The organism is Amycolatopsis sp. NPDC102389, from assembly GCF_044765885.1.
Taxonomy (GTDB): Bacteria; Actinomycetota; Actinomycetes; order Mycobacteriales; family Pseudonocardiaceae; genus Amycolatopsis.
Genome location: NZ_JBIWKX010000036.1, coordinates 53,647 through 95,853, shown reverse-complemented (window position 1 = coordinate 95,853; position 42,207 = coordinate 53,647). Strand labels below are relative to the sequence as shown.

At 68.9% G+C, this 42,207-nt stretch carries 40 protein-coding genes; 26 read left to right on the top strand and 14 right to left on the bottom strand.

Features of this window, described 5'->3' with window-relative positions; all coding sequences use genetic code 11:
- Positions 1-113 precede the first annotated feature (113 nt).
- Positions 114-653, bottom strand: a complete 540-nt coding sequence (locus tag ACIRGA_RS27220; RefSeq protein ID WP_400945831.1) for a YbhB/YbcL family Raf kinase inhibitor-like protein — start codon at positions 651-653, stop codon at positions 114-116.
- A gap of 160 nt (positions 654-813) precedes the next feature.
- Between ACIRGA_RS27220 and ACIRGA_RS27215 the strand changes: the two genes are divergently transcribed.
- From ACIRGA_RS27215 to ACIRGA_RS27185, 7 genes are all read left to right on the top strand, one after another.
- The gene (locus ACIRGA_RS27215; protein ID WP_400945829.1) at positions 814-1,581 is read left to right on the top strand and encodes a DUF4097 family beta strand repeat-containing protein; all 768 of its coding nucleotides are present in this window, start codon (positions 814-816) and stop codon (positions 1,579-1,581) included.
- 28 nt (positions 1,582-1,609) lie between these two features.
- Positions 1,610-2,281, top strand: coding sequence for a DUF4097 family beta strand repeat-containing protein (locus tag ACIRGA_RS27210; protein WP_400945827.1), 672 nt, complete (start codon positions 1,610-1,612; stop codon positions 2,279-2,281).
- A complete protein-coding gene (locus ACIRGA_RS27205; RefSeq protein WP_400945824.1) occupies positions 2,278-3,684 on the top strand; it encodes an alpha/beta hydrolase in 1,407 nt (468 codons plus the stop codon). Before ACIRGA_RS27210 ends, ACIRGA_RS27205 begins: the two co-directional genes overlap by 4 nt.
- A 166-nt stretch (positions 3,685-3,850) precedes the next feature.
- Positions 3,851-5,728, top strand: coding sequence for a molecular chaperone DnaK (gene dnaK / locus ACIRGA_RS27200; RefSeq protein WP_400945822.1), 1,878 nt, complete (start codon positions 3,851-3,853; stop codon positions 5,726-5,728).
- The gene (grpE, locus tag ACIRGA_RS27195) at positions 5,725-6,498 is read left to right on the top strand and encodes a nucleotide exchange factor GrpE (protein WP_400945820.1); all 774 of its coding nucleotides are present in this window, start codon (positions 5,725-5,727) and stop codon (positions 6,496-6,498) included. Before dnaK ends, grpE begins: the two co-directional genes overlap by 4 nt.
- A gap of 33 nt (positions 6,499-6,531) precedes the next feature.
- Positions 6,532-7,707 carry a molecular chaperone DnaJ gene (gene dnaJ, locus ACIRGA_RS27190; protein ID WP_400945818.1) on the top strand — a complete coding sequence of 392 codons (1,176 nt, stop codon included), beginning with the start codon at positions 6,532-6,534 and terminating at the stop codon, positions 7,705-7,707.
- Between the two features lie 5 nt (positions 7,708-7,712).
- Positions 7,713-8,141, top strand: a complete 429-nt coding sequence (locus tag ACIRGA_RS27185) for a heat shock protein transcriptional repressor HspR (protein ID WP_400945846.1) — start codon at positions 7,713-7,715, stop codon at positions 8,139-8,141.
- Positions 8,142-8,339: 198 nt separating this feature from the next.
- Here ACIRGA_RS27185 and ACIRGA_RS27180 read toward each other — a convergent pair whose 3' ends face one another.
- The 4 genes from ACIRGA_RS27180 to ACIRGA_RS27165 all read right to left on the bottom strand — a co-directional run bounded on the left by ACIRGA_RS27180 (position 8,340) and on the right by ACIRGA_RS27165 (position 12,535).
- Complete coding sequence (locus tag ACIRGA_RS27180; protein WP_400945815.1) at positions 8,340-8,936, bottom strand: DUF305 domain-containing protein; 597 nt, start codon at positions 8,934-8,936, stop codon at positions 8,340-8,342.
- Complete coding sequence (locus ACIRGA_RS27175; RefSeq protein ID WP_400945813.1) at positions 8,933-9,688, bottom strand: lytic polysaccharide monooxygenase; 756 nt, start codon at positions 9,686-9,688, stop codon at positions 8,933-8,935. Before ACIRGA_RS27175 ends, ACIRGA_RS27180 begins: the two co-directional genes overlap by 4 nt.
- A 159-nt stretch (positions 9,689-9,847) precedes the next feature.
- Complete coding sequence (locus tag ACIRGA_RS27170) at positions 9,848-11,056, bottom strand: globin domain-containing protein (RefSeq protein WP_400945810.1); 1,209 nt, start codon at positions 11,054-11,056, stop codon at positions 9,848-9,850.
- A gap of 273 nt (positions 11,057-11,329) precedes the next feature.
- On the bottom strand, positions 11,330-12,535 hold the full coding sequence (locus ACIRGA_RS27165) for a globin domain-containing protein (RefSeq protein ID WP_400945808.1): 1,206 nt from the start codon (positions 12,533-12,535) through the stop codon (positions 11,330-11,332).
- A gap of 270 nt (positions 12,536-12,805) precedes the next feature.
- Here ACIRGA_RS27165 and ACIRGA_RS27160 point away from each other — a divergent pair, with 270 nt between their 5' ends.
- The 4 genes from ACIRGA_RS27160 (at position 12,806) to ACIRGA_RS27145 (ending at position 18,301) form a co-directional block, all read left to right on the top strand.
- A complete protein-coding gene (locus ACIRGA_RS27160; RefSeq protein WP_400945806.1) occupies positions 12,806-13,270 on the top strand; it encodes a MarR family winged helix-turn-helix transcriptional regulator in 465 nt (154 codons plus the stop codon).
- 75 nt (positions 13,271-13,345) lie between these two features.
- Positions 13,346-14,530: an MFS transporter gene (locus ACIRGA_RS27155; RefSeq protein ID WP_400945804.1), complete on the top strand. Its 1,185-nt coding sequence runs from the start codon at positions 13,346-13,348 to the stop codon at positions 14,528-14,530.
- Between the two features lie 87 nt (positions 14,531-14,617).
- Complete coding sequence (gene clpB / locus ACIRGA_RS27150; protein ID WP_400945801.1) at positions 14,618-17,215, top strand: ATP-dependent chaperone ClpB; 2,598 nt, start codon at positions 14,618-14,620, stop codon at positions 17,213-17,215.
- 375 nt (positions 17,216-17,590) lie between these two features.
- Positions 17,591-18,301, top strand: coding sequence for a hypothetical protein (locus tag ACIRGA_RS27145; RefSeq protein ID WP_400945798.1), 711 nt, complete (start codon positions 17,591-17,593; stop codon positions 18,299-18,301).
- Here the strand turns inward: ACIRGA_RS27145 and ACIRGA_RS27140 are convergent, their stop codons facing one another.
- Positions 18,302-19,435, bottom strand: coding sequence for a hypothetical protein (locus ACIRGA_RS27140; protein WP_400945796.1), 1,134 nt, complete (start codon positions 19,433-19,435; stop codon positions 18,302-18,304).
- A 121-nt stretch (positions 19,436-19,556) separates the two neighbouring features.
- Between ACIRGA_RS27140 and ACIRGA_RS27135 the strand changes: the two genes are divergently transcribed.
- Positions 19,557-20,324 carry an SDR family NAD(P)-dependent oxidoreductase gene (locus ACIRGA_RS27135; protein WP_400945793.1) on the top strand — a complete coding sequence of 256 codons (768 nt, stop codon included), beginning with the start codon at positions 19,557-19,559 and terminating at the stop codon, positions 20,322-20,324.
- Here ACIRGA_RS27135 and ACIRGA_RS27130 read toward each other — a convergent pair.
- Positions 20,321-21,001 (bottom strand): MgtC/SapB family protein, encoded by a 681-nt coding sequence (locus ACIRGA_RS27130; RefSeq protein WP_400945792.1) that lies wholly within the window; start codon positions 20,999-21,001, stop codon positions 20,321-20,323. The genes ACIRGA_RS27135 and ACIRGA_RS27130 overlap by 4 nt on opposite strands.
- A gap of 60 nt (positions 21,002-21,061) precedes the next feature.
- Between ACIRGA_RS27130 and ACIRGA_RS27125 the strand changes: the two genes are divergently transcribed.
- The 6 genes from ACIRGA_RS27125 to ACIRGA_RS27100 all read left to right on the top strand — a co-directional run bounded on the left by ACIRGA_RS27125 (position 21,062) and on the right by ACIRGA_RS27100 (position 26,694).
- The gene (locus tag ACIRGA_RS27125; protein ID WP_400945791.1) at positions 21,062-21,541 is read left to right on the top strand and encodes a PepSY domain-containing protein; all 480 of its coding nucleotides are present in this window, start codon (positions 21,062-21,064) and stop codon (positions 21,539-21,541) included.
- Positions 21,542-21,612: 71 nt separating this feature from the next.
- Positions 21,613-22,371 (top strand): ABC transporter ATP-binding protein, encoded by a 759-nt coding sequence (locus ACIRGA_RS27120; RefSeq protein ID WP_400945790.1) that lies wholly within the window; start codon positions 21,613-21,615, stop codon positions 22,369-22,371.
- Positions 22,371-24,905, top strand: coding sequence for an FtsX-like permease family protein (locus ACIRGA_RS27115; protein ID WP_400945788.1), 2,535 nt, complete (start codon positions 22,371-22,373; stop codon positions 24,903-24,905). Before ACIRGA_RS27120 ends, ACIRGA_RS27115 begins: the two co-directional genes overlap by 1 nt.
- A gap of 46 nt (positions 24,906-24,951) precedes the next feature.
- Positions 24,952-25,515, top strand: a complete 564-nt coding sequence (gene pyrE, locus ACIRGA_RS27110) for an orotate phosphoribosyltransferase (protein ID WP_016338130.1) — start codon at positions 24,952-24,954, stop codon at positions 25,513-25,515.
- A 118-nt stretch (positions 25,516-25,633) separates the two neighbouring features.
- Positions 25,634-26,026 carry a DUF2784 domain-containing protein gene (locus ACIRGA_RS27105; protein ID WP_400945787.1) on the top strand — a complete coding sequence of 131 codons (393 nt, stop codon included), beginning with the start codon at positions 25,634-25,636 and terminating at the stop codon, positions 26,024-26,026.
- Between the two features lie 14 nt (positions 26,027-26,040).
- Positions 26,041-26,694 carry a TrmH family RNA methyltransferase gene (locus tag ACIRGA_RS27100; RefSeq protein WP_400945786.1) on the top strand — a complete coding sequence of 218 codons (654 nt, stop codon included), beginning with the start codon at positions 26,041-26,043 and terminating at the stop codon, positions 26,692-26,694.
- Positions 26,695-26,722: 28 nt separating this feature from the next.
- Here the strand turns inward: ACIRGA_RS27100 and ACIRGA_RS27095 are convergent, their stop codons facing one another.
- Positions 26,723-28,858, bottom strand: coding sequence for a molybdopterin oxidoreductase family protein (locus ACIRGA_RS27095; protein ID WP_400945783.1), 2,136 nt, complete (start codon positions 28,856-28,858; stop codon positions 26,723-26,725).
- A gap of 73 nt (positions 28,859-28,931) precedes the next feature.
- On the opposite strand from ACIRGA_RS27095, the gene ACIRGA_RS27090 reads away from it, so the two are divergent.
- Positions 28,932-29,936, top strand: coding sequence for a glycoside hydrolase family 76 protein (locus ACIRGA_RS27090; protein ID WP_400945780.1), 1,005 nt, complete (start codon positions 28,932-28,934; stop codon positions 29,934-29,936).
- Between the two features lie 212 nt (positions 29,937-30,148).
- Here the strand turns inward: ACIRGA_RS27090 and ACIRGA_RS27085 are convergent, their stop codons facing one another.
- From ACIRGA_RS27085 to ACIRGA_RS27065, 5 genes are all read right to left on the bottom strand, one after another.
- The gene (locus ACIRGA_RS27085; RefSeq protein ID WP_400945777.1) at positions 30,149-31,261 is read right to left on the bottom strand and encodes a hypothetical protein; all 1,113 of its coding nucleotides are present in this window, start codon (positions 31,259-31,261) and stop codon (positions 30,149-30,151) included.
- Positions 31,261-31,515, bottom strand: a complete 255-nt coding sequence (locus tag ACIRGA_RS27080) for a hypothetical protein (protein ID WP_400945774.1) — start codon at positions 31,513-31,515, stop codon at positions 31,261-31,263. The genes ACIRGA_RS27085 and ACIRGA_RS27080 overlap by 1 nt, the downstream gene beginning before the upstream one ends.
- 1,343 nt (positions 31,516-32,858) lie before the next feature.
- A complete protein-coding gene (locus tag ACIRGA_RS27075; protein ID WP_400945771.1) occupies positions 32,859-33,392 on the bottom strand; it encodes a GNAT family N-acetyltransferase in 534 nt (177 codons plus the stop codon).
- An 86-nt stretch (positions 33,393-33,478) separates the two neighbouring features.
- Positions 33,479-34,348: a LacI family DNA-binding transcriptional regulator gene (locus tag ACIRGA_RS27070; RefSeq protein ID WP_034312391.1), complete on the bottom strand. Its 870-nt coding sequence runs from the start codon at positions 34,346-34,348 to the stop codon at positions 33,479-33,481.
- 88 nt (positions 34,349-34,436) lie between these two features.
- A complete protein-coding gene (locus ACIRGA_RS27065) occupies positions 34,437-35,471 on the bottom strand; it encodes a LacI family DNA-binding transcriptional regulator (RefSeq protein ID WP_400945767.1) in 1,035 nt (344 codons plus the stop codon).
- A 128-nt stretch (positions 35,472-35,599) separates the two neighbouring features.
- Here ACIRGA_RS27065 and ACIRGA_RS27060 point away from each other — a divergent pair, with 128 nt between their 5' ends.
- From ACIRGA_RS27060 to ACIRGA_RS27030, 7 genes are all read left to right on the top strand, one after another.
- On the top strand, positions 35,600-36,616 hold the full coding sequence (locus ACIRGA_RS27060; RefSeq protein WP_400945764.1) for a substrate-binding domain-containing protein: 1,017 nt from the start codon (positions 35,600-35,602) through the stop codon (positions 36,614-36,616).
- Positions 36,613-37,602 (top strand): ABC transporter permease, encoded by a 990-nt coding sequence (locus ACIRGA_RS27055; protein ID WP_400945761.1) that lies wholly within the window; start codon positions 36,613-36,615, stop codon positions 37,600-37,602. The genes ACIRGA_RS27060 and ACIRGA_RS27055 overlap by 4 nt, the downstream gene beginning before the upstream one ends.
- Complete coding sequence (locus tag ACIRGA_RS27050) at positions 37,599-38,405, top strand: ATP-binding cassette domain-containing protein (RefSeq protein ID WP_400945759.1); 807 nt, start codon at positions 37,599-37,601, stop codon at positions 38,403-38,405. The genes ACIRGA_RS27055 and ACIRGA_RS27050 overlap by 4 nt, the downstream gene beginning before the upstream one ends.
- An 8-nt stretch (positions 38,406-38,413) precedes the next feature.
- On the top strand, positions 38,414-39,283 hold the full coding sequence (locus ACIRGA_RS27045; RefSeq protein ID WP_400945844.1) for a PfkB family carbohydrate kinase: 870 nt from the start codon (positions 38,414-38,416) through the stop codon (positions 39,281-39,283).
- Complete coding sequence (locus tag ACIRGA_RS27040; RefSeq protein WP_038521576.1) at positions 39,280-39,927, top strand: nucleoside/nucleotide kinase family protein; 648 nt, start codon at positions 39,280-39,282, stop codon at positions 39,925-39,927. Before ACIRGA_RS27045 ends, ACIRGA_RS27040 begins: the two co-directional genes overlap by 4 nt.
- Entirely contained in the window at positions 39,924-40,670 is a 747-nt protein-coding gene (locus ACIRGA_RS27035; protein ID WP_400945756.1) for an SDR family oxidoreductase, read from the top strand. The genes ACIRGA_RS27040 and ACIRGA_RS27035 overlap by 4 nt, the downstream gene beginning before the upstream one ends.
- A 186-nt stretch (positions 40,671-40,856) precedes the next feature.
- Entirely contained in the window at positions 40,857-41,270 is a 414-nt protein-coding gene (locus ACIRGA_RS27030; protein WP_005160702.1) for a VOC family protein, read from the top strand.
- On the opposite strand, the gene ACIRGA_RS27025 is transcribed toward ACIRGA_RS27030, so the two are convergent.
- Positions 41,267-41,935, bottom strand: a complete 669-nt coding sequence (locus ACIRGA_RS27025) for a DedA family protein (protein ID WP_400945753.1) — start codon at positions 41,933-41,935, stop codon at positions 41,267-41,269. The two genes, ACIRGA_RS27030 and ACIRGA_RS27025, sit on opposite strands and share 4 nt — an antisense overlap.
- Positions 41,936-42,207 lie beyond the last annotated feature (272 nt).

Sequence of the window (42,207 nt, the reverse complement as noted above, 5' to 3'; positions counted from 1 at the left end):
TTGGTAATTCCTGGGGGGGGGGCGGGCCGACCTGCTTAGTTTTGTTTCTCGGGGTTGTGTTGGTGTTGTTATTTAAAAAAAACCCCCCCCCCCCCCCCCACCACCTAAGCCGGTCAGCCCTTGTTCTCGTGCAGGGCCGTGAGCGACGCCCGGGCGATGGCGTGGCTGAAGAGGTTGAAGCCGAGAAAGGCGGGCGTGGCGTCTTCGCCGACGTCCAGCTTCTCGACGTCGACGGCGTGCACCGTGAAGATGTACCGGTGCGGCCCGTGTCCGGGCGGCGGGGCCGCGCCGAGGAACTGCTTCACGCCGCCGTCCCCCTTCAGGGTGACAGCGCCCTTCGGTAGGCCGGAGCCCGCTTCGTCGCCCGCGTTCGCGGCCAGCGCCGTCACCGACGCCGGAATGTTGAACACCGCCCAGTGCCAGAATCCGCTCGCAGTCGGGGCGTCGGGGTCGTAACAGGTCACGGCGAAGCTCTTGGTCTCCGCGGGGAACCCCTCCCACGACAGCTGCGGGGAACGGTCCTCGCCGCCCGCGCCGAAGATCCCGGAAAGCTGGGGCGTCGGCAGGAAGCCGCCTTCCTCGATGTCGGTGCTGCTCAAGGTGAAGGCAGGCAGATCGGGCAGGAATTCGTACGGATCGGGTGCCTGCGGCATGCGTCCTCCTGGTCGTCGAACAGATGACGAAGCCAGGTTATGACCCCGAGGACCCCGGCGCGGGTTCAGGGACGAATCCGGGGGTTACCCCTATGTCCAACCCGTCGCGCTGCCCTTAGCGTCGAGCTACACGAAAACTGCTCTGGAGGGACTCAACACCATGGCGCGCCCACTCCTCGCAATCGGAGGCATCGCCTTGATCGGCGTCGGTGTCCTCACCGGCCTCGGCTGGTGGTGGCCGTCCGACGCGGAGGCCACCGCGGAGGTGGCCCAGCCGATCCGCAGTGTGCGCATCGAGAACGACGAGGGCCGCGTCAAGGTGCACGCCGGTGACGGGCAGGTCCGGGTCCACCAGCAGTTCGAGTACCGCGGGAGCAAGCCGGGCGACGCTTTCCGCGTGGACGGCGACACCCTGGTCCTCGGCGACTGCGGCTCGTCCTGCGAGGTCGCCTACGACGTGGTGGTCCCGGCGGGCATCCCGGTCTCGGGCACCTTGGACTCGGGGGCGCTCGACATCGCCGGAGTGTCCACTGTGGACGTCACGGTCGACTCCGGCCGGGTCGAGGTGCGCGACGTGCCGGGCACCGTGAAGGTGAAGTCCGACTCCGGTCGCGTCGAACTGGCGAACATCGGGCAGGCGGTCACCGTCCAGGCGTCTTCCGGTTCCATCAAGGGGGAACGGCTCGGCGGCAATGTCGAAGCCCGCGCGGACAGCGGCCGTATCGAGCTCGAACTGGTCAAGGGAGCCGACGTCACGGCGCGGACCGACAGCGGTTCCGTCGAGGTCACCGTCCCGCCGGGCGACTACAACGTCACCGGCGACACCGGCAGCGGCCACCGCGACATCGACGTGAACCAGTCCGGTTCGGCCCAGCACAAGCTCGATCTCAACACCGACAGCGGCAGCGTCAAGGTCAAAGCGGCCTGACGGAATTCATCGGGGGAAACACTTTCTCATGGGAAACAAGGAGAAGCGCGTTCTCGGCGCGCTCGCTCTCGGCGCGCTGACCGCCTTCGGGATCGTCGGCTGCACAGGCGAAAGCCAAGAGAAGCTGAGCGACGGAGCGCCGATCACCGAGCAGATCACCGCGATCCGGGTGGACGTCCCGGTCGGCGGGGTCGCGCTCCGGGTCGAGGACGGCGCGCCCGTCTCACTGCGCCGCGAAGTGACGTACACCGGCAAGAACCCCGGCAAGACGTACAGCGTCGAGAACGGCACGCTGGTCCTCGGCGGCTGCCAGCAGTGCGGCGTGGACTACGACGTCGTGGTGCCGCGCGAACTGGCGATCTCCGGGACCATCGGCACCGGCAAGATCACCCTCGCCCGCGCCGCTTCCGTCGATCTGAAGGGCGACGTCGGCGACTTCAAGGTGATGGGCACGTCCGGTCCGGTCAATCTGCGCACCGGCACCGGTGACATCGAGGTCGGGCTCGCGAAGCCCGGCGCTGTCACCGCGAACGCCGAAGTCGGCAAGGTCGTCGTCACCGTTCCCGACGGTGCGTACCAGGTCCGCGCGAAGGCGGAGGTCGGCACGGTCGAGACCGGCGGCGTGCGGCAGGACCAGGCTTCGGCGAACGTCCTGGACCTCAAGTCCGGCACCGGCTCGATCACGGTGAAGCCCGCATGAAGGCTCTCGCCGCCGTCACCGCGCTGACCCTGCTGCCGCTCACCGCGCTGCCGGCGTCCGCCGCGTCCGGGATCGACTGGAAGCCGTGCGCGACCGAGTACGCGCCGACACTGGAATGCGCGAACCTCCGGGTGAGCGGCGGTTTTTCGATCGCGCTGGCGAAACTGCCCGCGACCGATCCCGCGCGCCGCGTCGGTTCGCTGCTGACGAATCCGGGCGGTCCCGGCGGTGCCGGGGTCACCGTGCTCAAGTACGGCGGCCGCGGTTTCGCGCTGGACAAGCCGGAAATGGCCGAAGTGCGGCAGCGGTTCGACGTCATCGGGTTCGATCCGCGCGGTGTCGGCGAGAGCACGCCCGCGATCACCTGCGGGCCGGATCTGCACGATCCGTCGATCAGCCGTTTTCCGCGGAGCCGCGCCGATTACGACAAGCTCCTCGCGCACAACCGCGCCTCGGGTGAGGAATGCCTGAAGAGGACCGGGCGCGCACTGTCCTCTATGGACACTTGGCACGCCGCGGACGACATCGAAGCGATCCGGGGCGCTCTTGGTGAGCCGAAGATGAACTGGCTCGGCGTCTCCTACGGTTCCGAACTCGGCGCCGCGTACGCGGAGAAGTACCCGAATCGCATCCGGACGATGGTGCTCGACGGCGCCGTCGACCACTCCCGGACGACAAGGCAGGCGGTCCTCGAAGAGGCCGTCGCGACCGAAGGCGCGCTCAAGGACTTCGCGAAGTGGTGCACGACGTCCGCCGACTGCGCGCTTCGCGGCAAGGACGTTCTCGCCACCTATGACGCCTTGATGCGGACGCCCGGTGGTGTGCCGTCGAAACAGCTCGGCCGGAACGTGACCGCCGAGGAGATGGCGGCCGGAATCTACGGCTGGCTGATCATCCCGGCGTTCTGGCCGGACGTGGCGAAGGGGATCGAGGCCGCGACGGCGGGCAACGCGGACGGGCTGCTGCCGTACTCCCAGCTGGATCCGTCCTATGGCGCGTACCGCTCGATCGGCTGTCACGACTTCGGCTCGCCCTTCACCTCCCACGCCGACATGAGGGCGATGCAGGGGCTGGTGAAGACGCTCTCGCCGCATGGCTGGCGGTACTCGGAGTTCTGGGACATGGCCAGCGGGTGCGCGGGCTGGCCGGTGCCGTCGGCGTACCTGCCGCGGCCGCAGAAGGTGACCGGTGCCGCGCCGATCCTGGTGGTCGGCGGTGAACACGATCCGGCGACGCCGCTCGTATGGGCGAAAGGTCTCGCGCGGAACATCGAGAACTCGACGTTGCTCGTCGACGCCGGCTACGGGCACACGGGGCTGCTGAACTCGGCCTGCGTGCGCACCGAAGAGGTGAAGTACCTGGTGAGCGGTGTCACACCCGCTCCGGGCACGGTCTGCCGGTAGCCCGGGAACAAGACGACCATGCCGCACGTTGAGCCGGGTACAAGGTTGAGTGAGGGTGACTCAAGTCCGGCTTGACGGCAGCCCCACCATCCCGATACAACTTGCGTTGAGCCCACTCAAGGTGGGCGAGAACGTGCAGGTCACGAACTAGCAGGAGGATCACACCATGGCGCGAGCGGTCGGCATCGACCTCGGCACGACCAACTCGGTCGTCGCTGTCCTTGAGGGCGGCGAGCCGACGGTCATCGCCAACTCGGAAGGTTCACGCACCACCCCGTCCATCGTCGCCTTCGCCAAGAACGGCGAAGTGCTGACCGGTCAGCCGGCGAAGAACCAGGCCGTGACGAACGTCGACCGGACCATCCGGTCGGTCAAGCGGCACATCGGTACCGACTGGAAGACCGAGATCGACGGCAAGGCCTACACCTCGCAGGAGATCAGCGCCCGCGTGCTGATGAAGCTCAAGCGCGACGCCGAGGCGTACCTGGGCGAGACCATCACCGACGCGGTCATCACCGTCCCCGCCTACTTCGAGGACGCGCAGCGGCAGGCCACGAAGGAGGCCGGGCAGATCGCCGGCCTGAACGTGCTCCGCATCGTCAACGAGCCCACCGCGGCGGCGCTGGCGTACGGCCTGGACAAGGGCGAGAAGGAACAGACCATCCTGGTCTTCGACCTCGGTGGCGGTACGTTCGACGTCTCGCTGCTGGAGATCGGCGAGGGTGTCGTCGAGGTCCGCGCGACCTCCGGTGACAACCACCTCGGCGGTGACGACTGGGACGAGCGGATCGTCACCTGGCTGGTCGACAAGTTCAAGTCGTCCAACGGCATCGACCTCACCAAGGACAAGATGGCGCTCCAGCGCATCCGTGAGGCCGCCGAGAAGGCGAAGATCGAGCTCTCCAGCTCGAACTCGGCCAGCATCAACCTGCCGTACATCACCGTGGACGCGGACAAGAACCCGCTGTTCCTCGACGAGCAGCTCTCCCGCGCCGAGTTCCAGAAGATCACCTCGGACCTGCTCGAGCGCACCCGCAAGCCGTTCAACAACGTCATCCGTGACGCGGGTGTCGCGGTCGGCGACATCGACCACGTCGTGCTCGTGGGTGGTTCCACCCGTATGCCCGCCGTGTCCGAGCTGGTCAAGGAGCTGACCGGCGGCCGCGAGCCGAACAAGGGTGTCAACCCGGACGAGGTCGTCGCCGTCGGCGCGGCGCTGCAGGCCGGTGTGCTCAAGGGCGAGGTCAAGGACGTCCTGCTGCTCGACGTGACCCCGCTTTCGCTGGGCATCGAGACCAAGGGCGGCGTGTTCACCAAGCTCATCGAGCGCAACACCACGATCCCGACCAAGCGTTCGGAGATCTTCTCCACCGCGGACGACAACCAGCCGTCGGTGCAGATCCAGGTGTTCCAGGGTGAGCGCGAGATCGCGGCGCACAACAAGAAGCTCGGCATGTTCGAGCTGACCGGTCTCCCGCCCGCCCCGCGTGGCGTGCCGCAGATCGAGGTCACCTTCGACATCGACGCCAACGGCATCGTGCACGTCCTCGCGAAGGACCTCGGCACGAACAAGGAGCAGTCGATGACGATCACCGGTGGCTCCGCGCTGCCGAAGGACGACATCGAGCGCATGGTCAAGGACGCCGAGGCGCACGCCGAGGAGGACAAGCAGCGCCGCGAGGAGGCGGAGACCCGCAACCAGGCGGAGACGCTGGTCTACCAGACCGAGAAGTTCGTCAAGGACAACGAGGACAAGCTGCCCGACGAGCTCAAGGGCAAGGTGAAGTCCGCGATCGACGAGGCCAACGAGGCGCTCAAGGGCACCGACTCGGCGAAGATCCGCGAGTCCATCGAGAAGCTGAACACCGCTTCGCAGGAGCTGGGCACCGCGCTCTACGCCAACGCGGCCGGTAACGCGGCCGACGGTGCGGCCGCCGGTGAAGGCGCCGCCGGTGCGGCGGGCGCGGGCACCGGTTCGCAGGCCAAGGCGGACGACGTCGTCGACGCCGAGATCGTCGAAGAGGACGAGAAGGACAAGAAGTGACGGGACGCTACGACGAAACCGAGGGCCGGGGCCCGGAGGAACCGGTGGTCGTGCGGGACCGCAGGCGGATCGACCCGCAGACCGGTGAGATCCGTCCGGCCGCCCCGGCCGCCGAACCCCAGGACGGGCCGAAGCACGCCGCTCCGACCGAGGACACAGTGGAGCCGGTGCCGCCCGCCGCACAGACCGAGCCGGAGCCCGCGACCCACGCGGGCCCCGGCCTCGGGGAGTCCATTGTGGACGAGTCGGTGTCGGTGGCATCGGGGCTGGAGAAGGAGCTGGCGGAACGCACCGCCGATCTCCAGCGCCTCCAGGCGGAGTACGCGAACTACCGCAAGCGGGTGGATCGCGACCGCGAGCAGGTCGTGGCCGGCGCGAAGGCGTCGGTCGTCGGCGACCTGCTCCCGCTGCTCGACGACCTCGAGCGCGCGGAGCAGCACGGCGATCTGACCGGTGCCTTCAAGGCGGTCGGCGAGAAGCTCGTCGGGAGCCTGCAGCGGTCGGGCCTCGAGCCGTTCGGCACCGAGGGCGAGCCCTTCGACCCGAGCGTGCACGAGGCCGTCCAGCACAGCACGTCGCCGGACGTCACCGGGCCGACGGTCACCATGGTCATGCGCCGCGGTTACCGCTTCGGTGATCGCGTGCTGCGTGCGGCGCTGGTCGGGGTCACCGACCACGAGCCGGGCGGCGCCACGACGGAACCGATTGACCAGCCTGTCGGCGGCGAGTTGCCGCTCGAGGGCGAACTTTTCGATGAGAACAACCGCTGATCGGCGATACGGCGTGAAAGGAGGAGACGTTCGGTGAGTGCACGGGAATGGATCGGTAAGGACTTCTACCGTGAGCTGGGCGTCTCCTCCGACGCCACCGCGGACGAGATCAAGAAGGCCTATCGCAAGCTGGCCAAGGAGAACCACCCCGACGCCAACGCGGGCAACGCGGAGGCCGAGAAGAAGTTCAAAGCGGTCTCCGAGGCGTACGGCGTTCTGTCCGACACGTCCAAGCGCAAGGAGTACGACGAGGCTCGCCGCCTCTTCGGCTCCGGTGGTCCCGGCGGCTTCGGCTTCCCGGGAGGCGGCGGTGGCGGCGGCGGGTTCGACGTCGGCGACATCTTCGGCCAGGCGGGCCAGCAGCAGGCGGGCTTCGGTGGCCTCGGCGACATCCTCGGCGGTCTCTTCGGCCGCCGCGGTGGTGCGGCCGGCGCCACGGCGAACCGGCCGCAGCGCGGCTCGGACGTGGAGACCGACGTCCGCATCGACTTCACCGAGGCGGTCAAGGGCGCGACCCTGCCGCTGCGGCTGTCGAGCCCGGCGACCTGTTCCACCTGTGGCGGCAACGGCGCGAAGCCGGGGACTTCCCCGAGGACGTGTGCGACCTGCCAGGGCAGCGGGCTGGTCAGCCGGAGCCAGGGCGCGTTCGCGTTCTCCGAGCCGTGCCGCGACTGCCGCGGCCGCGGCACGATCATCGACGACCCCTGCCCGGAATGCGCGGGCGAGGGCATCAGCACCCGCACCCGCACGCTGACCGTGCGGATCCCACCGGGCGTCGCCGACGACCAGCGGATCCGGCTCGCGGGCCAGGGCGAACCGGGCCGGGGCGGCGCGCAGCCGGGCGATCTGTACGTCCGCGTGCACGTCGCACCGCACGCGTTGTTCGGGCGCAAGGACCTCGACCTCACGATCACCGTGCCGGTGTCCTTCGCGGAACTGGCCCTCGGCGGCACGATCACCGTGCCGACACTGGAGGGCAAGGTCTCGCTGAAGGTCCCGCAAGGCACGGCTAGCGGCCGCGTGCTTCGCGTGCGCGGCAAGGGAATCGCGAAGCGTGACGGCTCGCAGGGCGATCTGCTGGTCACCCTGCAGGCGGCCATCCCGGCCAAATTGGACGACAAGGCGCGTGAAGCGCTGGAGGCGTACGCGGAGGCCATGGCCGACCACGACCCGCGACCGGAGATCACCGAACTTCTCGAAGGCAGGTGAGCACGATGTTCGGCGGGCTGCCGCACGGTGCGGACGAGGACACGCCGGTGTTCGTCATTTCGGTGGCGGCGCAGCTTTCCGGCTTGCACGCGCAGACCCTGCGGTCCTACGACCGGCAGGGTCTCGTGTCGCCGGGCCGGACCTCCGGCGGTGGACGGCGGTACTCGATGCGGGACATCGCGTTGCTGCGCGAAGTGCAGCGACTGTCCCAAGAGGACGGTGTCAACCTCGCGGGCATCAAGCGGATCATCGAGCTGGAGAACCAGGTCGACGCGCTCCGCGCGCGCATCGCCGAGCTGACCGAGGAACTCACGGCGGCGTACCTCACCGCCGAACAGACCGCCGCGGCCGTGCACGCCTCGTACCGCAAGGATCTCGTTCCCTTGCGGCAACAGACGGCCCTAGTGGTCTGGAAACCCAAAAAGCGCGGTTAGCCCCTGCGTGCTTGAACACGTCACTCGCGTGACTGGACACGTCACTCGCGTGACTGGACACGTCACTCGCGTGACGGAACTCGTAACTCGCGTGATTGGAGCCGTAACTCACGAGTTACGGCTCCAATCACGTGAAGTACGGCTTCAAGCACGCGAGATCGGCGTTGCGGCAAGTGCGCAATTAGAGGACTAAATGCGTTATTGGCCGGGGACCAGGGTCCGGATCTGCTGGACCTCGCCGGTGCGCGAGTCCTGGATCCGCTGGGCCAGCGCCTTCGACTCCGGGTTCTTCCCGTCCTTCAGTTCGGTCCTCGCCAGCGCGACCCCGTTGTGCTGGTGCGCGACGAAGATGTCGGCGAAGTCGAGGGTGAACTCCGCACCATCCTTTTTGGACAGTGCGTCGAGCAGGCCCTTGTCGGTGAGCCCGTCGCCACCGTGATGGTGGTGCGCGTTCGGGTCCATCGAACCCGTCTCGGGTTTGCCCCAGGCCTTCAGCCAGTTCCGCATGTCGGTGCTCTCGGTCTGCTGCGTCGCCTCGATCGCGGCCGCGAGATCCTTGAGCTCCTGCTTCTGCGCCTGCTTGGCCTTGACCAGTTTGACGATCTCCACGCCCTGGTTGTTGTGGGCGATCATCATCTGCAGGAACATCACGTCGGCGTCGTTGTACTCCGCGGACGCCCCGGCCGACTGGGGCACGGGGGAGATCGGGGCGCCGGCGGTTCCGGGTGAGCCATCGCCGGCCCCGCAGCCCGCGAGGGCCACGAGACCGGCGACGAGAACGAGGGCCAGCTTCACTGCCGGACCCACAGCGCCGGGGTGTTCGGCGGCTCCCACCCCTGGATCGCCGTATGCGCCATCTGGCAGCGGTAGGTCGCGCCGCCGTAGGTCACCGTGTTGCCGACCGCGTAGGCCGTCCCGGCCGCCCAGGTGCCGCCGGTGGGCGGGTTGCTCGTGCTGGTCGGCGGGTTCGACGTCGTGGGCGGGTTGCTCGTGGTCGGCGGGTTGCTGGTGCTCGTGGGCGGGTTGCCGCCGCCGATCTGCAGGTCGATGCAGCTGTAGAAGGCCATCGGAGTGTCCGCGATGTTCCACACGGCGAGGACCTTCTGACGGCCGCTGAAGCCGTTCAGGCTCACGGTGTGCGACGTCGGGTCCTTCGGCGCGGAGTTGTTCCCGCTGATGTCGGCGATCTTGGTGCCGCCGATGTAGTACTCGTAGTTCGTGGTCCGGTGGTAGGCGGTGAACCTCCAGTTGAAGGTCACGCTGTTGCCGACCGGCGCGGCGGGCCAAGGCTTCGATTCGTCGTTGAGCTCGGCGAACTGGGGAAGCCCGCCGTTGCAGCTGCGGAGCCCCTTGGGGCCCTCGACGCTCTGGGGTTCGTAAACGATGCTGCCGCAGCCCGAAACCTTGCCCTGGGCGCAGTTCGCCTGGCGGCTGGGCGGGGACAGCACGTAGCCGTGGGCGCTGGCCACCTGCGGGATGGTCACGATGGCGATCGGGGCGAGGATCGCACCGGCGGCGGCTGCCACGAGCTTGCGTTTGACGGTCATGCCGGCTCCTGGGGATGGAACGACGGTGTTCCCGTGAGGGGGAGCAATGTGGTCTAGACCATAAATCCGCCGGTGACCGTGGTCAATGATTCACTGACCTACTGCTGCGTCGAGCCCAGGTGGAACAGCCGATCGGCCTAATACGAACGAAGCATCGGCTCAGTCCAGGGTGAAGGGGTCGTACTTGATCCGCGCCAGATCCGTGCCCGCGGCGAGCAGTTTCGCGATCGTCGCCCGGATCATCGACGGCGACCCGGCGACGTACACGTCGCGCTCCTTCCAATCACCGCGCTGCGTGACCGCGGTGGCCAGCGTGCCGCGGTCGCCGCCGGGGATGGTGCCTTCCTCGGTCACCGGGGTCACCGTCAGCCAAGGGCAGGTGACGGTCAGCCCGCGGAGCTCGTCGAGGGCGTAGAGGTCTTCCGGTCGGCGGCCGCCGAAGAACAGGTGGACCGGCGGATTGTTCTTCCAGCGCGACATGTCGTCGAGCAGCGCGAGCAGCGGCGCGACACCGGTGCCGCCGCCGATCATCAGCAGGGGACGGCTTTCGGTGTGGTGCACCGAAAGCGCGCCCAGCGACGGGCCGATGCGCCAGACGTCGCCGAACCGGGTGTGGTGGACGATCGCGCGCGAAACCCAGCCACCGCGCACGGCGTGCACATGGAACTCCATCATGCCGTCTTCGTGCGGCGCGGTGGCAGGCGAGAAGTATCGCCACATCCGCGGCCGTTGCGGGACTTCGACGCTGACGTAGCCGCCGGCCCGGTACGGGAGCGGCTGGTCGGTGCGCACCTTGACGATGGCGACGTCGCGGGAGACGAGCCGGTGTTCGACGACCGTCGCCTTCCACCACGCCGGCCCGATCTCCTTGCCAGCGGCCTCGCGCATGCTCTTCGAAATGACGCCGTACGCGGTGACCCAGGCGTCTTCCACCTCGGGCGTCCAGTCGTCCTTCAAGAACCTTTTCAACGCGGCGATCAGCGCGACGCCGACGGCGTCGTAATGGCGGCCGAGGACGTCGAACTTCCGGTGGTCCCGGCCGAGCTGGGCGAGGAACGTGGCCAGTTCGTCGGGCCGGTCCACCATCTGCACGACGTAGACGAGCGCGCGCAGCAAACGATTTCGCTGCGTGGCCATGTTGATCGGGAACAGCGCCCTGGCGTCGGGCGAAACGGCGAAGAGCGCCCCGTAGAAGTATTGGGACAACTCCTCGGCCTTCGTTTCGACGGCGGCGAAGCTCTCCCTGATGATCTTGGCCAGCTGGACGGACTTGTCCGCCGTCGGCGTCTCGATCAAGGGTGGGACGGGAATCGGTGAAGACCTCGACGAACTGGGCGGATGCTTGTATTTCACGGTTTCGGCAGTCATGGGTGAACGATTTTCTCCAGTTGGATCGGGCATATTCTCCAGACCCGATGTCATCGTGCTCGTGTTCCCCCGAGGGTTCCAGACTGTATGCCCGAACGTCGGGAAAGGATCCAAGAATGGTTGTTTCCCGCTCGAACGGAGCAAACGATATACGCGCCGTCAACACCGTCTGGCACTAAGTAAAGGAAAGCGTGATCCGCCGATCGGGTGGCTTTTTCTCCGTGATTACGAGGTCACGTAACGCGGCTGAACACCATTGTGGAATCGAAATTCCTAGTCGATGGTGAAGGGGTCGTACGCGATCTGGTCGAGCGCGCTGCCCGCGACCAGCATCCGGGACACCGTCGCCCGGATCATCGCGGGCGAGCCGGCGACGAGGATCCGGTGTCCCGGCCAGGATCCTTGCTGGGTAACGGCTTCCGCGAGTGTCCCCTGCACGCAGCCGGGGGCTTCCTCACCGCGTTCGACCACCGGGGTCACGGTGAGCCACGGGTTCGTGGCGGCCAGGGCGCGCAACTCGTCGAGGTCGTAGAGGTCCTCACGCGACGGTCCGCCGTAGAACAACTGGACCTTCGGGTTCTCGCCCCACTGCGCGAGGTCGTCCAGGATGGCGCGCAGCGGCGCGATGCCGGTGCCGCCCGCGATCATCAGGACACCGCGGCCGTCGGTCCGGTCGACCGCGAGCCTGCCGAGCGGCGGGCCGAGCCGCCAGACGTCGCCGGGCTGCGTGTGGCTCACGATGGCGCGCGACACCCAGCCGCCGTCGACCGCGCGCACGTGGAACTCGATGCCGCCGTCCTCGCGCGGCGCGTTCGCCGGCGAAAGGTAGCGCCAGAGTCTTGGCCGCTGCGGTACTTCGACGCTCATGTACTGGCCGGGCTGGTACGGCACCGGGAATTCGGGCTGGACGCGGACCAGGGCGAGATCCCAGGTGAGCCGCCGGTGTTCGAGTACTGTCGCCGACCAGGACGCCGGGTTGACGTCGGCCGCGGCGGCCTCCTGCATCGCGCGGGCGACGATGGTGAACGCCTCCGCCCAGGCTCGCTCCACTTCGGGTGTCCAGTCCGGACCGAGGTGGTTCTTGAGCGAGGCGAGCAGCGCGGTGCCGACGGCCTCGTAGTGCCGCGGGATGACGCCGAACTTGCGGTGGTCGCGGCCGAGCTGGGTCAGGAACGGGACGAGATCGTCCGGCCGGTCGACCATCTGCACGATGTGGACCAGCGCGCGGACCAGCCTGCCGCGCTGGACCTCCATGTTGATCGGGAAGAAGTCGCGGGTGGCGGGCGCGAGGGTGAACAGCATCCCGTAGAAGAACTGCGAGATCTCCGGGATGAAGGGTTCGCATTTCGCCCAGGTGTCCCGGATGAGCCGCACCATCGCGGTGACCGCGGGCGGGGCTTCACGCGGCGCCGAAGACCGCGGGACCGGGCTGACCGCGTCGGCCGTCACGGGCTGGGAGTCGCTGATCGGGAAGCGCATACCGGAAGACAGTTCCCCAGGTTCACGTACGAGGGTCCACTGGAGAAGAATTCACGGATCATTCACCTCTCCGGTCAGTGGCTGTCGGGCCGGGGGCTGAGTTCCGGCTCGTTCGCGAGACTAGCCGCCGAGAGACCTTTTGCCTGCATCGTTGCTCCGGACGGGTGTACTCGAAGTCGGTCGGCAGTGGGCGATCTCACGAGGTAAATAGTTGTCTTACGCAAGTGTCGCCGAATAAAGTTGTACTGTACAAGTAGCCAGGAGGGACCGATGAGCTCCGCGGACGACGCCAGGGTCGAGCTGATGCGCGAGTTGAAGGCCGCCTCCCAGCTGCAGCACGCCTGGATAATGCAGGCGTGGCAGGACGACCCCGGTCTGCATCCGGCGGCCGCGATGCTGTTGTCGGACCTGGCGAAGCACGGCGAGGCGCGCCCTTCCGAATTGGCCAAGCGACGTTTTGTGGACCTTTCGGTCGTAAGTCGTCAAATCTCCCAGCTGTCCGCGGCGGGGATGGTCGACCGCCGTCCGGCGCCCGAGGACGGCCGCGCGTCGATCATCAGCATCTCCGAGCGAGGGCGAGCGGAGCTGGGGCGACGGCGGGCCGGTTATCTGGAGTTCATGGAGCGCGCGCTCGGCGGCTGGGACGACGAAAAGGTCCTCGAACTGACGACGCGTCTGGCGGAGATGAACGCCGATCTCCGCGTCGCCCTGTCCGTCCCCGCTTGCGACGTTTGACGGCGGCCGTTCCTACCCGCCGGTCTTGACTGAACGGACCTTTCGCGGCGCTGTGACGCCGGTAGCGTCGTATCTGTGCGTAACCGGGTCGCCTTGCTGGTCGCCTTGGGCATCGACAACTTCGGCTCGGGACTGTTCCTCCCGCTCGGGCTGGTCTTCGTCATCCGTGTGGTGGGTCTGCCGCTCGCTCAGGCGGGGGGTGCGGTCACTCTCGGTGCACTGGCCGGCCTGCTCGTCCCCGCGTTCGCCGGCCGTCTCGTCGACCTGATCGGCCCGCGGACGGTGATGATCTGCGCCCACGTCCTGCAGGCCGCCGGTGCGAGCGCTTTCCTGCTGGCCGCCGGATTCACCGGCGTCGTCGGCGCGTCCGTCATGCTCGCCGCCGGGCAGCAGCTGTTCTACAGCTCGCAGTTCTCTCTCATCGCCGACGTCGCGGGCGAAGGTCCGAAGGACCGGCCGTTCGCCGAAGCCGCGATGGTCCGCTCCGCGGGTTTCGGGCTGGGCGGGCTCGCGGCGGCCGGGCTGCTGGTGTGGATCGGGCGCGAAGGCCTCTACGTCGCCGTGATGGTGGACGTCGCGACCTTCGTCGTCGCCGCGGCCATCCTCGCGACGCTCGTCACCCCGGCCCCTCGGCATCTGCCGCGGCTCTCCGGGCCCGCGCGGGTCTGGCGGAACCGTCCGTACCTGGCGCTCATCGTGTTCAGCGGCCTCTTCGCGCTCACGATGGACTTCTTCCTCATCGGGATGCCGGTGTACGTCTTCAACGCGTTGCAGGGGCCTCGATGGCTTCCCGGTGCGATCATCGCGCTGCTCACCGTCGTCACCAGTCTGGGTGGAGTCGTCGGATTGCGGCTGACCAGGAAGCTGACCCGGATCGCCGCGATGCGCGCGGGTGCGGCGTTGTTCGCGGTGTGGTGCCTGGCGTGCCTGGTGGTGGTGTTCGTGCCGAAGGTGTTCCAGCCGGTTTACCTGCTCGGCGCGACCCTCGTGCTGGCCGCGGGCGATCTCGCCTTCGGGCCGCGATCCGGCGCGCTCGCCGAAGCCGCGGCGCCGCCGGAGGCGAGAGGCAGGTATCTGGCGGCCTTTCAATACGCGTTCACGCTCGCCGCGGTGATCGCTCCGGCCGTCGTCGCGCTGTTCTCCGTGGCAGTCTGGATCCCGTGGGTGCTCGTGGCCGCGTGCGCCTGCACGGCCGTGGTCGGCCTCGGCCGGGTGGGTCCGCGCCTGCCCGCGGAGGCCGTCTCGCCGACGAGAACCTGAAATTTTCAGAGTTGAGCGGAACAGACTCAACTTTTCTGACGTTGTACCTGTCGACAGGATTTCGCAGGACCTAGTACGAGGTGAGGGATGGACGCTTTCAACCCGACCACGAAGACCCAGCAGGCGATCTCGTCGGCGGCGCAGGCGGCCACGATGGCGGGAAACCCGCACGTGGCGGCCGCACACCTGCTCGGCGCCCTGCTGGCGCAGGGTGAGGGGCTCACCGCACCGCTGCTGACCGCGGTCGGGGCCGATCCGGCGCAGGTGCACAAGGAGCTGGAGCCGCTGATCGCGGCGCTGCCGTCGGCGACCGGCGCCACCGTGTCGAGCCCGCAGTTCGACGCGAACGCCGTCAAGGCGCTGACGCACGCGCAGAAGCTCGCGACCGAACTCGGCGACGAGTACGTCTCGACGGAGCACCTCCTCGTCGGCCTCGCCACCGAAGGCGGGCCGGTGGCCGACCTGCTCAAACGGCACGGCGCCACCCCCGACGCGCTGCGCGAGGCGTTCGCCAAGGTGCGCGGCTCCGCGCGGATCACCAGCGCGGATCCGGAAAGCACGTTCAAGGCGCTGGAGAAGTACGGCGTCGACCTGACCGAGCGCGCCCGCGCCGGCGAGCTGGACCCGGTGATCGGCCGCGACACCGAGATCCGCCGCGTGGTGCAGGTGCTCTCGCGCCGCACCAAGAACAACCCGGTGCTGATCGGCGAGCCGGGCGTGGGCAAGACGGCCATCGTCGAAGGGCTCGCCCAGCGCATCGTCGCCGGTGACGTGCCGGAGTCGCTGCGCGGCAAGCGCGTGGTGGCGCTGGACCTCGGCTCGATGGTCGCGGGCGCCAAGTTCCGCGGCGAGTTCGAAGAGCGGCTGAAGGCCGTGCTCAAGGAGATCACCGACTCCGCGGGCGAGGTCGTCACCTTCATCGACGAGCTGCACACCATCGTCGGCGCCGGCGCGACCGGCGAAGGCGCCATGGACGCCGGCAACATGATCAAGCCGATGCTCGCCCGCGGCGAGCTGCGGATGGTCGGCGCGACCACGCTCGACGAGTACCGCCAGCACATCGAGAAGGACGCCGCGCTGGAGCGGCGTTTCCAGCAGGTGCTGGTCGGCGAACCGTCCACTGAGGACACGATCGGCATCCTGCGCGGGCTCAAGGAGCGGTACGAGGTGCACCACGGTGTGCGCATCACCGACGCCGCGCTGGTCGCCGCCGCGACCCTGTCCGACCGCTACATCACCGCCCGGTTCCTGCCGGACAAGGCGATCGACCTGGTCGACGAGGCAGCGTCGAAGCTCCGCATGGAGATCGACTCCCGGCCCGTCGAGATCGACGAGGTCGAGCGCGCCGTGCGGCGGATGGAGATCGAGGAGATGGCGCTGTCCAAAGAGGACGACGTCGCCTCCAAGGAACGCCTCGCCGCTCTGCGTTCGGAGCTGGCCGAGAAGCGGGAGACGCTGACGGCGCTGACCGCGCGCTGGCAGAACGAGAAGGGCTCGATCGAACGCGTCCGTGAGCTCCAGGAACAACTGGAACAGCTGCGCGGCGAGTCGGAACGCGCCGAACGCGACGGCGACCTCGGCAAGGCCGCCGAACTCCGCTACGGCCGGATTCCCGCGCTGGAGAAGGAGTTCCAGGCCGCGACCGAGGCCAGCGCGGTCAGCCAGCAGAACGTCATGCTCAAGGAAGAGGTCGGCGCGGACGACGTCGCCGACGTGGTCAGCGCGTGGACCGGCATCCCGGCCGGACGGCTGCTGGAAGGCGAGACGGGCAAGCTGCTCCGGATGGAGGACGAGCTCGGCAAGCGCGTCGTCGGGCAGAAGGAGGCCGTGCAGGTCGTCTCGGACGCGGTGCGGCGCACCCGGGCGGGCGTCGCCGACCCCGACCGGCCGACCGGTTCGTTCCTGTTCCTCGGCCCGACCGGCGTCGGCAAGACCGAGCTGGCGAAGGCCCTCGCCGAGTTCCTGTTCGACGACGAGCGCGCGATGCTGCGGATCGACATGAGCGAGTACGCCGAGAAGCACTCGGTGGCGCGCCTGGTCGGGGCGCCTCCGGGCTACGTCGGCTACGACCAGGGCGGTCAGCTGACCGAGTCGGTGCGCAGGCGGCCGTATTCGGTGGTGCTGCTGGACGAGGTCGAGAAGGCGCATCCGGACGTGTTCGACGTGCTCCTTCAGGTGCTCGACGACGGACGGCTCACCGACGGCCAGGGCCGCACGGTCGACTTCCGCAACACGATCCTGGTGCTGACGTCGAACCTCGGCTCGCAGGCCATCGCCGACCCGGCGCTCGACGAGCGCCAGCGCAACGACGCGGTGATGTCGGTGGTGCAGCGTCAGTTCAAACCGGAGTTCCTGAACCGGCTGGACGACATCGTGGTCTTCCACGCGCTGGGCACCGACGAGCTGACGTCCATTGTGGACATCCAGATCGCGCGGCTCGCCACGCGGCTGTCGCGGCGCCGCCTGACGCTGGAGGTCACCGACGGGGCCCGCGAATGGCTCGCGCTGAACGGCTTCGACCCGATCTACGGCGCGCGGCCGCTGCGGCGGCTCGTGCAGTCGGCCATCGGCGACAAGCTGGCGAAACAGCTGCTGGCCGGTGAGATCCGGGACGGCGACACGGTCCGGGTGGACATCCCGGCCCAGGAGGCGTCGGACGCCCTCACGGTGTTGCGGGTGGACTGAGGCCTCGTGTGTGGGGGGGGGGGGGGGGGGGGGCCCGCCCCCCCCCCCCCCCCCCCCCCCCCCCCCCCCGCCCCCCCCCCCCCCCGCCCCGTGGGGGCGCCCCCCCCCCTGTGGGGGGGGGGTGGGGGCGGGGCTGTTTGGGGGGGGTTTGGGTAAACCCCCCCCCCCCCCCCCCCACGACCCCCGTCACGAGTCGCGGCACCGGCGGTCCGCACCGCTGACCGTCCTTGCCACTCACGAGCGTTGGCGACACAGCGATTTGTCGACCTTTCACCGCGTCTTTCGTGGTCTTTCCCGGATGCGGCACCGAAAGGTGGGCGCGACACGGCGCCCGGCGATCACATCCGGTGAGGGCAGGGGGATACCCTGACCGGCGTGGGTATTCCGGCGTGGATCTGGTTCGTCATCGCCGCCGTCGCCTTGGTGGCGGGGCTGGCGCTGCTCGCGGCCGACCGGGCGAAGGAGGGCTCGCGCAATCGCGAGCGCATGCGCTGGGCCGAGCTGCGCGGCTGGCAGTTCGTCGAAGAGGACGAGCGGTTGCCGCGGCAGTGGTCCAACGGCGCGATCGGGTACTTCGGCGCGCAGCTGGCGGTCAACGTCGTGGCCGGGTCCACCTTCACCTCCGACGGGCGCCGCCCCGTCTTCATCTTCGACATCGAGACCGAGGGCCAGATCCCGGCGGTCGTGGTCGCCGTGCGCTGCAACCGCGTGCACGAGACGCCGCTGGAGATGTGGCTGTCCAGCGTGCCTTTCCAGCGCCAGGACATGCCCGAGATGCTCGGCCCGATCGGTCAGCGCTACGCCTTCGCGGACGACTCCGAGGGTGCCCGCAAGGTGATCACGCAGGAACTCGTCGACGCGGCGGACTCGCTCGGCGGCGACGTCGGCGTGGCGTGGCTGGAGAACGAGTGGGTGCTCGCGAGCGTCGCCCCGAACGCGGGGCCGTCGCGGCTCGAGCGGCTGCTGCGCGACCTCGGCGAGATCGCCGACATCGTGGACCCGTTCGACGAGGAGTACGACAACGCCCCGACCCCGGGCCGCCACTGGCAGGCCGAGGCCGCCGACGACATCGAGCCCCAGGCCTGATCAGGACTGCTTGAGCTCCAGCGGGAGCGCCCCGGCGATGAAACCGGTGTGCGCCGGCTGACCGAGCAGCGTCAGGTCGAGCGTCCCGGACTGCGTCACCTGTCCCGCCCGCGCCGGATCGGCGGTGGGCAGGACCCCGCGGACGGACGACGTCGTGGTGCCGTGAACGGACGCCACCTCGCCGATGCCGAGGTCGCCGCTGATCGTGTGCGAACCGGATCCGGTGAAACCGGAGCCGAGCTGCCCCAGCTTCACGTCCTGCCCGGTGGTCACCAGCCCGGTCCCCGGACCGATGGCGCCGCCGAGGGCGTGTTCCTGGCCGTAACCGGCGCCCGAGCCGAGGTCGAGCGGAAGGACACCTTTGAACCGGCCGTCGCCGTGCTGCGCCGACGTCGCCCCGACGGCGGCGAGGTCGCCGATGTCGACGGCGTGCCCGGACGACCGCCCGGCCTCCAGCACGCCGCCGAGGTCGCCGGAGAAAGCGCCGTCGAGGCGGAAGGCCCGGCCGAGCGCACCGCCGGCTCGCTGGTCCGTTTCGTTGATCACGCCGACCCCGGGCAGCGGGCGGACGGCGTGGTAGGTCCCCTCGGACGCGCGAAGAGCGCGGCCGTCCTGGGAGACGAAGGTGGGGACGCCGGTGCGCGGGTCGCGCGTGACCTCGGTCAGCCGCTCGCCGGACCGCTCGAGTCCGGTCTCGTTCCCGGCGACGATGCTGCCGTAGCGGTCGACTTTCACGGCTTCCCGCTGGCCTTGCTCGAAGGTCTCGGCGGTCTTCGCCGCGCCGAGCGCGCCGACCTTGTCCGGACGCGCCGTGACACTCTCGCGGGTCTCGACGGTCTCGCTCACTGAACGGCGGACGTCCGCGACGGCCTTCGCGTCGCCGAGGTCCTTGCTGAAGACGTTCCGTTCGGTGTTGTTCAGGAAACCGCGAAAGACGGATGTGTCGCCTTCGGTGGTGAAGCCGGCTCCGCGATCGAAGCTGCCTTCGCGCTGATGATCGAGCGGCAGCGGGATCGACGGGTCGGTCTGGGTGGCGAGCGCGTTGGCCGGACCGGCGAGCAGCAGCGCCAGCGGCGCCGCGCCGACCGCGACTTTGGGCAGGTAGCTCGGCTTGCGCCTGCTGTGCTTCCCCATGGCGCCGGACGATACTTCCCGACCTGCGCCGTTGCACGTCAAATCCCCACGGTGGGTGACCCCCACACCTGCCTCGTCCGAGCGTCGTCCCAGGTTCCGACCGAGGAGTAGGTTCGGCGACATGACACAAACCGCCCTGATCACCGGTGCCACCGCCGGCATCGGCGCGCAGTTCGCGCGCAGGCTGGCCGGCGAGGGGTACGACCTCGTGCTCGTCGCCCGCGACGTCGACCGGCTGGAGAGCTTCGCGGCGGAGCTGATCGAGGCGCACGGCGTCGACGTCGTCGTCCTCCCCGCCGATCTGTCCGAAGTGGACGGACGAGCGCTGGTCGAGGCGCGCCTGGAGGGCGAGCCGGTGGACCTGCTGGTGAACAACGCGGGCTTCGGGCTCAACGGCGATTTCTGGACCATCCCGCCGGACGCGCTGCAGCGCCAGCTCGACGTCAACGTCACCGCCGTCCTGCGGCTGACCCGCGCCGCCCTGCCGGGCATGATCGACCGCGGCGAGGGCGCGATCATCAACGTCAGCTCGGTCGCCGGCTTCTTCAGCGGCCGCGGTTCGACGTACACCGCCAGCAAGAACTGGGTCACCTCGTTCACCGAGGGCATCGCCGCCTCACTGCCGGGGAACATCCGCATGATGGCGCTGTGCCCCGGGTTCACCACCACGGAGTTCCACGAGCGGGCCGGTCTGGACAAGCCCGGGCCGAAGGCGTTCTGGCTCGGCGTCGACCAGGTCGTGGACGAGGCGCTCGCGGATCTGCGCCGCGGCAAGGTGATCTCCGTACCGAGCCTGCAGTACAAGGCACTCGTCGCGGTCGGCGGCTTGCTGCCGAGGGCGGTGCTGCGCAAGCTCGGCGGTGGTTTCGGCGGAAAGGGCCGTACCTAGTCGTCATCGGCGGTTTCGATCGACCGCACGCCGTCGGTCGCGGCGAGCACGGTCGGGGCCGCGGCGTGATCGGGGCCGGTGAGGTCGAGCGAGACCGTCACCTCGCCGTCGCGATCGCCGGTGATCCGCAAGGACGTGATCGACCATCGATGGCTCGTGCAGAGCGCCAGCAGGTCGCGCAGGACACCCTTGCCGTCCACGTAGCTCACGCGGAGCCTGGTCGTGCCCGTGCCGCCGGGAAGGTGCCCGGTCAGCCAGGTGAACCCGAGTACCACCACGAAATGCAGGGCCGTCACCACGATCGCCAGCACCAGGAGCCCGGCGCCCGCCGCCATGCCGATGGCCGCGGTCTCCCAGACGGCGGCGGCCGTGGTGAGTCCCCGGATCGCGCCCTGTCTGGTGATGATCAGCCCGGCGCCGAGGAACCCGACGCCGGAGACGATCTGCGCCGCGATCCGGGACGGGTCGAGGACGACCTGCCCGGTCGCGAGGATGTCGCCGAAACCGTACTTACTGACCAAAAGGATCAGCGCGGACGCCGTGCCCACGATCGTCTGGGTCCGCAGCCCGGCGCTCTTGCCCCTGATCTGCCGCTCCAGCCCGATCGCCGCCGAAAGCGCGAACGCCGTCGTCAGCTCACCGATCTGGAGCCAGCCCTGTCCGTTCGAGACCATCACCCCACAGTGCCACCGGCTCGGCGACGGTTCGAGCCCGCTCAGGGTGGGTACGCGCGGATCATGAGGTCCTCACTTCTCGTCATCGCGGTCGCGCTGACGCTGGCCGCTTGTTCCACCGAGCAACCGCCAGGGCCCGCGACTCCGGGACCGGACGCCCAGCCGGTGAAGGCGATCAAGGCCGCGGCGGTCGCCGTGCCCGACGGGCGGGTGTTCGACGTGGAGCCCGCGAACGACGGCTGGGAGATCAAGGTCGCGTCGCACGGGCAGGAGCACAAGATCCGCGTGAGCCGGGACGGCGGCCAGATCCTCGGCGACCAGACGGCCGCGAAGCCGAGCGACGACCTCGCGAAGATCGAACAGGCGGGTGTCGACGCGGTCGCGGCACTGCGGACCGCGCAGCAACGGCAGCCGGGTGACCTCGACGAGATGGAGATCGACCGCGCCACCGACGGCGCCCTCGTCTGGCAGGTCGGGCTGCGTGACGGCAAGGGGATCGAGCACGACCTCGACGTGGACGCCAAGACCGGCGCGGTCAGGTAGGGCTCGCCCTACCCAGGAGACGCACGCTCGCCCCAGGGTGCTTCCGGCCTGGGATTCCTAGGGTTTTCATCATGAACTCTGGGTGGAACGGTGACGCGGTCCGGCTCGACGCCGTCCGCAAGGAATACGGCAAGGGCGTCGTCGCGCTGGACGGGGTGACGCTCGCGTTCCCGCGGGGCGGCTTCACCGCCGTCATGGGCCCTTCGGGCTCGGGCAAGAGCACCTTCCTGCACTGCGCGGCCGGGCTGGACCGGCCGACGTCGGGGTCCGTCGTGCTCGACGGACAGGAGCTGGCCGGGATGAGCGAGACGAAGCTGACGAAGCTGCGCCGCGACCGGGTGGGCTTCATCTTCCAGGCCTTCAACCTGCTTCCGGCGCTGACCGTCGAGCAGAACGTCACGCTCCCGCAGCAGCTGGCGGGTGCCAAGCCGGATCGCCGCGTCGTCGAGGAGATGCTGGCCCGCGTCGGGCTTTCCGGCCGCCGCAAGCACTTTCCCGGCGAACTGTCCGGCGGGCAGGCGCAGCGGGTGGCGATCGCGCGGGCGCTGGTCACCCGGCCCGCGGTGGTCTTCGCCGACGAGCCGACCGGCGCGCTCGACACCCGCACCGCCGCCGAGGTCCTCGAGCTGCTGCGCGCTTCGGTCCGCACGACCGGCCAGACGGTGATCATGGTGACCCACGACCCGATGGCCGCCTCCTACGCGGACCGGGTCGTCTTCCTCGCCGACGGCCGGATCGCGGACGAACTGCACGCGCCGACCGCGGACGTCGTCGCCGAGCGCATGACCCACCTGGGTGCCTGGGGCAGCCCGGTCAGGGCGGGTGCGTGATGCTGCGACTCGCCTTCCGGACCTTGCGCCTGCGCAAGGGCGGTTTCATCGGCACCTTCATCGCCGTCTTCTTCGGCGCGCTGATCGTCGCCTCCTGCGGTGGCCTGATGGAGACCGGGATCCGGAGCAACGCGGAGCCGCAGCGGCTCGCGGCCGCGCCGATCCTCGTCACCGGCGGCCAGACCTTCGAGCTGCCCAAGAAGGACCCGGCCTCCCTCGAACCCGGCGACAAACGCAAATTCGAGGACGCGCGGCTTCCCGAGCGCGTCCGGCTCGACGCCGGACTGGTCTCCCGGCTGCGGTCCGTCCCCGGTGTCTCGGACGTCGTCGGTGAAGTGAGCTTCCCGCTCGCGGCGGGTGGCAAGCCCGCCCTCGGCCACGCTTGGGACTCCGCCGTCCTGACCCCGTACGCGCTGGTCGAGGGTGCCGCGCCCGTCGCGGGCGAGGTCGTCGTCGAGGCTTCGTCGGGAGCGAAGCCCGGTGACGTCGTCCAGGTCGCCGCGCGTGGCGAGAACGAAGCGTTCCGCGTCGCCGGGGTGGCCGGTGCGCCGCGTTCGATCACGCAGGCCGCCGTGTTCTTCTCCGCCGCCGACGCCGCCCGGCTCTCCGGGCGTCCCGGCAAGGCCGACGTCATCGGCGTCTTCACCGATCCGGGCGCGGACGTCGAAGCGGTGCGGGCGAAGGTCGCCGAGATCGCGACCGGGGCGAACGTCCTGACCGGCATCGACCGCGGTGTCGCGGAATTTCCCGAAGCCGATTCGAGCGGCTCCAACCTGATCGTCATCGCCGCGGTGTCCGGCGGGCTTTCGGTGATGGTCGCGATGTTCGTCGTCGCCGGCACGCTGAGCCTGTCCACCCAGCAGCGTTCGCGCGAACTCGCGTTGATGCGGGCGATCGGCACGACCCCGCGCCAGCTCCGGCGCATGGTGCTCGGCGAAGCGCTGGCCGTCGGCCTGCTCGCCACGGCGCTCGCGGCGCTACTGGGACCGGTCCTCGGCGAGTGGCTGTTCGGGCAGCTGGTCGAGAACGGTGTGGTGCCCCCGGTCCTGCGGTTCTACCAGGGCTGGCTGCCCGCCGTCGTCGGCGCGGGTGCCGCGATGCTCGCGGTGTTCATCGCCGCCTTCGCGGCCGGGCGCCGGGCCGGGAAGATCCGGCCGACCGAGGCACTCGCCGAGGCCGCGGTCACCCGCCGCTGGCTGACCCCGACGCGTGTCATCGTCGCCGCACTCTGCTTCGGCGGCGGCACCGCGCTGGCCATCGTGACCGTCGCGGTGATGACCGGACCGATCGCGGCCAGCACCGCCGGACCCGCGGTGATCCTGTGGGCGATCGGCGTCGCGATGATCACGCCCGGCGTCGCCAAGGTGATGACGGCGATCCTGCAGTGGCCGATGCGCCTGCTCGGCGGCATCGACGGCAGGCTCGCCGTGCTCAACACCCGCGCCGGCCTCGTCCGGGCGGCGGGGGCGGTCACCCCGATCATGCTCGCCGTCGGCATCGCGACCGCGAACATCTACCTGCAGACCACCCAGCAGGAGCTGGCGAACCAGGCCTTCACCGAAGACGTCCGCGCCGACGCCGTGATCGGTTCCCCGGCGGGCGGGCTGTCCCCGGACCTCGTCCAGCGGATCCAGGCCGTTCCCGGAGTCGCCGGAGCGTCCGAGTACGTCACCAGCAGCGTGTTCCTCGAAACGCCGTACGACTCCTCCGACGAGGGGCGGCCGGCGATCGGTCTCACCGCTTCGGGCGCGAGCGCCACGACCGACACGAAGGTGACCCAGGGCGACCTGAAGGCACTGACCGGCCTGACCGTCGCGCTCCCTGAAGTCTTCGCGAAGGACTTCGGCCGCGGCGTCGGCGACACGCTCAGCCTGCGGCTCGGTGACGGCACGCCGGTCGACGTCAAGGTCGTCGCGGTGACCGGGCAGCGCCCCGGTTTCGAGAGCCTGCTGCTCCCGGCCGGTCTCCTGGCCCCGCACACCACCGCCGGGCTCGCCCCGCAGATGCTGGTCCGCGCCGCCCCGGACGTCGATCCGGCGACGCTCACCGAGCGGCTTCGCGAGGCGACGGCCGGGCTGCCGGTGTCCGTCGGCGACCGGGGCGCGCTCATCGCGGCGCACGACAAGGACCAGGCCGTCGGCGCGTGGGTGAACTACCTGCTGGTCGGGATGATCATCGCCTACACGGTGATTTCGGTCGCCAACACGCTCGTGATGGCGACCATGCGGCGGCGGCGCGAGTTCGGCCTCCAGCGGCTCACCGGTTCGACCAGGGCGCAGGTGCTGCGGATGGCCGGTTTCGAGGGCGGGCTCGTCGCGCTGATCGGGATCGTGCTCGGCACCGTCGTCTCGGCGGGCGCGATCGTCCCGTTCTGCCTGGTGGCGGCCGATTCCCTGCTGCCGATGGGCTCGCCGCTGATCTACCTGACCATCATCGGGCTCGCCGCGGCGCTCGCGCTGGCGGCCACCCTGGTCCCGGCGTGGGCGGCGACCCGCGGCCAGGCCGTGGACGCGGCGACGGCCGGCAGTGACTAGAGCTACCTTCGAAGGCCCCGGCGGGCCGTGTGTAAGACTCTCGGCCGTGGCGTACCCCGGTGTTGATCAAGCGGCGAAACTCGAACTGGCGAGACTGGTCGGCGAACTCGCCGTCGTGCACGGCAAGGTGACCTTGTCCTCGGGCAAGGAAGCCGACTACTACATCGACCTCCGGCGGGCGACGCTGCATCACGCGGCCGCTCCGCTCATCGGGAAGCTGCTCCGCCAGCTCACCCACGACTGGGACTACGTCGCCGCCGGCGGCCTGACCCTCGGCGCGGACCCGGTGGCGCTGGCGATGCTGCACTCCGCCGCGACCGACGGTGTCGTGCTCGACGCGTTCGTCGTCCGCAAGGCCGTCAAGGAACACGGCATGCAGCGCCGGATCGAAGGCGTCGAGGTGCTGGGGCAGCGCGTGCTGGCCGTCGAGGACACCTCGACCACCGGCGGCAGCGTCCTCACCGCCGTCGAGGCCCTGCGCGAGGCCGGCGCGAACGTGGTCGGTGTCGCGACGGTCGTCGACAGGGACACCGGAGCGCGCGAGGCCATCGAGAAGGAAGGCCTCGAATACCGCTACATCCTGAACAAGGACGACCTCGGTCTGTCCTGAGTAAAGCGTCCCGAACGGGGCATCCTCCGTGCGAACGGAGGATGCCCCGTTTTTTCGTGAGCGTTTCTCAATACGAAAGGGGTAACGTCGCTGGTAGGGGTGTGAAAGGGGGCTTGAGGTGGCGGGTTTCCTGGCGAACGTGACAGTCGCGGTGCATATTTTCGCGCTGTTGTTCATCGGATTCGGTGGTTTCCTCGCGTGGCGGTGGCCGAAGGTGATCTTCGGGCATGTGTTCTTCGCCGCATGGGGTGTTCTCGTCAACGTCTTCCCGTGGCCTTGCCCGCTGACGGCGGCCGAGAACTACTTCCGGCACCAGCAGGGCCTCGGCGATCTGCCCGGCGGCTTCAACGCCTACTACCTCTACGACACCGTGTTCCCGCGCTCGTCGCTGCCGGTGGTCGTCGTGATCGCGATGGCGACGGTGATCGTCTCCTACGTCGGCGCGTACCAGCGCTGGCGTCACCGCCACCACGACGGGGACGCACCGGCGCACCGCGTCAGCCTGGGCTGAGTGACAATCACCCGGTGAGTCTCGAAGAGGTCGGCCCCACCGAGTGGGTGGCGAAGGAAGAGGTCGGCGTCGGTCCGTGGGAGGGCGAGTGGCCTTCGGACGAGCGCTACGACCCCGAACTCCTGGCGGGCGGCGACCGCCGCAACGTCGTCGACCCGTACCGCTACTGGCGGCGCGAGGCCATCGTGTCCGATGTGGACAGCCGTCGGCACCCGTTCCACGTGGCGATCGAGAACTTCCAGCACGATCACAACATCGGCACCGTGGTCCGGACGGCGAACGCGTTCGCCGCGGCGGCGGTGCACATCGTCGGACGGCGGCGCTGGAACCGGCGCGGCGCCATGGTGACCGACCGCTACCAGCACCTTCTCCACCACGAGGACGTCAACGGGCTGCTGACCTTCGCCGCGACGGAAGGGCTCGCCGTGGTCGCCGTCGACAACACGCCCGGCTCGCAGCCCGTCGAAACCGCCGAACTGCCGCGCGAGTGTGTCCTGCTGTTCGGCCAGGAGGGGCCCGGGCTGTCGGCCGAGGCACAGAAGACGGCGTCGCTGGTCGTCTCGATCGCGCAGTTCGGCACGACCCGCTCGATCAACGCCGGCGTCGCCGCCGGGATCGTCATGCACGCCTGGGTCCGGCAGCACGCCGACCTCTCCCAAGCCTGGTGACCTCCCGCATTTCGTCCTCTGAATGCGGCTAGACGGGGGCGACCTCCACCGGGATCCCGTTGAGCACCGCGTTCCCGGACGGGACGTCGAGCAGGGTCTCGTCGGCGACCAGGTTCGAGTTGACCCCGGCGTGCGCGGCGGCGACCTTCGTCCGGGTTCCGTCGAGATCGTGTCCCCAGCCGTGCGGCATGCTCACCACGCCGGGCCGGATGTCGGCCGTGACCTCCACCGGCGCTTCGAGCTTGCCCGCCCGCGACGTCACCGACGCGAGCCCGCCGTCGGTCAGCCCGAGCCGGGAGGCGTCGTCCGGATGCACCTGGACGGTGCACCGGTTCCCGCCGCGTACCAGCGGCGTCAGGTTGTGCATCCACGAGTTGTTCGAGCTCAGGTGCCGCCGCCCGATCAGCAGCAGTCCGCCGTCGGGCGCCTTGTCCAGCTCCGCACGCAGCCGCGGGACGTCCTTCGTGATCGCGTCCGGGGCCAGCTCGACCTTCCCGCTCGCGGTCGTGAGCGCTTCGGGCAGCCGGGGTTTCAGTGCGCCGAGGTCGATGCCGTGCGGGGCCATTTCGAGGTCGGCCAGGCTCAGCCCGTACGGTCCGCCGCGCAGCATCAGGTCGATCATCCGCGCCGGTCCCGTGCGGCCTTCGGCGAGCGAGAGGTCGACGCCGGTGCGCCGCGCCGTTTCGCCCGCGACCATCGTGTCGAAGGCGGCGACGTCGACGTCCGGGCCCTGGCCGGCGGCGATCCCGGCCAGCCGCAGCAGGGTCACCCATTCCTGCGGCATGCCGGTTTCCAACGTCTGGGGTGTCCAGTTCGCGACGTTGCGCACGGCGAGCGCGTACAGCGCGACGTCGTAGTGCGGCCGCTCCAGCGGTGACGGCCCGGGCAGGATGACGTCGGCGTGCCGCGTGGTCTCGTTGAGGTACACGTCGAGGGAGACCATGAAGTCCAGCTGCCGCAACGCTTCCGTGAGCCGCGCGGAGTTCGGCGTGCTCAGCGCCGGGTTACCGCTGATGGTCACCAAGGCCCGCACCTGGCCCTCGCCGGGCGTCTGGATCTCGTCCGCGAGCGTGGCCACCGGCAGTTCGCCGAGCACCTCGGGATACCCGCGCACCCGGCTCGTCCAGCGGCCGCTGGTGAACGGCGACGACCGGCGCGGCCGCCACAGGGCGGGCAGCGGGAACATCACGCCGCCTTCGCGATCGAGGTTGCCGGTGAGCGTGTTGAGGACGTCGACCAGCCAGCTCGCGACGGTGCCGTACGACTGGGTCGTGGTGCCCATCCGGCCGTACACCGCGGCGCGCTCGGCGTCCGCGAGGTCGAGCGCGATGCGGCGGATCTCGGCGGCGTCGATCCCGGTCGCGGGCGCGACCGCCTCCGGCGTGAACGGCTCCGCGAGAGCTCGGACCTCGTCGACACCGTTGACGTGCTCACCGGGCCGGACGCGGTTCTCCGCGAACAGGACGTTGACCAGCGCGAACAGGAACAACGCGTCGGTGCCGGGCCGGATCGCGTGGTGCTCGTCGGCGAGCTGCGCGGTCCGGGTGCGGCGCGGATCGAGGACGACGATCTTGCCGCCGCGTTTCTGGATCCCGCGCAGCCTCCCGCGAGTGTCGGCCGCGGTCATCAGGCTTCCGTTGGACACCAACGGATTCGCGCCCAGGATCAGCAGATGCTGGGTGCGGTCGAGGTCGGCGACGGGGATGGTCTGCGGGTCGCCGAAGAGGTAGCCGGAGGAGAAGTGCTTCGGCATCTGGTCGACGGTGGTCGCGGTGTAGAAGTTCTTGGTGCCCAAGGCTTTGAAGAACACGCGGCCGTAGAGCACCAGTGCCGCGTTGTGCACCGTCGGGTTGCCGGAGTAGACGGCGACGGCGTTCCTGCCGTGCTCGTCGATGATCGGCCGGAGCCGCCGGTCGATCTCGGCGAACGCCTCGTCCCAGGTGACCTCGACGAACTCGCCGTCACGTTTGACCAGCGGTGCCGTGAGCCTGTCCGGGTCGTGATGCAGTGCGCCGAGTGAAGCACCCTTCGGGCAGATGTAACCCTTCGAAAAGACGTCCTCGTGGTCGCCCTGAACCCGGGTGACCAGGCTCTTCTCGTCGATCGTCACCTCCAGACCGCAGGTCGCTTCGCAGAGCGGGCAGGTCACATGCGCCGTGGTCATGAAGCACCTCGCGGGTCCGGGAATCATCCCAACATACTGAGCGGTATGTCAGCGGGCAAGGGATGATGTCTCGATGACTGCTCTCGCCGACCGGGCCGCGACCGCCGAGCGCGCGATCCGCGACCGGCATCTGCGCCGCGTGTGGGGGCTTCCCGGGACCGTGCTCGGCCGCAGCGGCTGGCCGCCCTCGGCGGGTCAGCGCGTCCACTGGCACTGGAACTACTGGTGGCAGGCGCATCTGCTGGACACCCTCGTCGACGCCCAGCTGCGGGATCCGTCGCCGGATCGGCTGAAGCTGATCGACCGGTTCGTGGTGTCCGTGCGGCTGCGCAATTTCGGCAAGTGGATCAACGACTACTACGACGACATCGCCTGGCTCGGCCTCGCGCTGCAACGCGTGGGGCATCTCGGCCTGGACGTCCGCGGCGGGCTGGAAGCGATCAGTTCGCGGCTGCGCGAAGGCTGGACCGACGACGCGGGCGGCGGGATCTGGTGGCGCGTCGGCGACGACTTCAAGAACGCGCCCGCGAACGGCCCGGCCGCGATCTTCCATGCCCGCGAAGGCTCCACGCAACACGCTCGCGGGTTGACCGGCTGGATGACCGAACGGCTCGTCGATCCGGAATCCGGATTGGTGTGGGACGGTCTGCGTGTCGGCAGCGGCGAACTGGTGAAGCATATTTTCACGTATTGCCAAGGGGTTTATCTCGGCGCCTGCCTCGAACTGTCCGAAATGGACAGAGTCGAGCACGTGATCCACGCGGTCGCGGAACACGTCGCGCCGAACGGGGTGATCCGGGGACAGGAAGGCGGCGACGGCGGCCTGTTCGCCGGGATCCTGGCCCGGTACCTGGCGCTCGCGGCACCGCTGCTGCCGAGCGGGGTGGCGCGTGACCTGGTCATCCGATCGGCCGACGCCTGCTGGTCCGGTGTCACCGAGACGCCGCACGGGCCGCTCTTCAGCGCCGACTGGGCGACTCCGGCGCCTTCGCTGCCCCTCGCCGCTGATGCTCCCGAACGCGACCTGTCCGTTCAGGTGAGCGCGTGGATGCTGCTCGAAGCCGCGGCCCGCATTTAGAGGACTAAACGCGGGCAGCCAGACGTCGCCCGCCCGCTTGCCGCTGGAACGGCATCGCGGCCTGAGCGTGCGTGAACGTCATCGGCCTGGGACACGATGTCATGGCTGCGCACGAGGATCGGCGAGTCATGGCGAAGGTAGAGGCCCAGCGTGAGGAGCACGCCGGGCCTCTACCTCGTCATCGGTCCACTCGCCAGGATCGGCTGGTTCGGCTAGCCCGCGAGGCGCGGCCGGTAGACGCCGTCGGTGGAGCGGACGGCCACCTTCTGCTCGTCGGAGTCGGTGCACAACTCCATTTCGGAAAGACTCGATCGCCGAGTTCGCCCTGCTCCGGCCTGATCGTCGCGTTCCTGCCGCATGGTTCGGATGACGACATAAGTCGAGACCAGACTGCCGCCGGCGATCACCATGGAGAAGACCGGCAGAGCCGCCATGGTGTCGCTGGGCAGCAAGTCGTCCGCGGCGAGCAGGAACAGCATGAGGATCAAGATGACCAGCATGGCGATCATCATGAGTCGGCCGCGGACACCTTCTTTGAGCCGAAGTGCCAGTTGCCGCGCGCGTGAGGACCCCGGCGCGGCGACCGGCACGCCCACCAGCGGAATCTCCGAGAAACCATTCGGCGGGGTGTCTGCTCTGCCTTCCTGCTCCGCGGGCTGGTCTTCCGCGGCGTCTCGATCATCGCCGATCCCCACGATCGGCAGGAACGACTCGTGCCGCTGAGCCGGAATCGGGCAACGAGGCAGCTCCAGCGACAGCCCACGCCGCCGGCGTTCCCGCAGCAGCCGCCACTGCATGAGCACCAGGTCGATCTGGACCGTCGGCATCTTGCAGGCGTGCAAGCACTTCAGCAGCTGGTCGGGTTCGCGGGGGAGCGACCCGTCCTGCTTGCTGAGGTTGTACACCTGGGAACGGTTGATACCGGTCTTCGCCGCGACTTGCCCCTGGCCGAGCCGAGCACGACTCATAGCCAGCTGGACGACCTTGGAGACGTCGTCAGGGTTCTCGACCAGTAGTTCCGCCGCGTCGAGAACACCGGCGCCCTCGCGCCGGTCACCGTCGTCGACTCCGATCCGCCGCGCCATCTGCGCGATCTCCAGGATCACGTCGAAGTCCATTCCGAACTCGGTCCGCTCAGCCAGGACGAAGATCGCCGCGACGTCGAGAGCCTGGTCGGCTGGCCTGCGCTTGAGCCAGCTCAGTCGGTCGTCCTTTTCGATCAGCTGTTTCGCCTGCTGCAGCAGGTCCCGCTGTGGACTGGAGGGGCGCGGCCGCGAGACAGGGACCATCTCGAAGGCGGGCCTCTGGTGATCGAGCTTCCCCATTACTGGTCCTGCCTGTCGATCGCTCGGGCGAGGCGCATGAGGCCACGTGGGAGGTAGATCAGGCCGGTGCCGACCACGACGGCGCAGCTGGCGATCAGGAGCGCCAAGTACCACTCGTAGCCGCGGGTGAGCATCCATCCAGTGAAGAACAGCACGCCGAGGGTCATGGTGACTTGCGGCCACGTGACGCCGTGCGCCGGCGGCCGGGATGGAACAGCAGTGCCGGGCACGCCCGGCACAGAAGACAATGTCACAAGAACTCCCTGAGCAATATGTGGGCCGCCCGGCGTGCCGTGGGCGGCTAGGCAGAAAGTGCTGTGGCTCGAGACTTCGTGATCTCAGCCTGATCCGCTCCGGTGTTGGCGCACCAAGTACGGAACAACCCTCACGCTGCCGTGCGGCACGCCTCGTGAGGGCAGGCCCATCGTATGCCTGGCAAGAAGATCACGGCGAGAAGAAGGTGGGATACGTCCTCGAAATCCTGTCCAAAACTGGTGTCTCACCGGTCTAACTTGGTGAGTCCCCAGCGTCCAAGATCATGAGTCGAGGAAGAGTGAACCGCTGTCACAGCGGCGTGCGAACTCGCTGCTTAGGGCAGCCTGATGTCGTATTTACCCAGGTTGAGTGCTGTCGTGGTCGATTTTGGACACACCGAACTGCTGTCCAAAACCGTCTCAGTTCCCCGGATCTCACCCCCCGTCAAGGGGTAAAGTCGTGTTCACCGGTCCGGAAGGGCCGGTACCCCCTGGGCACGAACTAATGCTGTGGCTCGAGCCAAGGGAAGCGATGGATCACCGTTGGCGCGGTGCCCATCCAACCGAACCCCGGAGGGACTCCCTCCGGGGTTTCGCGTAGTGGCGCCTTGAACCGGTTCCACCACTATCGGCTCGGCTACGGCACACACGGCAGTCTGCTGCGGCCGTCTCCCAGACTGGTTCGCTGTGAAGTGTGGCCCACTGGTCGTCCGGTGTAGGCCAGTAAGAGGACGAGGGCTGCTTTAGAGGCGGTCGTCGGCGGTGCTGTCGTCGAGAGCCTTCACCGCGAACCAGACAAGTTCCAGGCAGCGAATGGCTCGCCCTTCACTATCGCACCCTGAAACCTCATGTGCCCAGCGGTACAAAACTGCAGTCCCGCGCTTTCCTAGCCGAGTGCGAGGCAGGAGCGTCGACCTCGATCGCCGTGATACACGAGACGTCGCCCGCCGACGTTGCCCCGGGCGCGCCCGCTCGACGAAGGTCTCAGCCGTAACGCGGAGGTCGGTGCGAAGATCGCCTCGCCGATCTGAACGCCAGGGAGACGATCTGCTGATCCGTGAGGAGCGAAACTTCGAAGGTGACAAACCTTCCCTCGTTCGGGCCTATGCGGTCGTCGCCTTCTTGACCAACATTGAAGGATCCAGCAGCGTTCGAGGGAGGTTGACCTAGATGGCGAACCGCGATGGCTAGCAGCCACTACACGGCGAACGGGCTGTGCGGCAGATGTCCTGTTGTACAGGCTCGGCCTACCTCGTGGTGGGGGCTCCCGACCTAGGCAGCGGAGAATCGTTGTCCGAAGGGAGGCAATGAGGTTGCTTCGGCGGGTTCAGCGAGGACGCGGGTCACCAGACGTCGCCCGCCCGCCAGTCGCAGGTGATCTCCCCGTCCAGATCCAGCGTGACCCCCACCGGCAGCACGTGGATCGACCCGTCGTCCTCCTTCGTCGCCTCGATGCCTGAAGGCGTCATGGCCGACGAAGTCCCGCGCCATAGCAGCCAGCCGCGCGACGCGTAGAACTCCAGTGCCTCGTCGGAGGCCGAAAGCGCTCCGAGGTCGTACGCCTTCCGCAGGACCCGCTCCAGCGCGTCCATCATCGAGGCACCGTGCCCGCGCCGCCGGTGATCCGACCGGACCGCGACCGCCTCGATATAACCCGTGCGGAGGACCCGTCCGTCGTGCACGAGCCGCCGCTGGACCAGTGACGCGTGCCCGATCAGTTCGCCGCCCTCCCAGATCAGCGTATGCATGCCGCCGAGCGCGTTTTCCCAGTCGTGCTCGCTGAAATCGCCGTCGAAAGCGTCGTCGAGCAGGGCGCGTGCCGCTTTCAGCACGGCGGCGTCGAGGTCGGCGGTGTGCACGGTCCACAGCTCGGTCATGCCGCCATCATCACCCGGCGGCGGGCTTCTCACCAGCGAGATCCGAAGCACTCTTTACCGCTGAGGATCCATCGGCGCTGTGTGATTCAGCAGCCGCACGATTGGCGATGGATGAAGCGCGGCGCGAGCCGTACGGATTCGGGTCGTCGCTCAGGGTCGGTGATCCGGGCCAGCAGGAGTTCGACGGCCTTGCGCCCGATCTCCTCGATCGGCTGCGCCATGGTGGTGACCGCCGGGGTCACCTGCCCCGCCCACTCCATGTCGCCGTAGCCGACGATCGCGAGGTCGCGTCCGATCCGGATGCCGAGCCGGTGCGCCTCGTACTGGACGCCGATCATCATCGCTTCGCTCGCCACCACGAGCGCGGTCGGCGACGGCCAACTGTCGAGCAGTTTCGCGGTCGCGGCCGCCGCCCCGCCCGGGGTCGACTGCCCGCACGCGACCAGCTGCGACGTCCACCGGAGGCCGGAGCGGCCGAGCCCGAGCCGGTAGCCCAGCGCGCGCTCCTCGTAGGTGGTCATGTCCTCTTCGCCCGAGATGAAGCCGATCTTGCGGTGCCGCAGCCCGGCGAGATGCCGCACGAGCGCGCATACGGCCTGGATGTTCTCGGAGCCGACCTGGTCGACGTCGTTGCGCCCGGCCATCCGGTCGACGAGCACGGTCGGCACACCCATCCGGACCAACCCGTTGATCACCGCTTCGTCGCCGGCCGCCGGGACGAGCAGGACGCCGTCGACGCGGTCCGCCCGTAGCGCGCGGATGACCGCGGCCTCTTCGGCGACGCTGTCACCGGTATCGGCGAGGGTGATTTCGCAGCCATGGCGGCGTGCGGCGCGGCGGATGGCGCGGACGAGTTCACCCGAATACGGGTTCGCGTGCATCGCCATGGCCACCCCGAACCGGTGGGTGACTGGGGTGTCCTCCCACAGGGGTAACGCCGGGGACAATGCGGTCATCGCTCCACGCCTTCATCCGAGCTTGAATGACGGTAACGGCTGACGGAGCATCGCCCGGCGGCGAGACCGGAAAGTCTCCCAACAATCATCAATGTGAGTGAACGAGAGCGCATCCGCAGGACGCGCGGTGGCGGAGCGTAGGCGGAATCCGCATCGTCTGGGCCTTGCGTGCGGGATCGTTGATGCGGGCCAGCAACAGGCGCACCGCCTGTGTGCCTATCTCCTCGATCGGCTGCGCCATCGTGGTCAGCGGAGGATCGACCAGATCGGCCCACTCGACGTCGTCGTAGACCACCACCGGCAGGTCGACGCCCGCGCGCAGGCCGCGGCGCCGCAGCTCGTGCAGCACCCCGACCATCATGGTGTCGTTGGCGACCACCAGCGCGGTCGGCGGTTCGGGCAGCGCGAGCAGCGTGCTCAGCGCGAGGGCCCCGCCCGCCTGCGACGACTGCCCGCACGCGACCAGGTCCTCCGACCAGGTCAAACCGGACCGCCCGAGCCCCAGGCGGTAGCCGAGGATCCGCTCCTCGCTGGTGCTCAGCCCGGCCGTGCCGCTGATCATGCCGATCCGCTGATGTCCGAGCGACGCCAGATGCGCCGTCAGCGCCGAGGTCGATTGGATGTTCTCCGCACCGACCTGGTCGACGTCGGTGCGCGTGGAGAGCCGGTCGATGAGCACGGTCGGGACGTCGAGCGAGACGAGCTCGCCGATCACCGAACCGTCGCCCGGCGACGGCGTGATCAGCAGTCCGTCGACGCGGCGTGAACGCAGCGTCCGCACGGTCTCACGTTCGGTGTCGACGGTGTCGTGCGTGTCCGCGAGCAAGACCGTGTAGCCGGCCAAAGCGGCTTCGCGCTCGATCGCCTGGATCAGCACGGCGAAGTACGGGTTCGCGAGCAGGGAGATCGCGACGCCGATCGACCGCGTCCCGCCGGTCACCAGCGAGCGGGCGATGGCGTCGCCGGTGTAACCCGTCTGCTCGATCGCGCGGAGGACCGCCAGCTTGGTGTCCTCGGCCACCGCCCTCGTCCCGTTGACCACGTGGGAAACGGTGGTGATCGAGACTCCCGCCAGCTCGGCGATGTCGCGTTGGGTGGGCCGGGACGAGCGAGACGGCGGCATTACCTATTCCTCGGAAGTGCTCTGTCGAAGAGTCTGGGGCAAGCGTTTGCGCAAACGCTTGCGACTGAGCATAACCCTGTCTACCTTCCGGTCCATCACGGACAGCCTTGAATCGGAGGGCATCCCCCATGAGACAGCGCAGTCTCGCCGCGCTCGCGATGGCCGCCGCACTCGCGGTGACCTCGGCCGGGTGCACCGTCGAACGCCACTGGGGTGGCGGTTCGAACGCGGGCGGCGGTGGCAAGGCCAAGGTCGGCCTGGTCACCAAGACCGACACCAATCCCTATTTCGTGGAGCTGAGAGCGGCCGCCAAAGCCGCCGCCGAGGCGAACGGCGCTGAGTTCAGCGCGCTCGCCGGCCAGTTCGACGGCGACAACGACGGCCAGGTCCGGGCCATCGAGAACCTCATGCAGCAGGGTGTGAACACCATCCTGATCACGCCGAGCTCCTCGACCGGCGTCCTCGACGCCATCGACCGCGCCCGCAAGGCCGGGGTGCTGGTCATCGCGCTCGACACGGCGACCGAACCGGACACCGCCGTCGACGCCACCTTCGCCACGGACAACTTCGAGGCCGGACGCCGGCAGGGCGCCTACGTGAAGGCCGCGTTGGCGGGCAAGCCGCCGAAGCTGTTCATGGTGGACGGCACCGCCGGGTCCACAGTGGACACCCAGCGGCACACCGGGTTCCTCAAGGGCATCGGGCTGACCGACGCGTCGCCGGAGATCAAGGGCAAGACGCCCGCGAACGGCGACCAGAGCCTGGCGCAGCAGGGCGTGGAGAACCTGCTGCAGCGCACCACCGACATCAACGCCGTCTACACGATGAACGAGCCGATGGGCCGCGGCACGTACGCCGCGCTCCAGGCCCGCGGCCTGGTGAACCAGATCGTGATGGGCTCGATCGACGGCGGCTGCGAAGGCGTCAAGAACGTGCGCGACGGCCAGTACGCCGCGACGGTCATGCAGTTCCCGAAGAAGATGGCCGAGCAGGGCGTCCTCGCCGCCGTCGAATACGCGAAGACGGGCAAGAAGCCGAGCGGGTTCGTCGACACCGGATCCGCGGTGATCACCGACAAGCCGATCCCCGGCGTGGAGAGCCAGGACAGCAAGTGGGGCCTCGAGAACTGCTGGGGGACGAAATGAGTACCGCGACCCTGAAGGCCAACGAGCGGCCGACGATCGGTGAGTTCTTCCTGCGTGCTCCCGCGGTCGGGCCCACGCTGGCCCTGCTCGTCGCGATCGTGGTGTTCTCGCTCTCGACCGACACCTTCCTCGATCTCGACAACCTTTCCCTTGTGGTGCAACAGTCCCTGGTGGTCGGCACGCTCGCGCTCGGGCAGACGCTGATCATCCTGACCGCGGGGATCGACCTGGCCAACGCGGCCGCGATGGTGCTCGCGACGCTGATCATGGCGAAGCTCGTGGTCGGTGGTGTCTCCGGGATCTGGGCGCTGCTGCTGGGAATCGTGGCCACGGTGGTGATCGGGATGGTCACCGGTTCGCTGGTCACCCGGATCAAACTGCCGCCGTTCATCGTCACGCTCGGCCTGCTGACCGTGCTCACCGCGGCGGCGAAACTGTTCGCGAGCGGCCAGGCCGTCCCGGTCGCCGACGAACTGCTCAAATGGCTCGGCACCCGCCGGTATCTGTTCGGCGGCATCCCGATCACCTACGGCATGACGCTCGCTTTGCTGATGTACCTGGGACTTTGGTACGCGCTCACGCGGACACCGTGGGGCAAGCACGTCTACGCGGTCGGCAACGCGCCGGAATCCGCGCGGCTGTCCGGGATCAAGGTCAACCGCACGATCCTTTCGGTGTACATCGTCGCCGGGGTGATCGTCGGGATCGCCGCCTGGCAGGCGCTCGGCCGCGTGCCGAACGCCGACCCGAACGCCTTCCAGCTCGGCAACCTCGACTCCATCACCGCGGTGGTGCTCGGCGGCGCGAGCCTGTTCGGCGGCCGGGGTTCGGTACTCGGCACGATGATGGGCGCGCTGGTCGTCGCGGTCCTGCGGTCCGGGCTGACCCAGCTCGGGGTGGACGCGCTCTACCAGGACGTCGCCACCGGCGCCCTGCTCATCGGCGCCGTCTGCGTCGACCGTTTCGCGAGGAGGCAGCAGTCATGACGACCCCCACGTTGTCCGCGAACGGACTGGTCAAACGCTATGGCCGGGTGACCGCCATCGACGGCGCCGACTTCGAACTGTTCCCCGGTGAAGTGCTCGCCGTCGTCGGCGACAACGGCGCCGGGAAGTCGAGCCTCATCAAAGCCCTTTCGGGCGCGGTGATCCCGGACGCCGGAGAGATCAAAGTGGACGGTGAGACCGTCCACTTCAAGTCCCCTTTGGACGCTCGACACTACGGAATCGAGACGGTGTACCAGGATCTCGCCGTCGCGCCCGCGCTCGACATCGCGTCGAACATGTTCCTGGGCCGCGAAAAGCGGCGTAAGGACCTCTTCGGACAGCTGTTCAGGAAACTGGACACCGCGACAATGCGGGCCGACGCGCAGCGGATCCTCGACGAACTCGGCATCAACATCAAATCCATCACGCAGCCGGTGGAGACGTTGTCCGGCGGGCAGCGCCAAGGTGTCGCGGTCGCGCGGGCGGCGGCCTTCGGCACCAAGGCGGTGATCATGGACGAACCCACCGCCGCGCTCGGCGTCGCCGAATCCGGCAAGGTGCTCGACCTGATCAACCGTATCCGCGAACGCGGCCTGCCGGTGGTGCTGATCAGCCACAACATGCCGCATGTGTTCGACATCGCCGACCGTATCCACGTGCACCGCCTCGGCAAACGGGTCGCGGTCGTCTCGCCGAAGACGCACACCATGAACCAGGTCGTCGGCCTGCTCACGGGGGCGTTGAAGATCGGTGAGAACGGCGAGGTCGAAGAGGTCGCGTCGGCCGTCCACACCGGACTGTAGTGGTGAGAGTGCTGCTGGCGGGCCTGTGCACCGTCGACCAGATTCAGCGCGTCGCCGAGATCCCGGCGCCGGGCGAGAAGGTGCGTTCGCTGTCGATGGACGTCGCCGCCGGGGGGCCGGCGACGAACGCGGCGGTGACCGTGGCCGCGCTCGGCGCCGGGGCGACGCTCCTGACGGTCGCCGGCGCGCATCCGCTGGCGGCACTCGCCCGCGCCGACCTCGAGGCGCACGGCGTCGACCTGGTCGACCTCGATCCCGAACGGCCCGATCCGCCCGCGATCAGCGCCATCACCGTCCGCGACTCCGACGGGGAACGCACCGTCGTCTCGCGCAACGCCCACGCTTCCTCGCGTTTCGTCCTCTCGATGCGTTCCTTGCACGCGCAACTACCGCATTCAGAGGACGAAATGCCGGGGTGTGTGCTCCTCGACGGGCACCATCCGGAGGTGGCGCTGGAAGTCGCGCGCTGGGCACGGGATCGGAAGGTGCCGGTGGTGCTCGACGCCGGGAGCTGGAAGCCGGTCTTCCCCGAGCTCCTGCCCCTGGTCGACATCGCCGCGTGCTCGTCGCTGTACCGCGGGGACGATCCCCGCGAGCACGGCGTGCCGGTGGTCATCACGACCGCCGGTCCCGATCCGGTCCGCTGGTCGACGGCGGACGGATCCGGTGCGGTGCCCGTTCCCGTCACCCGCGCGCGTGACACGCTGGGCGCGGGCGACGTCTGGCACGGAGCTTTCGCGTACGCGGTCGCCAGGGGCACAGGGGACGTCCCGGGCTGGATCGGGTTCGCCAACGAGGTGGCCGCCGAACGGGTGCGGCATGAAGGACCGAGGTCGTGGACGGCCGCGGTCGCGAAGATGGGAGAAAGACAGCCATGAGTGCCATGCCTCCGGTGTTCGAAGACCTGTTGAGCAGGGCTCAGACGCTGGCGAAGCCGGGTCAGCGCAGCGTGCTCGGCATCGTCGGCGCCCCCGCGTCCGGCAAGACGACACTGGCCTGGGGCCTGGCGAAGGCGCTGGGCACGCGGGCCGCGGTGGTCGGGATGGACGGTTTCCACCTGGCGCAGGTCGAACTGCAGCGGCTCGGGCGGGTGGAGCGCAAGGGCGCGCCGGACACCTTCGACGCCGCCGGCTACGTGCACTTGCTGCGCAGGCTCGCCGAAGGCCGCGAGACGGTCTACGCGCCCGAGTTCCGCCGGGAGATCGAGGAGCCGATCGCCGGCGCCGTCGCGGTCACGCCGGACGTCCCGCTGGTCATCACCGAGGGCAACTACCTGCTCATGCAGGACGACCCGTGGAGTGGCGTGAAGCCGATCCTCGCCGAGTCGTGGTTCCTCGCGCCGGACGAACCCGAGCGCATCGAGCGGCTCGTTTCGCGGCACCGCCGCTACGGCCGTTCGCTGGTCGAAGCGCGTCGTCGCGCGCTCGGTTCCGATCAGCGCAACGCCGATCTGATCGCGTCCACGAGCGACCGTGCCGACCTGGTCCTCGAAAACCTGCCGCTGGTCAACTTCGCCATATGAGTGGTGTTCTCGTCGTCACCGGCGGCAGCAAGGGCATCGGCGCGGCGGTCTGCGAACTGGCCGCCGCGCGTGGTTACGACGTCGTCGTCAACTACGCGGGTGACGCCGAAGCGGCCGAGGGCGTCGCTTCGCGCGTCCGGAAGCACGGCGTCCAGGCGATCACCCAGCGCGGTGACGTCGCGTCCGAAGACGATGTGGTGGCCCTGTTCGACGCCGCCGTCGCGCTCGGCCCGCTCGCCGGAGTGGTCGCGAACGCGGCCATCACCGGCAACACCCCCGGCCGCTTCGACGAGTACGAGGCCGACGTCGTCCGCCGCGTGGTCGACGTCAACGTCACGGGTGTCTTCCTGTGCGTCCGCGAGGGCATTCGCCGCATGTCCACCCGGTACGGCGGCGAAGGCGGCGCGATCGTGACGCTGTCCTCCACCGCCGCGCGCACCGGTTCGCCCGGGGAATGGGTCCATTACGCGGGCACGAAGGCGGCCGTCGAAACGATGACTTACGGCGTGGCGCAAGAAGTCGCGAAAGAATCCATTCGGGTCAACGCGGTCGCGCCGGGCATGATCCACACGGGACTGCACGCCGCGGCGGGGATGCCCGACCGCATGGACCGGATCGCCCCGACCATCCCGATGGGACGGGCGGGTGAACCCGGCGAAGTCGCGGAAGCCGTGCTGTGGCTGCTTTCCCCGGCGGCGTCGTACACCACCGGGACGGTGCTGACCGTCGGCGGAGGACGCTGACGCCTCGGGGCCACGGAGCGGTCACGGGGCGATATCGGGTCCGCGTGCGGTTCAGCCACTTTTTAACACTGTTTCCCGGCGGATATCACGATTCATGTGGGAAGTCGGCGGATCACCTCGTCGCCAGAGGGGCCTGTGTCACCCTGGTGGCGCCCCCAAGCTTCTTGATCAGGACGGTCATCCCCGATGTCCAAGCTCATGTCTGTGCACCACCTGGCACTCACCGTGACCGACGTGGACCGGAGCGTGCCCTGGTACGCCCGTGTGCTCGAACTCGAGGAGTTCACGCGTCGTGAAGACCCGGAGACGGGTCTGCGGAAGGTCGTGCTCAGGTCGCCGAGCGAGGGTTTCGCCGTGGTGCTCGTCGAGCACCAGGACACGGAGCGCCCGCGATTCGACGAACGGCGAACAGGTCTGGACCACGTGGCGTTCAAGGTCTCTTCGCGGTCCGAACTGGCCGAGTGGGAAGCGCGGCTCTCGGAATACGGCGTCGTCTATTCGCCGTCGAAGGGATCGCGGACCTTGGAAGGCTCGTCCGTCATCGTGTTCCGCGATCCGGACGGGATCCAGCTGGAGATCTGGGCGGATCCCGAGGTTTAGGCGGTGGTCTCTTCGGTCTCTTCGGCGGGGCGCCGCATCTCCTGGCGGTAGCGGATGAAGCCGTAGGCCGTGCCCACCACGAAGAACGCGATGCTGATCCACAAGGCCGCCGTCTTCACCCACGGCAGCTGGTCGAGCAGACCGGCGCCGTAGTAGCCGAGCAGCACCAAGGTCGGCACCCAGAGCAGCCCGCCGAGCGCGGTCGCGAGGGCGAACCGGCGCGGATCCATCCGCGCGGTCCCCGCGATGAGCGGCGCCAGCGTGCGGATCCACGGGATCCAGCGCGCGGCGACGATGGCGAAGAAACCCTTGCGATCCAGGAACGTCCTCGCGCGGTCGAGGTTGTGCCGGTTCAGCACCTTGCCGCCGCGTCGCGCGATCAGTTTCGTGCCCGTCGACCGGCCGATGTAATACCCCACCTGGTTGCCGAGGATCGCGACGAGCAGCGCGGCGGCCGACAGCAGCCACGCGTTCAGGTCGGAGCCGTGCTGCGCGAGGACGACCCCGGCCGCGAACAGCAGGGAGTCGCCGGGCAGGAACAGCCCGATGATCAGCGCGCACTCCACGAAGATGAAGCTCAGCACGATCACCCAGACGAGCACCGGCCCGGCGGTGTCGAGCCAGCTCACCCCGATGCCCGCGGCCTCGGTGTACACCTCACTCACGACGCGAGCCTACGTGTACTCGGGGAACCGCACTTCACCGAACGGTGGAATCGGGGTGTCGACGGCCCGGTCACCCTGGCGGCCAGGTGGTCGCAAGCGCCGTGAAGGCCTCCTTGCCTACCCTGAAGGTAGGGAAGGAGGCCTTCATGTACTGCAGGGGCGAGCAAGCGCGGCGGTGAGGCCTGGGGCGAGTGGGGGGGGGGGGGGGGGGGGGGGGTGTTGGAAAAAAAAGAAACAAAAAAACCCCAAAGACAAAACCAAAAGGAGAAGAG

Excerpts from the sequence above, each read along its gene's own strand:
- ACIRGA_RS27220 (WP_400945831.1), bottom strand. The coding sequence starts at position 653 with ATGCCGCAGGCACCCGATCCGTACGAATTCCTGCCCGATCTGCCTGCC.
- ACIRGA_RS27215 (WP_400945829.1), top strand. The coding sequence starts at position 814 with ATGGCGCGCCCACTCCTCGCAATCGGAGGCATCGCCTTGATCGGCGTC.
- ACIRGA_RS27210 (WP_400945827.1), top strand. The coding sequence starts at position 1,610 with ATGGGAAACAAGGAGAAGCGCGTTCTCGGCGCGCTCGCTCTCGGCGCG.
- ACIRGA_RS27205 (WP_400945824.1), top strand. The coding sequence starts at position 2,278 with ATGAAGGCTCTCGCCGCCGTCACCGCGCTGACCCTGCTGCCGCTCACC.
- dnaK (WP_400945822.1), top strand. The coding sequence starts at position 3,851 with ATGGCGCGAGCGGTCGGCATCGACCTCGGCACGACCAACTCGGTCGTC.
- ACIRGA_RS27185 (WP_400945846.1), top strand. The coding sequence starts at position 7,713 with ATGTTCGGCGGGCTGCCGCACGGTGCGGACGAGGACACGCCGGTGTTC.
- ACIRGA_RS27175 (WP_400945813.1), bottom strand. The coding sequence starts at position 9,688 with ATGACCGTCAAACGCAAGCTCGTGGCAGCCGCCGCCGGTGCGATCCTC.
- ACIRGA_RS27170 (WP_400945810.1), bottom strand. The coding sequence starts at position 11,056 with ATGACTGCCGAAACCGTGAAATACAAGCATCCGCCCAGTTCGTCGAGG.
- ACIRGA_RS27165 (WP_400945808.1), bottom strand. The coding sequence starts at position 12,535 with ATGCGCTTCCCGATCAGCGACTCCCAGCCCGTGACGGCCGACGCGGTC.
- ACIRGA_RS27160 (WP_400945806.1), top strand. The coding sequence starts at position 12,806 with ATGAGCTCCGCGGACGACGCCAGGGTCGAGCTGATGCGCGAGTTGAAG.
- clpB (WP_400945801.1), top strand. The coding sequence starts at position 14,618 with ATGGACGCTTTCAACCCGACCACGAAGACCCAGCAGGCGATCTCGTCG.
- ACIRGA_RS27140 (WP_400945796.1), bottom strand. The coding sequence starts at position 19,435 with ATGGGGAAGCACAGCAGGCGCAAGCCGAGCTACCTGCCCAAAGTCGCG.
- ACIRGA_RS27135 (WP_400945793.1), top strand. The coding sequence starts at position 19,557 with ATGACACAAACCGCCCTGATCACCGGTGCCACCGCCGGCATCGGCGCG.
- ACIRGA_RS27125 (WP_400945791.1), top strand. The coding sequence starts at position 21,062 with ATGAGGTCCTCACTTCTCGTCATCGCGGTCGCGCTGACGCTGGCCGCT.
- ACIRGA_RS27120 (WP_400945790.1), top strand. The coding sequence starts at position 21,613 with ATGAACTCTGGGTGGAACGGTGACGCGGTCCGGCTCGACGCCGTCCGC.
- ACIRGA_RS27115 (WP_400945788.1), top strand. The coding sequence starts at position 22,371 with ATGCTGCGACTCGCCTTCCGGACCTTGCGCCTGCGCAAGGGCGGTTTC.
- ACIRGA_RS27095 (WP_400945783.1), bottom strand. The coding sequence starts at position 28,858 with ATGACCACGGCGCATGTGACCTGCCCGCTCTGCGAAGCGACCTGCGGT.
- ACIRGA_RS27090 (WP_400945780.1), top strand. The coding sequence starts at position 28,932 with ATGACTGCTCTCGCCGACCGGGCCGCGACCGCCGAGCGCGCGATCCGC.
- ACIRGA_RS27085 (WP_400945777.1), bottom strand. The coding sequence starts at position 31,261 with ATGGGGAAGCTCGATCACCAGAGGCCCGCCTTCGAGATGGTCCCTGTC.
- ACIRGA_RS27075 (WP_400945771.1), bottom strand. The coding sequence starts at position 33,392 with ATGACCGAGCTGTGGACCGTGCACACCGCCGACCTCGACGCCGCCGTG.
- ACIRGA_RS27070 (WP_034312391.1), bottom strand. The coding sequence starts at position 34,348 with ATGACCGCATTGTCCCCGGCGTTACCCCTGTGGGAGGACACCCCAGTC.
- ACIRGA_RS27065 (WP_400945767.1), bottom strand. The coding sequence starts at position 35,471 with ATGCCGCCGTCTCGCTCGTCCCGGCCCACCCAACGCGACATCGCCGAG.
- ACIRGA_RS27060 (WP_400945764.1), top strand. The coding sequence starts at position 35,600 with ATGAGACAGCGCAGTCTCGCCGCGCTCGCGATGGCCGCCGCACTCGCG.
- ACIRGA_RS27055 (WP_400945761.1), top strand. The coding sequence starts at position 36,613 with ATGAGTACCGCGACCCTGAAGGCCAACGAGCGGCCGACGATCGGTGAG.
- ACIRGA_RS27050 (WP_400945759.1), top strand. The coding sequence starts at position 37,599 with ATGACGACCCCCACGTTGTCCGCGAACGGACTGGTCAAACGCTATGGC.
- ACIRGA_RS27040 (WP_038521576.1), top strand. The coding sequence starts at position 39,280 with ATGAGTGCCATGCCTCCGGTGTTCGAAGACCTGTTGAGCAGGGCTCAG.
- ACIRGA_RS27035 (WP_400945756.1), top strand. The coding sequence starts at position 39,924 with ATGAGTGGTGTTCTCGTCGTCACCGGCGGCAGCAAGGGCATCGGCGCG.
- ACIRGA_RS27030 (WP_005160702.1), top strand. The coding sequence starts at position 40,857 with ATGTCCAAGCTCATGTCTGTGCACCACCTGGCACTCACCGTGACCGAC.